Source organism: Dyadobacter sp. LHD-138 (assembly GCF_030929615.1).
In the GTDB taxonomy this organism is placed as follows: domain Bacteria; phylum Bacteroidota; class Bacteroidia; order Cytophagales; family Spirosomataceae; genus Dyadobacter.
The window spans coordinates 1-57,671 of sequence record NZ_JAVFVU010000040.1 but is presented as its reverse complement, the minus strand read 5'-3'; the positions used below and the strand labels follow the sequence as shown (position 1 = coordinate 57,671).

General features: G+C 43.3%; 37 protein-coding genes and 1 pseudogene (1 of these 38 running past the window's edge). 13 read left to right on the top strand and 25 right to left on the bottom strand.

Annotation, left to right across the window (positions count from 1 at the left end; genetic code table 11):
* The 11 genes from gyrB to tsaE all read right to left on the bottom strand — a co-directional run.
* A protein-coding gene (gyrB, locus tag RB622_RS24875; protein ID WP_308049454.1) for a DNA topoisomerase (ATP-hydrolyzing) subunit B crosses the window boundary here: on the bottom strand, positions 1-405 show its 5' portion. It extends 1,551 nt beyond the left edge of the window; the window shows 405 of its 1,956 coding nt (coding positions 1-405); the start codon lies at positions 403-405; its stop codon lies off the left edge, out of view.
* A gap of 327 nt (positions 406-732) precedes the next feature.
* Positions 733-3,903 carry a PVC-type heme-binding CxxCH protein gene (locus RB622_RS24870; RefSeq protein WP_308049453.1) on the bottom strand — a complete coding sequence of 1,057 codons (3,171 nt, stop codon included), beginning with the start codon at positions 3,901-3,903 and terminating at the stop codon, positions 733-735.
* 77 nt (positions 3,904-3,980) lie between these two features.
* The gene (locus tag RB622_RS24865) at positions 3,981-4,856 is read right to left on the bottom strand and encodes a ThuA domain-containing protein (RefSeq protein ID WP_308049452.1); all 876 of its coding nucleotides are present in this window, start codon (positions 4,854-4,856) and stop codon (positions 3,981-3,983) included.
* Positions 4,857-5,050: 194 nt separating this feature from the next.
* Complete coding sequence (locus RB622_RS24860; RefSeq protein ID WP_308049451.1) at positions 5,051-5,791, bottom strand: outer membrane beta-barrel protein; 741 nt, start codon at positions 5,789-5,791, stop codon at positions 5,051-5,053.
* Positions 5,792-6,067: 276 nt separating this feature from the next.
* Positions 6,068-7,390 carry a vanadium-dependent haloperoxidase gene (locus tag RB622_RS24855; protein WP_308049450.1) on the bottom strand — a complete coding sequence of 441 codons (1,323 nt, stop codon included), beginning with the start codon at positions 7,388-7,390 and terminating at the stop codon, positions 6,068-6,070.
* Entirely contained in the window at positions 7,390-10,659 is a 3,270-nt protein-coding gene (locus tag RB622_RS24850; protein WP_409021910.1) for a VCBS repeat-containing protein, read from the bottom strand. Before RB622_RS24850 ends, RB622_RS24855 begins: the two co-directional genes overlap by 1 nt.
* Positions 10,660-10,863: 204 nt before the next feature.
* Positions 10,864-12,468, bottom strand: a complete 1,605-nt coding sequence (locus RB622_RS24845; protein ID WP_308049448.1) for a SusD/RagB family nutrient-binding outer membrane lipoprotein — start codon at positions 12,466-12,468, stop codon at positions 10,864-10,866.
* 8 nt (positions 12,469-12,476) lie between these two features.
* A complete protein-coding gene (locus RB622_RS24840; RefSeq protein ID WP_308049447.1) occupies positions 12,477-15,590 on the bottom strand; it encodes a SusC/RagA family TonB-linked outer membrane protein in 3,114 nt (1,037 codons plus the stop codon).
* Positions 15,591-15,905: 315 nt separating this feature from the next.
* A complete protein-coding gene (locus RB622_RS24835) occupies positions 15,906-16,313 on the bottom strand; it encodes a hypothetical protein (RefSeq protein ID WP_308049446.1) in 408 nt (135 codons plus the stop codon).
* Between the two features lie 138 nt (positions 16,314-16,451).
* Positions 16,452-17,678 carry an alanine dehydrogenase gene (locus tag RB622_RS24830; RefSeq protein WP_308049445.1) on the bottom strand — a complete coding sequence of 409 codons (1,227 nt, stop codon included), beginning with the start codon at positions 17,676-17,678 and terminating at the stop codon, positions 16,452-16,454.
* A 58-nt stretch (positions 17,679-17,736) separates the two neighbouring features.
* A complete protein-coding gene (gene tsaE, locus RB622_RS24825) occupies positions 17,737-18,141 on the bottom strand; it encodes a tRNA (adenosine(37)-N6)-threonylcarbamoyltransferase complex ATPase subunit type 1 TsaE (protein ID WP_308049444.1) in 405 nt (134 codons plus the stop codon).
* Positions 18,142-18,449: 308 nt separating this feature from the next.
* Here tsaE and RB622_RS24820 point away from each other — a divergent pair, with 308 nt between their 5' ends.
* Positions 18,450-19,406, top strand: a complete 957-nt coding sequence (locus RB622_RS24820) for a TIM barrel protein (protein WP_308049443.1) — start codon at positions 18,450-18,452, stop codon at positions 19,404-19,406.
* Between the two features lie 35 nt (positions 19,407-19,441).
* Here the strand turns inward: RB622_RS24820 and RB622_RS24815 are convergent, their stop codons facing one another.
* Together RB622_RS24815 and RB622_RS24810 are read right to left on the bottom strand one after the other, a co-directional pair.
* Positions 19,442-21,268, bottom strand: a complete 1,827-nt coding sequence (locus RB622_RS24815) for a 7TM diverse intracellular signaling domain-containing protein (RefSeq protein ID WP_308049442.1) — start codon at positions 21,266-21,268, stop codon at positions 19,442-19,444.
* Positions 21,269-21,303: 35 nt separating this feature from the next.
* Complete coding sequence (locus RB622_RS24810) at positions 21,304-21,966, bottom strand: response regulator transcription factor (protein WP_308049441.1); 663 nt, start codon at positions 21,964-21,966, stop codon at positions 21,304-21,306.
* A 156-nt stretch (positions 21,967-22,122) separates the two neighbouring features.
* On the opposite strand from RB622_RS24810, the gene RB622_RS24805 reads away from it, so the two are divergent.
* From RB622_RS24805 to RB622_RS24795, 3 genes are all read left to right on the top strand, one after another.
* Positions 22,123-22,500 carry a LytTR family DNA-binding domain-containing protein gene (locus RB622_RS24805; RefSeq protein ID WP_308049440.1) on the top strand — a complete coding sequence of 126 codons (378 nt, stop codon included), beginning with the start codon at positions 22,123-22,125 and terminating at the stop codon, positions 22,498-22,500.
* Between the two features lie 387 nt (positions 22,501-22,887).
* Positions 22,888-23,925 (top strand): Gfo/Idh/MocA family oxidoreductase, encoded by a 1,038-nt coding sequence (locus RB622_RS24800; RefSeq protein ID WP_308049439.1) that lies wholly within the window; start codon positions 22,888-22,890, stop codon positions 23,923-23,925.
* Between the two features lie 355 nt (positions 23,926-24,280).
* Positions 24,281-25,111 (top strand): hypothetical protein, encoded by an 831-nt coding sequence (locus RB622_RS24795; RefSeq protein WP_308049438.1) that lies wholly within the window; start codon positions 24,281-24,283, stop codon positions 25,109-25,111.
* Between the two features lie 171 nt (positions 25,112-25,282).
* Here RB622_RS24795 and RB622_RS24790 read toward each other — a convergent pair whose 3' ends face one another.
* Positions 25,283-25,429, bottom strand: a complete 147-nt coding sequence (locus RB622_RS24790) for a hypothetical protein (protein WP_308049437.1) — start codon at positions 25,427-25,429, stop codon at positions 25,283-25,285.
* A 97-nt stretch (positions 25,430-25,526) separates the two neighbouring features.
* The gene (locus RB622_RS24785) at positions 25,527-25,892 is read right to left on the bottom strand and encodes a DUF3244 domain-containing protein (protein ID WP_308049436.1); all 366 of its coding nucleotides are present in this window, start codon (positions 25,890-25,892) and stop codon (positions 25,527-25,529) included.
* A 648-nt stretch (positions 25,893-26,540) separates the two neighbouring features.
* On the opposite strand from RB622_RS24785, the gene RB622_RS24780 reads away from it, so the two are divergent.
* The 6 genes from RB622_RS24780 (at position 26,541) to RB622_RS24755 (ending at position 38,788) form a co-directional block, all read left to right on the top strand.
* Complete coding sequence (locus RB622_RS24780; protein WP_308049435.1) at positions 26,541-29,018, top strand: TonB-dependent receptor; 2,478 nt, start codon at positions 26,541-26,543, stop codon at positions 29,016-29,018.
* 771 nt (positions 29,019-29,789) lie between these two features.
* Positions 29,790-30,389, top strand: a complete 600-nt coding sequence (locus RB622_RS24775; RefSeq protein WP_308049434.1) for a sigma-70 family RNA polymerase sigma factor — start codon at positions 29,790-29,792, stop codon at positions 30,387-30,389.
* 88 nt (positions 30,390-30,477) lie between these two features.
* Complete coding sequence (locus RB622_RS24770) at positions 30,478-31,581, top strand: FecR family protein (protein WP_308049433.1); 1,104 nt, start codon at positions 30,478-30,480, stop codon at positions 31,579-31,581.
* Between the two features lie 208 nt (positions 31,582-31,789).
* Complete coding sequence (locus RB622_RS24765) at positions 31,790-35,359, top strand: TonB-dependent receptor (RefSeq protein ID WP_308049431.1); 3,570 nt, start codon at positions 31,790-31,792, stop codon at positions 35,357-35,359.
* Positions 35,360-35,385: 26 nt separating this feature from the next.
* Positions 35,386-37,164: a RagB/SusD family nutrient uptake outer membrane protein gene (locus RB622_RS24760; protein ID WP_308049430.1), complete on the top strand. Its 1,779-nt coding sequence runs from the start codon at positions 35,386-35,388 to the stop codon at positions 37,162-37,164.
* A gap of 76 nt (positions 37,165-37,240) precedes the next feature.
* Complete coding sequence (locus RB622_RS24755) at positions 37,241-38,788, top strand: VCBS repeat-containing protein (RefSeq protein ID WP_308049428.1); 1,548 nt, start codon at positions 37,241-37,243, stop codon at positions 38,786-38,788.
* Positions 38,789-38,876: 88 nt separating this feature from the next.
* On the opposite strand, the gene RB622_RS24750 is transcribed toward RB622_RS24755, so the two are convergent.
* From RB622_RS24750 to RB622_RS24735, 4 genes are all read right to left on the bottom strand, one after another.
* Entirely contained in the window at positions 38,877-40,016 is a 1,140-nt protein-coding gene (locus tag RB622_RS24750; protein WP_308049427.1) for a carboxypeptidase-like regulatory domain-containing protein, read from the bottom strand.
* A gap of 191 nt (positions 40,017-40,207) precedes the next feature.
* Positions 40,208-40,690 (bottom strand): hypothetical protein, encoded by a 483-nt coding sequence (locus tag RB622_RS24745; protein WP_308049426.1) that lies wholly within the window; start codon positions 40,688-40,690, stop codon positions 40,208-40,210.
* A 28-nt stretch (positions 40,691-40,718) separates the two neighbouring features.
* Positions 40,719-42,152, bottom strand: a complete 1,434-nt coding sequence (locus RB622_RS24740; protein ID WP_308049425.1) for a SusD/RagB family nutrient-binding outer membrane lipoprotein — start codon at positions 42,150-42,152, stop codon at positions 40,719-40,721.
* A gap of 39 nt (positions 42,153-42,191) precedes the next feature.
* Entirely contained in the window at positions 42,192-45,296 is a 3,105-nt protein-coding gene (locus RB622_RS24735; protein WP_308049424.1) for a SusC/RagA family TonB-linked outer membrane protein, read from the bottom strand.
* A 229-nt stretch (positions 45,297-45,525) separates the two neighbouring features.
* Here RB622_RS24735 and RB622_RS24730 point away from each other — a divergent pair, with 229 nt between their 5' ends.
* Together RB622_RS24730 and RB622_RS24725 are read left to right on the top strand one after the other, a co-directional pair.
* Positions 45,526-45,894, top strand: coding sequence for a BlaI/MecI/CopY family transcriptional regulator (locus RB622_RS24730; protein ID WP_308049423.1), 369 nt, complete (start codon positions 45,526-45,528; stop codon positions 45,892-45,894).
* 31 nt (positions 45,895-45,925) lie between these two features.
* Positions 45,926-47,689, top strand: a complete 1,764-nt coding sequence (locus tag RB622_RS24725; protein ID WP_308049422.1) for a M56 family metallopeptidase — start codon at positions 45,926-45,928, stop codon at positions 47,687-47,689.
* Between the two features lie 56 nt (positions 47,690-47,745).
* Here the strand turns inward: RB622_RS24725 and RB622_RS24720 are convergent, their stop codons facing one another.
* The 6 genes from RB622_RS24720 to RB622_RS24695 form a co-directional block, all read right to left on the bottom strand.
* The gene (locus RB622_RS24720; protein ID WP_308049421.1) at positions 47,746-49,509 is read right to left on the bottom strand and encodes a phospho-sugar mutase; all 1,764 of its coding nucleotides are present in this window, start codon (positions 49,507-49,509) and stop codon (positions 47,746-47,748) included.
* Between the two features lie 152 nt (positions 49,510-49,661).
* Positions 49,662-52,352 (bottom strand): MGH1-like glycoside hydrolase domain-containing protein, encoded by a 2,691-nt coding sequence (locus RB622_RS24715; protein ID WP_308049420.1) that lies wholly within the window; start codon positions 52,350-52,352, stop codon positions 49,662-49,664.
* A 156-nt stretch (positions 52,353-52,508) separates the two neighbouring features.
* Positions 52,509-54,254 (bottom strand): D-alanine--D-alanine ligase, encoded by a 1,746-nt coding sequence (locus RB622_RS24710; protein ID WP_308049419.1) that lies wholly within the window; start codon positions 54,252-54,254, stop codon positions 52,509-52,511.
* A 153-nt stretch (positions 54,255-54,407) separates the two neighbouring features.
* Positions 54,408-54,665 carry a NifU family protein gene (locus tag RB622_RS24705; RefSeq protein ID WP_235148998.1) on the bottom strand — a complete coding sequence of 86 codons (258 nt, stop codon included), beginning with the start codon at positions 54,663-54,665 and terminating at the stop codon, positions 54,408-54,410.
* Between the two features lie 63 nt (positions 54,666-54,728).
* Entirely contained in the window at positions 54,729-55,838 is a 1,110-nt protein-coding gene (locus RB622_RS24700; RefSeq protein ID WP_308049418.1) for an Mrp/NBP35 family ATP-binding protein, read from the bottom strand.
* Positions 55,839-55,953: 115 nt separating this feature from the next.
* The gene (locus RB622_RS24695) at positions 55,954-56,955 is read right to left on the bottom strand and encodes a GSCFA domain-containing protein (protein ID WP_308049417.1); all 1,002 of its coding nucleotides are present in this window, start codon (positions 56,953-56,955) and stop codon (positions 55,954-55,956) included.
* A gap of 169 nt (positions 56,956-57,124) precedes the next feature.
* Here RB622_RS24695 and RB622_RS24690 point away from each other — a divergent pair.
* Positions 57,125-57,553, top strand: a pseudogene (locus RB622_RS24690) (DUF6934 family protein); the annotation flags it as partial.
* Positions 57,554-57,671: the final 118 nt, after the last annotated feature.

The following is a 57,671-nucleotide window of genomic DNA, read 5'->3' as shown; positions in this document are numbered from 1 at the left end:
GTGGATTGAAAGCGCGTTAACGCAGGAAACCCCTACACCATGCAAACCACCTGAAACTTTATAAGTGTCTTTGTCAAACTTACCACCAGCGTGCAGTACGGTTAAAACGACCTCAAGTGCTGATTTTTTCTCTTTCGCCATAAGCCCGGTAGGAATCCCCCGGCCATTATCCTGCACAGTAATGGAATTATCTTCTTCTATCGTAACGTTGATGGTGTCACAATAGCCAGCCATTGCTTCATCAATGGAGTTATCAACGACTTCCCAAATCAAATGGTGAACTCCCTTAAAACCAGTGTCACCAATGTACATAGCCGGACGTTTACGTACGGCTTCTAACCCTTCAAGAACCTGGATGTTATCGGCTGAATAATTATTTACTTCAATCGCTGTTTCGTTTGCCATATAGTTTGTTTTACTCTACGATAAAAAGAGCCCATTTACGGGCTTTTTAAACACACAAAGATACGATTTCTTCCGTCGTTTTCCTAGCAATACCCGATATACATTTCTGTACTTTACCCCTTTTCTAATTATTTGAAAAATATTACAATCGGAGCATGTGATGCGGTGCAGGCAGCTTAGTTTTAAGCTACAAAATAAGTTTACAATCCTTAAAATTTACTGTTCAAACTTATCTAAAACGCCGATTTATTTTATTTAAACCACACAAAAAAACACGGGTGACTGAAATATTCAGCCACCCGTGTTTTTTGTATAAAACCTATATTGTTACTTTTCCATCGGATGTTCCTTGATCAGTTGCTCAGGAGAATAAAAATCTGTTTTACTCTCCGTCGCTGCTCTCACTTTTCGAACCCTTTCCGGCGAAATCGCACTCGCCTGATTACCAAAGGAATTCCGTACGTAGGTTAACACGGCAGCCACTTCCTCATCCTTAAGCAAGCCTCCGAAAGGAGTCATCGGAACCTGTCCCGGATATTTTTTACCACTCACCTCAATCGGTCCAAGCAGACCTTTCAAAGCAAGTTTTATCAACCGGTCTTCATTTCCCAGCACCCAGTTATTGGCAGTCAGCGGCGGGAAGCCGGAAGCCGTCAAACCTTTACCGTCGGCCTGATGGCAGGTGCTGCAATAACCTTCCTTGGCGTAAATTTCTTTACCCATATTGAAAAGCTGAAGCTCTTTGCCTTTCAATGCTGATTTTGCAACTGTTACTTTTTCTTTCTTAACAGGCACTCCGTTCAGATGCGCAACGGCCGTTTCATAGGCATGAATTGACCAGTCATCCAGCGGCTTTTTCTTCGCTTCTGCCAGAATAGGTAAACCCTTTTCCTTGCCAATCCACGACGCAGCGACGATCGCTGCCAGACGAACACGGCTATTTTCATCCATAGCAGCCTGCATAAGCAAGGCAGCCTGATCGGGCACCTGATGTCCCGTGTAACGAACTACGGTTACCGCAGCAGCGCGTGCATGATAATCTTTCGCTTTCAAAACCTGCTTCAAAAGCTTCTGATCCACTTTATCCATCCCCCAGCTTACCCACAAACCTTCCAGCAAATGATGTTCATATCTTGGATCCTTTTTGTCCAGCTTAGCTACCCAGACATTCAGCTTAGACAAAACCTGGTTTACGTCCCTGCCTCTCAATTCACGGCGGGTTCTGTAACGCGTACGATATTCGGGCAGTTTAAGATTCTCCAAAAGCTCTTCAATGCTTGCACCGTCCACTTTGGCTGGTTTTACCAAAGGTCGTGACGGATATGTGATCCGGTACACTCTACCGTGCGAGTGATCTCTCAAAGGATCGCGTGCATTGTGCTGCATGTGGCCAATCAGAATATTGTGCCAGTCGATCAGATAAAGCGAACCATCCGGCGCAAACTCCATGTCCACAGGACGGAAATTCCGGTCTTCACTGACAACCAGATCCGCGCGGTGTTTGCTGACGTAACCCGTTCCGTCGTCTTTCAGCGTATGTTCTTTCATACCCAAAAATCCGATCGTATTGTTGATCAGGAAATCTCCCTGAATGTCATCGGGAAAATGGCGGCTCGACACAAATTCAAGACCCGACGTCGGACGGACGCGGTGCGCATCCTCTACCAGCTGTACCGACTTATGGGTAGCCTCACCATATCTTGGCAAAACCGATCCCGGCATCATCCAACGCACATCAGGACTTGAAGTTTCTGCAAAAAATGGCTGTCCCCAATCATCAAAAGCAATTCCCCACGGATTTGGAATAGACAGCTGCGCAGTACGCTCCAACTTACGAAGCTGTGGTGCATAACGGTAAAAACCACCATTGGTTGCCCTTACGGGACCGTATGAAGTCTCGACGTTGGTATGTAAAAACACACCTTCTCCCGAATAAATCGCTCCGGACGGATCCACTGTAAACGCATGACTGTTGTGGTGCGTATCGTGGTCGTCAAACCCGCTTAAAAGAATTTCCTGTTTATCTGCTTTGCCGTCGCCGTTGGTATCCATCAGGAGTTTAAAATTCGTACCCTGTGATACATAAACGCCTTCTTTGGCTATTTCAAAACCCAACGGAAGGTGTAAACCATCAGCGAAAACAGTTTGTTTGTCAGCTTTCCCATCGTTGTTGGTATCCTCAAAAATGATGATCTTATCATTTGGTTTTGAATCACCCGGCTTGTAATGCGGATAACTCGGCATGGTTGCAACCCACAGACGACCTTTGTTATCAAACGACATTTGCATTGGTTTCGCCAAATCCGGGAACTGCTCTTCCGAGGCAAAAAGCTCAATTTTATACCCTGCTGGCACTTTGAGTTTTTTCAGCGCATCTTCCCCATACAAATACTCAAGACTTCCATTCTTTTCAGGATTAAAATTGGTTTTCACCGGAGGCAGCTGTTTCGTATTTTTATCGGCAGCAGCCAGATCCATCTTTTCTCCTTTTGACGCGGCCATCCAGACTGCCTGGTCACGAATTGCTGTCAATTCACGAATTTTTTCGATTTCCGCAGGATAATTATCCGGGCCGAAAGGATTATAGCGACGACCATACACGTGTACTCCGTTGGGAATTTTATAGTCATTATGCCACATCCAGTTTTTTTCATTCACTGCTGCAAGAACCAGTTTCCGGTTTGCTTCTGCCTTTGGTTTGTTTTTCCCAAAAACATTATCAGAAAGCAGCAAAGCCAGTTTTTTATAGCCTTCTTCATTTAACTGAGAGCCGTCTATCGTCAAATCTTCCTTGCTTTCAGCATACCATTTTTGCGAAGGCGTAAAAGCATCAACAAATAAAACTTTGTTCTGCTCAGCAATTTCTTTCATTCCTTTTGCATAAAGCGCAAGGTTCTCGTTTTCCTTTTTTCCATTGGGAAGATCAAATTTCCCAGACAAATCTTCGAAAGCGATTGGTGAAACAATGGCCAGTTGTGGTGGTGTTACGCCATTATAATTCTGACTCAAAGTATGTTTGATAAAGGCATCAAGCTCTGCCTTGTAGTTAGCCAGCCCTTCTTTCCCCTGAAATGATTCGTTATATCCGAAAAAGGCAACGATCACATCCGTTTTAAGGCGTGTCAGCCATTCATCGGGCGTTTCAAAATGCCCTTCACTGGCCGAATTTTTAGCATATTCCGTCTGAAATTTCTCAGCACCGGGAAATGCCCATGGCAGGTTTCTACTGGCGTGCGGTCTGAAACCAGGGGTATCCCCGCCATCACACATATTTCGTATAAACAGCAAACTATCCGGATAACGAACCTGCATTTCGGTTTCGAAATGGCCATAATTCATCATCCTTGATCCAAGATTATTTCCCAGTAAAATAATCCTCGATCCTTTACTTACTTTCAGCGATTCGGATACACTGAACTGGAAAGCACTGAAAGCAACGGCCATTAATCCAAATGCGAGCAGCAATCCGGTGATACTTCTTTTTGTGGGTTTAGTCATTTTAATCTCAGGTAATTTTATCCACGGTGTAGGAACTAACTATTAATCAACAGCGAATAATCCAATAGGTTATCGAATTATTTCGCTTCTCTGTAAGGAACCTTGATATCAATTTTTCCTTTCCATTTTTTCGGCACTTTTTGTCCCAACTCCCAGTGGATGGCATTAATAACCAGGCGCTGAAAGGGTTCCAGCTGGAAATCATCCGGATGTCCCATCGTTGTCATGAAAACTTTCCCGCCAAAAGAATTCGTTCCTGTCCAGGCAACAGGATTTTCTATATCTTTTTTGTCAGGATCAACTGATTTTCCCATCATTAACCATGTTGAACCTCTTGTTGGATAATCAGGCAAAACACGGTACAACCATGAACGAACATGGAATTTGGGCGAAACACCGGTCAGGATAGGATTTTTGGCCTGCTCAGCAATCATGGAAACATCCGTGCTGCTTTTATGTCCGTAATGCGTATGTGCTGCTTTGCCGCCCCAGCCCGGAGGTGCATTCAGCGCAAACTCACCGAATGCATTCCATTTTTCGTTTTCGTCACCTTTTGGATAATTGAAAGCGTGGGTGGTCGTGCGGAATCCCATAACAGGTTTTCCAGTTTTCAAATACGCATCAATGTGAGCAAGTTGTTCTTTCGGAAGCTGGCGCCACCGCAAATAAAACACAGCCAGATCTGCATCTTTAAGTGCTTCCAGTCCGGGAATATTTTTTTCAGCATTATAATCGGGATAAGCCTTCAAAACGATGGTGCGCATGCCATAGTTTTTTTCAAGTTCGGCGGCGATCAGGGGCAAAGTTTCCTCCCCGCCATATTCATGGTCGCCGGTTACGAAAACAACCAGCGGCTTTTTAGCCTTGCCTGCCTGCGCAGAAACAATGGTGTTGGAAGTCAATAGGCAGCAGAAAACTGCGCACAGAAATAGGAATAGATTAGGTTTTAACATCGTACACCGATTTGTATCCAGGTTTTATACTGGAAATCTTATGAAAGAAAAGATTAAAGTCTTAGCTCGATAAGGCTAAAAAGGGGCCAATCTACCGTTTGGGAATCCGTTTTTAACCAACCTGACCAAGGTTTCACAAATAAGACTATTTAATCCTATTTTTCCCTTACTTTTTCATAAAACAAAACGATGTATTAAAAGAATCGGAGACCAAGCGTCAGTTCAGCCCTTGACAGATCCTCAAATTTTTCTTTAGACAATTTGATGGTTTCCGTGACACCACCGCTTTCTTTCCGGAATTTATAGGATGTTCCCAAATAACAGGCACCCGTTAAATTCAGGGCTAAATGTTTACTTAGTCTCTGTTCCAGGCCCAGGCTTACCGCCCAGCCCATTGCATCTCCGCGCAGCTTAAAGTCTTCTCCATTGGCCTTCCCTTTATTCGCATAAGACTGATAACCCATTGCGAAGCCAGCCAGAACGGAGGTTGTGTGATTTTGAAAAGGATATTGGTAGATAACGGAAGGGCCTGCAAACTGGATTTTTATGTCGTCGGCGGTCTTTTTGCCGTAGGTCCCACGGACGGCGTATAAATTATATTTCAAGCCTAAACCAATGCGTGGCCAGAAATGACGATGCAGATCAGCGCCAATTGATAGGCCCGATTTCATCTTTTTCATGTGTTTCGAATAGTGCGTATTCTGCCTTGTTCCCGCGTTGGGAAGACGATAGCCGTAACCGCCATTTAAGCCAAAACTCCACTTTATTGCATTCCACTGCGTAATTCCTTCTGTAACTGAGTCCGTTTTTTGTACAACTGATCCTGCCTTGTCAGCAACGGCTGCTGTGTTTGAAACAGCCAGGACGCCCTGCGCGCTGGCACGATAAACATGAACACAAAACAAAATGACGACAACAGTTAAATATTTATTCATTGAGCTAAAAAACAATTGTATCCTGAATCCATCTACGGTCGAAAATAAACGGTCTTCTATCGTAAGTGGGTTCAAAGATACAACTTATACGTTATGCCGATAAAATTTAAGTAGCTGTTGGCAATTAGCTGTATGCGATTAGCTCAGTAACCGAATGATTAATAGCTTATTATAAAAATCCATAATACAAACTAATTTTCCACTACTACTTAGTACTGAATGAATTAGACAAAATGTTTATTCACTGGGCTTGCCGCAATTAACTGGTGCCGTACCTTACTTCGCTGCTGCTCCATGAACACCTGCTTTTTTTATTGTTTCAATCACAAATTCACCAATCCTTTTCCCCTGATCTGCTCCGTTTTCAATTGCGTCGCGGTAATGAATTCCGCCATACAAACGGGATATCGCGGCTTCCGCAGCTGCTTGTCTGAAAGATTTAAAATCTCTGGATGGTAAATCAAATATCACTTCCGTATCATCGGTGAATGAAAAATTGTCCCCCAACAAATAGGTAAGGGCTTCGGCTACTGCCGTAGAAACTACGCTATGCCCGCTGGTATACTCGGGGAAAGGAGGTGTTTGCAAAAGTGGCTGCCATGCCGGATCGATATACCGGTTGATAACAGTTTCCGGCCTGATGCGGTTGCTCCGGTATTTTTCGTCCCAACAACTGATAAAAGCATCCATCAAAGTGGCGGCAATAATCCCATGGATCATAATGCCGCGATCCAGATCTATTTTAGCTTTTGTGGTAGCAATACTGGTAATATTCATCCAGTGTCCACCGGGACTTATCTTCTTAAAACCGATCGACATGTGCCCTGATGTATTGATCGCAAACGGGTTGCAGTCCCAATACGAAGCAATAAAGCGGGTTTTCTCATTCAGTTTTTTTCCGGCATCATAAACTTCATAAGTCAGTTTGTAAAATGCACTGGCACTGTCTTTGCTGAAAGGAACCGGCGGTGCGGGCTTAAACTGTCCGCTGGAATCGATCAGCATCGGGCGGATGGTTTTCCAGTGCGGCTCTATACCTTCAATATATCCCGGAGGCGTAGGGAACCAATAACCATCACCCTTCAAAGGCCTGTATCTTAGCCTTGTACTTAACTTAGAATAATTGTCGCTGCTCGAAAAAGTAATTATTTTCTTCGCCACTTCCTGGGCAACTGCGACGGATTGTGCCACAAGCTGATCCGGGTAACCATCTTTTTTCAACGTCGCCAAAAGCTTTTTCTGGTCTTCTTCCAGCATGTAACCTGAAGGCAAAATGATCCTTCCCGTTTCCAGAATACAGTAAAGCGCCGCAATTTTATAGTCATAAGCGGTTTTACTTTCAATCTCTATTTTACTGAGTCCTTTCACATACGCAGATGGTGACACGACGGACTTATTGTTGCGGGCAATGATTTCCTGAGCGCCCAGCAGACAATACGTATAAAACCGGCTCGCTGCCGGCGGATTGGCAACATCATGGATCATGACCATGGTCACAGCAAAAATAGCCGGTTGTAAATGTCTGTCCAGTTCCTTTTTTGATTTTTGGGCATGGGCAAGCTGACATATTAACAAACTTAAAAGCAAAAGTCTTTTCATTATTTTTTCTGTAATTGATAAAATTGAAGCGGCATATTAAAGGCGCCTATCAAAAGATATGGTTCTTTTTTAATGTTAATTTCAACGACCGATTTAACGTCACCAGTTACGGAAAGCCCCGAAAGCGGCTGGCTTACATAGCTAAAATGCCCCTTTCCATCGCCTCTCAGATAACACCCATAATTGGCATCCATACTTCCGATTTTCAGACGGTTATCGGATTTGTTTCCAAACAGCAGCAGGTCCTTGTTTCCGTCCTTATCGAAATCTTCATATCGTATCGAGGTTACCGGCGCAAACTGGGCCTGAACCGGAAGCACCTGTTTTTCAAATTTTCCGTTTTTATTCATAAAACAAACCGAGCGGGATTCGTTAAACTTCAATTTCCCTGCCTTACCCAATACTTCCGGCGAAAAAATATCCGTCATGGTGGCGCTTGCATAATCCTTATAAAAAGCGAATTTTTTCCGCATCGGATAGATCTGATCATTCAGTTCATCACGGCTGACAAACGGATAAGATTTCCCCTGGATATAAAAATTAAAAAAAGGATCAATCGAACCGTTGTTGTCAAAATCAGCAAAATACAGCTCTCCCGGTTCGCTATGTGAAACTTTGATCTGGGAATTTGTGCCAAAATTTCCGGCAACAATATCCTTCTTTCCATCACCGTCAATATCTTCGATCAACAACGAAGACCAGAAACCCGACTCATCTTCCGAGAAATACTGAGCCGTTTTATCAACGAACCCGTCTTTGGTATTGGCATAAATCTTAACCGGCATAAACTCGCCACAGATAATCAGCTCCTTTCTTCCGTCATCATCCAGATCAGCCCACTGCGCGTCTGTCACCATACCCACTTTTGAAAACGGTGTCGGTGTTATCGTAAATTCGCCCTTTCCGTTATTCGTCAAAAGAAATGAAGCCGGCGTTTCAGGATAACGTCCCGGAACAATGCGGCCACCGACAAACAGATCCAGATCGCCGTCACCATCATAATCACAGGCCCGGACACAGGATTTACTACTTGCTTTGAGATTGGGCATCGACAATACCGCCAGATTCAATTTTCCTTTGCCGTCACTCAAATAAATTTCGTCCTGAAGGGAAAATGTATTCGGTTCAAAAAGTGAATATCCCCCTTTGGCAATGTACAGATCGTCAAAACCATCGCCATTGGCATCAAAAAATAATGCAGCGGAATTAGCGGAAAGATTTTCATCCCCGATCGCAAAACCTTCCATTTCTTTGAATGTTCCTTTCGAATCCTGCAACCAGATTTTCCCTTTTTTGTTCTGATCCCCGCTCAGATAAATATCTTCCAGACCGTCCTTGTTGACATCACCTTTGGCAACAATGGGCCCCGTTTGCGAATACATGGACAACATCAACGGCTGACGTTTGAAGTCATTCTCACTAAAACCTTCGTGCTGATACGTAATCGCGTGCTCAGCTTTGGCAAAAACTGCCGGTGTTTTCGCTGGTTCCTTCTTTACATTTTTCAGCTTTTCGGACTGTTTCTCAACAACCAGCAACTGGTTGGAAGTTACGCCGGTCAGCCATTGCTCCTTTTGATCCGGCCAAATTATCCTGACCGAATCCACTTGTGTTTCCGTATCAAGCCCAAAATGCAGTTTTAGCGGAAGGCATGACAGATATCCCCTATTCGGGTTTACCTCCTGATATTGTTGTTTTCCTTTCGAAAACAGAAACACCTTTGCTCCTACCGCATTTTTGTTTCCTTCGGGCTGCTTTAGTTTCACCTGAAGATAACCGCCCTTCGATTGCTCCCGTCCCATATTTTGGTATACAAAAGCCGGTTCGTTGATATTGCTCACAACCAAATCCAGGTCACCGTCATTGTCAAGATCAGCATAAACGGCGCCGCTTGAAATGGCAGGGTTATTAAGTCCCCAATCTTCCTGTTTTTTCGTAAAAGTCAGGTCTCTGTTATTTTTGAAAATATAGTTCGCCAGTTTGGTCGAAGGCATGGCCTTGATCAGATCCATCAACAAAAAAGGCTCTTTGTTTACCGCCTGTCTGATCTTGTAATCGCCCCAGTATTTTAAAAAATCCTTGTTGGTGTAATCTCTCAGATAACCATTGCTGACAAACAGATCTTTAAATCCGTCATTATCAAAATCTGCCAGCAGCGGACACCAGCTCCAATCGGTGTTTGAAACACCGGAAAGCTGGGCAATTTCACTGAAAGTGCCGTCGCCGTTATTCAGCTGCAACATATTCCGCATATACTGCCGGTTCAGCTTCTGTTTCATCATGAGCTCAAAAGACTCGTAATTCTCCTGAAGCTGCAACAATTTCTGGCGTCTGTTATCCTCCGGAAGCATATCCAGCGAGACAATATCCGGCAAGCCATCGTTGTTAAAATCGGCAATATCCAGCCCCATCGAAAACTGAGCTAAATGCCGGAAACACGCTTCCGAGTCTTCATGAAAAGTACCGTCACCGTTATTGAGGTAGAGATAATCCGGTTCATTGTAATCGTTGGTAACGTAAATATCCTGCCAGCCATCCAGATTGATATCTGCAATGGCAACACCCAATCCGAACGTTAACGGATATTGATAAATGCCTGCTTTTTTAGTTACCTCAACAAATTTATTATTCTTGTTTTCAAAAAGTTTGTTACCTGCCAGTTCGTCTGTTTGTGTCCTGAACTTGGCCAGCTCCATGTTATCAATTTTTTTTACGCTATGATTGAGCAGGAACATATCCAGGTCTCCGTCATCGTCGTAATCAAAAAAGGTCGCCTGTGTGCTGTAACTGATATTATCGAGACCATATTCTTTGGCCTGCTCCACAAACTTCACCGAGCCATTTTGCACGCCCTGGTTGATGAACAACTGGTTTTTCCGGGCTTCGTCATCTACTTTTCCTGAATAGCAAATATGAATATCCAGCCAACCGTCGCCATTCACATCGGCCATGGTGACACCCGTTTTCCAGCCACCCTTTCTGCCTTCAATGCCTTTCCCGGCAATACCCGTAACATCCCTGAACTTAATAGGAGCGCCTTTTTCCCCGTCGAGGTTAAGATACAATTTATTGGATTTCATGTTTGAGGTAAAAAACAAATCATCAAATCCATCATTATTTACATCCCCCACTGCCACGCCCCCACCATTGTAGAAATATTCATAAGCCATTACGTTCAGGCTTTCATCTTCATTGATATCATTCCTGAAATCAATATTGGTTTGTTTTGGCGTCAACAACTGAAAAAGCGGCTGTTGCGCCTGGGCCATAGAAAAGTGAAACCCGAGCAAAAGAACCAGGGATTGAACACCTGAAATTTTTCTATTCGTCAACATGAAAAAGAGAGTAAAAAATGTAACGAAAGATATATCATAAAAACTAAAAAAACTTCAACAAAATGCTGAAGTTCGGATTAATAGTCACTGTGATAAAAACGGAGTAAGAAAAGAATGTTTCTTACTCCGTTTTTTTTGTTATTTATCCCACCAGATTCTGGATGACCATTTGTCTCCGCCTGAAAGTTTCCCAATGGCTGCGTTGTAATTCGCACCATTTAAAGTTGCCTCACCTGTTGGATAAATTTGTCTTCTTGGTATAACACCGCCAGAGAAATTTCCTACATAATTAACCGGAGTCAGGACAGGATACCCTGATCTTTTCCAGTTATTCCAGGCTTCTACAAAATTAAACAAAGTGCCATTAACCACCCAATATTGTTCATTGATCTGTTTAAGCGCATCAGCAGTAACCAATGGATTCGCAGCGGCATACGCATCCGCTACACCAGCGCTAATGGCAGCTGTTGTACCATAGCGACCAAGCGTTTGAATACCAGCCGAAACTGCATTTTTATAATGTGCCGCAGCGGTTGTAGCGCCAACTGAAAAACCACGTGTTGCAGCTTCTGCAAGAAGCAATTCCGTTTCTGCGTAAGTCAGAACAAAAATTGGGGCGCTTCTGCCTCTATAAATACTTGCCGGACGTGAATATTTTCCAATCGGCGTAATATCTGCACCTGTCCCCGAAGCTCCGTTGTAACCAGGAGATTTAGAAATATCCGTTGCTCCACCATTCAAATCATAACCATTAGGTAAACCCAGTTGAACAGCAGGATCTGAATTACCAGCTGCCACACCTTGATTTCCTGCCAAACCTGCAACCGGAACTTCTGCAATTACGCCTAATCGTGGATCGTTGGTTGATTTCAAATAATCAATCATCGTTTTACTCCATCTTACCTGATAAACGTCAGCAGGAGTTGATAAAGCAGCACCATTACCATTCGTATAACCATTGGTGTCATCCCCTGATACATAAGCATCATCACTCATGCTCGCAAATGTACCACCGGCCGCTGCCTTTTCAGCATAGGTTTTAGCGGTTGCAGGGTCAATTTTCACCAGACGCATCGCAAGCTTCAACATCAGAGAATACCCATATTTTTTCCATTTAGCAACATCACCCTTATAACCTGCAAACGCATCATTCGTTGCAAGTGGTTTTGATGCGTCAAGCGCTGCAGTAGCCGCGTCCAGGCGGGTAAGCAGCGATTTATAAATACTCTCCTGCGTATCATAAACCGGTAATGTTATAGCAGCCTTTGCTTTTAACGCCTCCGTATAAGGCATGTCGCCATAAACATCACTAATCGTCGCCAATGACTGCACCTGCATAATCACCGCGATATTCATCAGGTTCGCAAGAGCAGGCTTATCTTTTGCCAACTGCTCCATTTCGTAGGCAAAACTGGCGGCACTATAATCTCCGTTCCAGGTACTTGCCAGATAGGAGTTTGTATTGCTGGATATAACATACTTATCCGCATTTGAATAGTAGTTAGCCGCTCCGGAAGTTGTGGAAGCCAGAATTTGCACCCACATACTTTGGAAAAGAATCGCGCCGCTATAACCCGCTGTGGCACTAACATGTTTCCATTGAATACTTGGCAGCAGCAAGTTGGGATCAAACGTCGTTGAAGACGATTTCGTAGGATCCGTGTTCAAGTCATCAAACTTGTCAGTACATGACATTGGAACCATGCCTGCCAACAGTAATAATATAGAAAGTCTCTTTTTCATAATTCGTCTCATTTAAACTTGAAGTTTACATTGATACCATAGTTACGTGTCGATGGAAGGCTTGTTCCTTCTATACCCGAATAGGTTAGATTTGCCCCAAAAGATGCTTCCGGATCAATGTTTTTAGTCTTTTTCATGATGTAAAATAGGTTTCTCGATACCAGAGAAATATTAACTGCACGAATTAAAGGCCACTTCGCAATCAATTTTGTAGGAATGTTATACCCAATTGTCACCTGACGAAGCTTGATATAGTCTCCGTCTACCGCACTTATTTTAGTGACGTTATTAGCGAGCGCCGTATAATAGTCTTCCGCTGATGCTTTTACCGTATTGGCTACTCCCGCTTCGGAAACGCCGGTAGTAATTCCATCTCTTCCAACAAGTGTTTCCTTATGTAAACCTCTTCTATAAGCATAATTCTCAGTCGCTGACAATATTTTATTACCATAGTTGTAGTCAATCAGGAAAGAGAAATTAAGATCCCCTACATTGAATTCGTTGTTCAAACCACCGTACAAAGTTGGTAAGACCGTTCCTAAATCAAGAAGATCCCCTCTAACCGGAAGTCCGGACTGGTCTACAACAATCTGCCCGTTGGCTGCATATTTGTAATCATACGCTCTTAACTGAGGACCAGCTTTACCCACTACGAATGCAGTAACCGCATTTCCAAGCGTTGCTCTGTTAGATCCCAGCGTGATTGGATTGTTATCTGCGTCTGTCTGTAGAATTTTATTTTTAACCGAGGTAAGGTTCAACGATACATTCCAGCCTAATTTAGATCTTTTAACAGGTGATCCTGTAATCAAAACCTCCAAGCCTTTATTTTGTACAGAACCTGACCCAACCACACCTTTCACGTAACCTGTTGCGCTACTGTAATTGGCTGGCATAATTTCATTTTTTGTTTTCTGGGTATAGTAAGCAAGATCAAGACCAAGACGATTCCCGAAAAACTTCATTTCTAAACCAAATTCCACTTCGCTTTTCGTGAACGGTTTAAGGAACAAATTTGGAAGCTCATCGCTAAAATTCCCGGTAGGTACACCTGTTGGGTATCCCGGCACATTGATCGAATTGCCAACACCATAATAAATAGCAGTTCCGTATGGTTTTGACGGCTCTCCGCTGGTGCGTGCATAAGATGCACGAACTTTACCGAATGATAAACTTGGAACATTAATGATATCGTTAAATACAAAGGAACCGGTAACCGAAGGCGTGAATATGCTACGCGCCGAACCTGGCAAAGTTGAATAGGTATCATAACGACCTGTCGTCGATAAGTTCAATATCCCTTTATATCCCAAATCTACACTGTAGTATGCCGATTGTACTTCTGAATTAGCAACCTGATAATCTCTGTTGAAATTAACAACGTTGTTAAAGCTGTACAGATAGGGAAGAACAAAAGGAGAACCTCCTACCTGAACTTTTTCGTAACGGTTCTTTCTCAAGTTTGCCCCAACGATCGCATCTACTGTAAATTCGTCGTTATTGAATGCCTTATTAAATCCAACCAATCCGTCTACGTTCAATTCCGTACGCTGAGCATTGGATAACTCATCCAATCCGCCCTTTCCGCCATTCGAATATCCGGTTCCCCATGGCGTAACTTTAAAGATACGGTCGTTGGCATTATCGTAACCCAATCTTGCCTGGGCATACAACCAGCTGGTAAATTGATACTTAGTGGAAAGTGCTGATATCAATCGCTTACGATCAACATTGTTGACAAACTTGCTTGTAACAAAATAAGGGTTTGTCACATACTCATCATCGCTAAAAACAATTTCTTTTCCCGTAACCGGGTCAAAACCAGGAGCCAAAATTCTTTGATCAATGTTCGAAGCAAGGAACATACCATTGTTTGCGTTCATTGGGCCGTCACTAAGAATTGGTTTGTTTTTAACATTCTCAATAACATAATTACCCATTACATTAATGCTAAGCTTTTTGGTAATATTCTGATCAGCAGTAAGGTTAAAAGTTTTTCTTCCCAGGTCGCTATTTTCGATAATTGACTTGGTATCAAGATTAGAAGCTGAAAGACGGAAAGAGCCATTTTCACCACCTTTGGTAACCGCCAATGTATTTGTGAAATTTGATCCCATTCTGTAAAAATTCTTCACATTATCCTTTTGAGCAGAATAAGCATAGTTTTTACCGTCAAACTGAATCACCTGACTTCCGTCAAGTGGGGCTCCCCAGCTCTTTCTTGCAGAAATTTGCGCCGCGGCAGCCGTCAAAGGCTTCTGACCGCCAACTCCCTGGCCATATACGTATTGGAAATCCGTCATATCTCTTGGCGTATCCATCGAATAATTCATGTTGTAGTCAATGGAGAAATCCCCTTTTTTGCCTGCTTTGGTTTTAATAAGGATAACCCCATTCGAAGCACGTGCACCAAAAAGTGCAGATGCGGCCTGTCCTTTCAAAACAGTCATCGTTTCAACATCATCAGGGTTCAGGTTTCCAAGACCATCACCACCATCGGCTCCACCCCATTCACCTGCTGATCCACGTTGCGTGTTATCCATTGGTACACCATTGATAACAATTAACGGCGATCCGGCAGAGTTCATACTCGGCATACCTCTCATCAGTATTTTGGCAGTACCACCTGGTCCACCGCTTGTACCTTTTACATTCAAACCTGCAACACGTCCTGCCAAAGAATTACCAATGTTGGTTTCGCGGGCCTTTGTCATCAAGTCGCCGCCAATGGTCGTCACCGAATATCCCAGTTTCCTGGCATCTTTAGAAATACCCAAAGCAGTTACAACGACCTCCTGTAAGTTTGCAACATCAGGAACCATTTTAATCGCGAAGTCAGATTGATTGCCAGCTGTTATTTCTTGTCTCGCATAACCGATAGAGGAAATAACCAGAATAGAACTGCTTTTTACACCGGCAAGTGTAAAGTCACCGTTAGCATCTGCATTGGTTCCGGAATTTGTCCCCTTTATTGTTATCGAGGCCCCTGGCAATCCCGCACCATTTTCGTCCAGTACCTTACCCGACACCGTTTTGTCTTGCGCGAAAACGGGTGACATAATAAGGAAAAGACCTAGTAGGATAAAAACCCTGGAATAGGTTTTAAGTAATTTTTCTTTCATAGGAAAATCATTTTTAAAAAATAAAGAATAGGTTACCGTTTCAATCTGCAAAATTATAGCGATGCAAATCAGCTTTTTTCACAAATATCCTAATATAATTTCTAATTAAATAATTTTAAATAGTCTCCTAATTGCTTATTATTATTTTTTAATAACTATTTCAAAATCAATGAAATGTGACCATCAAGGCTAAATCAATTTAGCATATTTTTTAAAAAATATAATACATTGAAAATCAGGAGGATAAAAAAACGGGTGTCATTTTTAAAATGACACCCGTTTTAATAAAATTTTTACCCCGGTTACATAAAAAAACTAGTTATCCTCGGGATATGGCACGAAAATGAATCCTGAAAAATCGCCAATTAATGCAAACAGGCAGCAGTATTCCTCCGGATTTTTGTAGTTTTCCGTAAAGAGTAAAACCGATTCCTCTCCGATCAGTTTGCGGTCTACAAATTCCTGCATATAGGATGCGCGGTAGTTATAACGGTTGGTCAATTCTGTGGATCCGATCAGTAAAACCCCCAGATCCATTTCTTCATTTGTAATGACAAAAATCGGATTATCAGAAAACCCACGTTTCCTGATCTGATACGATGCATCCTTTAACTGATCCGACACGCGGACAAAATCCTGTGATACCATTCCCATCAGCTTACGGTTCAACTCGGGTGAATTGGCGTCGTCCATCAGAGAATTTTCATTGCTATTGTTAATCATATTATGGCTTTCGGCAGTCGGCGGTCGGCAATCAGCCTTGGCTCCCGGCCTTTTTTAATTATTAATTAGTCCTGGTAAACTGTCTCCATTTTAGTAAACTCCAAGCTGAAAGCCAATCGCCGACAGCCGAAGTCAAAATCACATTCTCGCAGCCAGCAACAGCGTCAAATCTTTATAACGCATGTTAAAACTGCGGGCGATGTGAGAGTTTGTCAGCGTTCCTTTGTGACAGTACACTCCTTTCATAAACCAACGATTGGCATAAATCATTTCCTCGATCCCACCAATTGTTCCCGTTTGCAGTAAAAAAGGTAAAAATACATTACTTAAAGCGGTACTTGCCGTATTGGCCACCCGCGACGGAATGTTTGGTACACAATAGTGAATAACGTCGCTGTATTTAAAAATCGGATTTTTATGCGTTGTCATTTTAGAGGTTTCAAAAGAGCCGCCCTGATCGATACTTACATCAATAATGACCGAACCAGCCTTCATTTGAGACACCATATCCTTCGTAACAACCATCGGGCTCGTGCCATTTTCAGCACGCATGGTTCCAATAACCACATCGGCCCGGCTGATAGCCTCCGCCAAAGTATCCGAGTCAATTATAGAAGTGTAAAGATTTTGCCCGATAGAATATTTTAGTCTTTGTAAACGATAGATATGTTTGTCGAAAATTTTAACATCAGCCCCAAATCCGATGGCGGCACGTGTGGCATATTCCGCAACCGTTCCAGCGCCAAGGATCACAATCTTTGTTGGCGGCACACCGGTAATCCCGCCCAGTATTATTCCCCGTCCTCCACTCGGGCTGGAAAGATATTCTGCCGCGATCAGCAGCACTGTACTCCCGGCAATTTCGCCCATAGCCCGGATGATGGGTTTCCCGCCCACCTGATCTTCGACGAGCTCATAACCGATGCCGGTAATTTTCGACTGGTTGAGCTTTTCAAAATACTTCTTTTCCAGCGACGGCAGGTTCAAGGCCGAAATAACCGTCGTACCCGCTTTGATGAAATTGAATTCTTCTTCAACCAATGGCTCCACTTTCAAGATCAGATTGGCCTGGTATACTTCCTCCGGACTCTGCACAATTTTGGCGCCGGCTTCACTGTACTCATGGTCCGAAAAATTAGCTCCTTTTCCTGCATTTTTTTCAACCCATACCTCATGCCCGTTTCTAACCAAAATACTCACGGCGTCCGGTGTAAGCGCGATCCGGTTTTCCTGTAAAGAAATTTCCCGTGGCAGACCAATATTTAAGGAATTCTGATTTTTCCGGGTAGCCAGTAACGATTCCTGCGGATAGAGCACCGACTGTTTAGCCAATTCTTCAAAACCAGTGATTTGAGGCTGTGCCATGGACTAGGTAAAATATTAAGATTAATGAGAGATGCGTGTAATTATTTCGGGATCAACGCTATTGTCTTTCTTCTGTCACGACCAAAACCCGGTGTCCGTCTTCATCCATATCCATGGTGATCAACAGATGCGGATAAGGCCATAAGGACTCGATTTTCTCCGGCCATTCTACAAAACAAAATCCACCGGAATCAAAATATTCTTCGATACCAATATCCAGCGCTTCGATCTCACTCCGGATCCGATAGAAGTCAAAATGATAAACCAGTACGCCTTTTTGGGTGATATACTCATTTACGAGCGAGAATGTCGGGCTTTGAACGATCGATTTAACACCAAGCAGTTCACACAATTTCTTGATCAGCGTGGTTTTCCCGACTCCCATGGAACCACTAAACAACCAAACAGGGACATTTTCCCCGATCCGTAGCAAGGAAGCCGCAACAGTATCTAATTCCGACAATTCTTGAAAACGGATTATAGCAGGCAAAGTATTCATGTGACAAAAATACCATAATTTAAATACACTAATTGCATTTTGTAGCCGACAATTCTTTCAGGCATTGCAGGAAAACGATGGTCAGCCCTTACGCACTGCACGTACATCTGTCACAGTACGTGAATTTGTTGTCACCGGATCGTAAATATTCAACGTCTTAATTTATGAAATATCATTACAATCGCGGGTAGTAACCTCACTTTTTCGTCCTTTACTCAATATTAATTCCTGTTCCTTTTCCCATCACCTTTCGGATAAACGCTTAAAAATAAATGATACCAGCTGAACTATCCCGTCGAAAATTCCTGATCAATGCAGCACTTGCAGGCAGCGCTATCCCTTTGTTGACCCATGAGGCTTTTTCCAGCCAACCGGGCAGGGTTGCCGATGTCCCTAAAATCAATATTTTTTCAAAGCATTTGCAATTCCTGAACTACAAGGATATGGCAGAGGCCGCCAAAGAAATAGGTTTTGACGGGATTGATCTGACCGTCCGCCCCAAAGGGCACGTGTTGCCCGAGCGCGTAGAAAACGACCTGCCACTGGCCGTTGAAGCGATGAAAAAAGTGGGTTTTGCCCCCTTAATGATGTGTACGGCCGTGGAGGATGCCAATAACCCGCTCGACAAAAAAGTACTGGAAACGGCCGCGACCCAGGGAATAAAGTATTACCGGATGAACTGGTATAAATACAATGAGCAGAAAACCATCCCGCAATCACTGAGCGAATACCGTGATAAAATGGCAGGTTTAAGCCAATTGAATAAAAAACTTGGTCTGACCGGATGTTATCAGAATCATGCAGGGAGAATGGTCGGGGCTTCCATGTTTGAAATTTGGGAGATATTACAAAAAGCAGACGCCAAACACATGGGCGCACAATACGATATCCGCCATGCAACGCTGGAAGGCGGACTTTCCTGGCAGACTGGCTTTAATCTGATCGAGTCCCATATCAGGACGATCGTTCTGAAAGACTTTATGTGGGATAAAAGCAGTGGAAAATGGGCTCCTAAAAGTATGCCGCTGGGCGAAGGCATGGTGGATTTTAAAACCTATTTCAAATTATTAAAAGATCATAACATCCAGGTACCGATATGCCTGCATCTTGAATATCCGCTTGGCGGAGCAGACCAGGGCGCCGACAAAATAACCGTTGCGCCCAAGGTCGTGTTTGACGCGATGAAAAGAGATTTACAAAGAGTGAAAGAATTGTGGCAACAAGCTTGATTGCCATTGTTCAACAAACCCGGAAGCTGCAAAATTTAAGTTTCGTCTTTCAGTGCGACCTTAATAATGATAACCGTGCCGCTTCCGGGCTGACTATCAATCAGTAAATCTCCCTGAAAATAGTCCCTGACCCGGATTTCCAGATTCCTCAGCCCCTGCCCTCTTTTGATACGAGCCAGATCGAAACCTATTCCATTGTCTTCAATGATTACCGTGAGCAGTTTTTTTTCTTTCACGAGCTGGATATTAATCTCCGTGGCTTCCGAATGTTTGATACAATTATTAAGCGCTTCAATAATTACGACATACAACACCCTTTCCGCATCAGCCGGTATCCGTTTTTGCATACCTATAAAATCGAAATGAAAAACCGGTGTTTTAATATGCCCATACATTTGCTCTAAAATTCCTGCCAGGCCCAATTGATCCAGCGAAGAATTGCGCATTTTAACCGCAATGCTGCTGATATTTTCACTCAAAGTATTTAATATTTTATAAACCGGCGCCCACCGGGCCTTATCAGAATCGGTGGCATACTGTTCCTGAATGTACTCAATGTTCAGCTTGGCTGCCGAAAGCTGTGAGCCGATCACATCATGAAGATCGGCTGCAATGTCCATGCGTTCCCTTTCCTGCGCGGTAATTTGAGTAAGTAAAATTTCCCTTTGCAAAAGCCTCCTCTGGTCAAAATCCAGCTTGAAGCGATAGGCCAGTCCGAACGTCAGCGCGAACATTTCAAAAAGCGTGGCGTAATAATAATATTCATGCATTTCCTGTACCGGAATTTCATGAAGATCCGAAGAGGTTTCCAGCAGCACCATGAGCAAAATCGGGACCGTTGCGAGCAAAAAAAGCCAGGCCGGCCTGTAATCTTTCCGAATACTCTGATAAAGATAAATGATTGGAATAATGCACAAAATCAGCATAGGGATATAAAAAAAGCCCCGCAAATGAAACAGAGCAAACCCGTTGTAATACACATAGCCAAACGGAATAAACTGAAGCAAAATAATTCCCCGGGCAACCATCGGTAAGAAAGTCAGCCTGACCGGCGAAATCCGGAGATACTTTTCGGCAAAGAGCACATACAGACAAGGTATCAGCGAACAGATGATGCCATAGGCATCCTTTCGCAAAATAATTTGGGGCAACTCATCAAAAAGCAAAAATGTATAGTCATTGTACAGCAGCATCAACGACACCGAACATAACACACAGCCAAAATAATAGGCATAGAGCCAGTCCCGAAAAAGGCACAAAAGCACGATGCTGAACAACAGCATAATACACATACCACCAATGTACAGGCTCTGAAAAATCTGCTTTTGCTTCAAATACTGTCTTGCCTCCGATTTCTCATAAAGTACGAAGGGAGATGCTGTAAGGCGGAAATTGAGATTCCTGATCCGCGTCCAAAGCATATACTTTTGCCCCGGCAGCACATCAAAAGTTAACGTGAGATAGCCACTGGAACTTTCCCGGTAACGCAATGGAATGTGACTTCCTGTGACGGGAAAAGTTTTTACAAGTGAGTCGCCCTGGGTCAGATAAGCCTGAAGAGAATCGAGTCCTTTCGTAAGCAAAGTAAGTGTTTTGACTTCCTTGCCATCATTCCGAATCGATAAGCGCAACCAGTGCGGAAGTCCATTTATGCCAAAATTAGGACTGCTTCCCACAAATAACTTCCAGTCTTTACGAAGCATAACCTGCCTTAACCCGAAGGAATCTGTTGAGTCTATAAAATATTGAATATGCCGACTGAATACAATAGATTTAAAATCAGGCTTTATCGATACTAAATCCTGACTTTTCAATTCAGAAACAAAAAAGACCAGCACAAACAGCGTAATGTATTTTATCATTCAAGTAGAGGTAGCGTCACTTAAAGATACAACCATTAGCTAAAAAAATTCATTTCAAAAGCGAGTTTGACGAGATGAGCCGCATTACGTGCATTAAATTTGCGGATGAGATTCTGCCGGTACTCGTTAATCGTATCCTTTTTGAGTGTCAGAACCTTCATCATATCTTCTGTTGACAAGCCTTCTCCCAACAGCCGAAGGATCTCCTTTTCCCTTGGAGTCAGCAGCACGCCACCGGCTCCCAGACAATTTTCATCCCTTCTTTTTTCATTCAATATCATCTCCACCTCTTTCTGAAGATATCTCTGCCCTTCCTGAATTTTCTGGATGGCCAATATCACTTCTTTGTAATCCGCGCTTTTTAAAACATATCCGTCGGCACCAAGGGTAATGGCTTTCTTAACCAGTTCGTAGTCCCGGTGATTCGACACCACCAGCTTCTTAATATTGATCGAGTGGCTTTTAATAAATTCAAGAATATCAAAACCGGCCAGTCGCAGCGACTGGCTATTGCGTGTTTCCGGCATGCTCAGATCCAGCAAAAGCACATCCGCAAGAGCGGCCTGAAGTTTAAAAACGACTTCGTGGAAAGTCTCTGCAAATCCGACAACTTCAATATCCTCCCGGCCTTCAAAAAGCTTTTCATAGCCCTGAGCTACCAAAGTGTGATCTTCTGCAATGAGTATACGGATTGACATCTGGGGTGAATGCTTAGCAATTAATGAGTTGACAATACTACGAAGAGTATCCAGAGAAACAAACCCCCTAAAAATGGGGGTTGCCGAAAAAAAACGATAGCCTTAACATTGCAGCCATGGAGTGTAACCCTTCTCTCATCAAAACTCCAATGAAATATGGACTCGGCACGGAAAATTTCAAGTTTTGCCAAGGCAATTGACAATACGCAAAAAATACCGCTGAGAAACAATGGAAAGCTGGAACATGTGCCAATTGACCATGTCGAACACATTGAGGCGGCAAGAAACTATTCTATCATTCACGGACTTAGCGGAAAATTCTGGGTAAGCTCAAAAACATTGCAGGCATTCGAAAAACTGTTAAATCCGACACACCAGTTCCTTCGTTTACACAGGTCATACCTGGTAAACCGGGCGGTGATCATCGACTGTTTTTACGAAAACGATGCCTTTGTCGTGTTACTAATCAATCAAAAAAAGATCCCGGTCGCACGCAGACATATCAAGCTTGTACGCATGGAGGTCATGAATTAAATAATTTCAGAAAACCTTATACCCGATAAAAGTACAATTTATCCCCAACGCATTCAGCAAACTATACACACTAGCGCCGTTCAATCGTATTGTCGGCGTTATTTGTTTTATGGCGATTCCGTTCCGGAAATCGTTAGGCTGCTTGTCCTCTCAGCAAGTCTCATTTATCAAAATCTATCAGTGGATCATCGGTAAAATGTCGTCATCATCGTAATGTCACGCGTTTGGGATCCTGCGCGTTCCGCTTTTCACTAAAATTATAACCTGGTAATGCGCCATAACTCTTGACTCTGTATTGGTAAAAGTTAACTTTGCAAACTGCTAATCAGCCAAAGGAACCATTCCTTCGGTCTGTTCAAAATGTATCATTTATCTATTCCTTATCATATGTCTTCTAAAATTCTTAACGTCGGCCTTATTGGTTTCGGACTTTCGGGACGCTATTTTCACTCACCATTCCTTTCCATCAACCCACGTTTTAAATTAAAAACTGCCGTAGAAAGAAGTAAGAATGAAGCGCAGGAATTTGATCCGGCAATTGAAAATGCACGCTCAATCGATGAGCTTTTAAGTGACGAATCCATTGATCTTGTATTTATATGTACGCCCAATGACACCCATTTTCAATATGCCCTGGACGCATTGGAAAACGGGAAACATGTGGTTATTGAAAAACCATTTTCGGCTACCGAAGAGGAGGCAAAACAATTGGTGGCACTCGCCAAAGAAAAAGGGTTAATTCTAACGGCCTATCAAAACCGTCGTTGGGATTCCGACTTTTTAACGATCAAAAAACTCCTGGCAGAAGGCAAACTTGGCGACATCGTAGAATACGAATGCCGTTATGACCGCTTCCGTCCCGTTGTCCCGACTGAATCCTGGAAGGAAAAGAAAGTGGATGTAGGTGGCAATCTATATAATCTCGGGCCTCACTTGCTGGATCAGGCGCTTGTCTTGTTCGGGACACCTGAAACGGTTACGGCCGATGTGCGCACGGTAAGACCAAACAGCGAAATCGACGATTATTTCGACGTTAGGCTTGGTTATGCCGACAAGCTGGTCATTCTAAAATCCAGCTTGATGGTTTACGAAAACTCTCTGCGCTACACTTTGCATGGTACAAACGGGTCATTTATAAAAGGCGGACTGGATGTTCAGGAAGAAACATTGCGTCAGAACATCCTTCCCAACCAGGAACCCTGGGGCCACGAACCCAAAAATCGCTGGGGCACCTTGTCGAGCCCTGAATTCACGGGTATTGTAGAAAGTGAAGCCGGAAACTATATGCCATTTTATGACAATGTTTACGAGGCAATCGTGGAAGGCGCTGAACTTGCCGTTAAGCCGGAAGAAATTCTCAGAACCTGCCGCGTGATTGACTTGGCATTCCAAAGCAGTCAGCAGAAAAAAGTAATGACTTATTAGGTTTATTCTCAATATTCCGTTTAAAATTTTAAAAAGCGCCGGAGAAAATTAATTTTCTCCGGCGCTTTTTCATTTAGGCCATATACAATTCTAAAATCCCCTATTGCACTGCCCCCGCCAGCGATTAGAAAAAAATTAGAAATATGATTATTCCCCTTAAACCGGTGCAATGCAACGCATCGTTGCAATTAAATAAATCCAATAATACTTAAATTTGTACGTGTTCAAAAATCACTGCTTTGCGATTGAACTTTAGTATTTAAAATTCGATTACAAGACTAGTTTAAATATATAAAGAGATACATAGCAAGTCAGAACTATGTATTCGTTTGCATAATACCTCTTCTATTTTAGCATGAGAAAACTATTATTCGTTAGCATATTTGCTATCCAGGCACTTACTGGCTTCTCGCAGTCATACGATTATTTAAAACCGCACAATAACAAGGGAAAGATATTCATTTCATGGGGTTGGAACCAAAGTGGCTATACCCATTCCGATATCCGTTTCAAGGGGAATGACTACGACTTCAAACTCAAGAGCGTCATTGCGAAAGATCGTCAGACACCTTTCACTTTGCGCTATTTGAATCCTTCAAAAATGACAATTCCGCAGTACAATTTCAGAATTGGATATTTTATAAATTCCAAATACAGCATTTCATTCGGCTTCGACCACATGAAATATGTAATGCAGCAAGATCAAACGGTTAATATCAGCGGGCACATTGCTGGTTCCGGCACAGATTACGACGGAACTTATAACAATGAGCCAATAAAACTGACGGGCGATTTTCTGAAATTCGAGCATACAAACGGCCTGAATTATCTGAATCTTGAGTTAAGAAGAATGGATAATCTTTTCGATCAGCGCTCATTAAAGATAAAAAACATCGACATTAATCTCATTCAAGGCGTTGGTATTGGATTGCTTTATCCAAAATCAGACGTAACGCTGTTAAACTATGAGCGCAATGACCAGTGGCATGTGGCCGGTTACGGGGCCAATCTCGTTGCCGGGCTTAATGTTACCTTCTTTAAGCATTTCTTCATTCAGGGTGAGATGAAGGGCGGTTACATCAACATGCCCGATATCCTGACCACTCATTTCGTGGATGACCGTGCTTCCCAGCATTTCTTTTTTGCGCAAGGCAATGTGAACTTTGGGGTAATTTTTAAGCTGTAAGCTAAGATCAAAGCATTTAATGGCCTTTGGCATTTTTTTCATGGATTGAAATCCATGGTTACAAGATCGGTCATACCTACGGTATTGTTTTTTTTGCGTTTGGATGGTTTTATTTATCAGTGGATTATTCAGGTTATGGCCAGGTCATTTTTTTGAAGTCTCAAGATAGGCTCAGGCATTCAGTAAGGACAGACGAGACGCAATCATCAGGCAACAACAGCCCAATAGCCCGCACCAACGTATCCCCAAACCAACCCTTAACACCTCAATAAGATCAAAACGATCCAGTGCCATCGGCACGAACGATATTGTAGCCATGGAATTCATTCCATAAAAATTTATAGAAACAACAAAAAAGAGAACAGCGTTATGCCGTTCTCCTTTTTGCATTGTAATCTAAATCGTCCTGCTTTGCTTATTTAACAGCCGTTACCAAACGTTTTGTTTCAGTAGCAATTACAAAAGGCTTTTCAGTGATTTCCGTTCCGTTATTGATAACGAAAGTGTAATTACCATCCAAAAGGTTAGACAGGTCAAATACTTTTGAATAATTTTCAGACTTAGGAATAGCAGAGCTGTAAAGCACTGTTCCGTTTTCGTCCTTAATCGTTACAGAAGATCTTTCTTTAACACTGTCAAGTTTCAGTCTGAATGTAAGATCATTAGCAGAAACCAATTCAATTGCAGCAGCGCTTGTGTTGTTAACTTTTTCGCCGGCGAATGAGAAACTTGCAGTTGATACTCCCACCAAAACTGCGATTGCCAAGATTGTTTTTTTCATGATGTCTTTAATGTTTTATGATGCTTAATCTTTCTGTTAAGAATTGTACTTTACAGATATAGTTAAATTGATAATCGAAATCTTCTTTAATTTTCCAAAAGCCCTTGCTTTTGTTGCTTTTGATATTTCAAAGGTAGATAACAATCTTAATACAAGTCAATAAGAAAGATTTCATCTTAAAAAGTTCATATCACAGTCCTATGTTAATATTAAAATTATCCTATGTTTATAGTAAAAATACAACAAGTAACTTAAATTGAACAATAGTACTTTTGCGACACCGACAGCAACCTATTGTACTATTTCAATAAATAGTAATCTTATAGACTTCTCCCAAAAATTCAACAAAACTAACGTTCCAATGCCCGTTCTGATTAGTGCCATAATACCTTCGGAATACACCATTTTACTACCGCGCATTTCCATCCGTCACCGGTAATATATTTCCACGTCTCCAATATATTCCTCGGACAGTCACCCTGAAATTCAAGGCCATATCAAGCCCATAACCGCGCCGAGCGAAGTCTCTTGTTCGAAAAAGTTTATAATTTTTATTTAATATAAATACAAATAGAGTACTTTTGATTCACTATTTATTATTAGTCTTAATAAATAATATATTTTCATTATTAATCTCACTTTCCGCTTATGAATGCAAAATACTCACTCTCATTACTTCTCTTATTATACTGTCTGAACCTCTCAGCCCAACAAACTGCTGCAAACTTGCAGGGAAACGTAAAAACGACCAAAAACGAACCAGCAGCCTTTGTCAGCCTTCTGATCAAACATTCACAGATTGGTACCATAACCAATGAACAAGGCAAGTACAGTATCCAAAATGTCCCCACCGGAAAACACATCCTTGTTGTAAAAGCAGTAGGCTTTGATTTGATTGAAAAGGAAATCAACATTGAGGAGAACAGAACATTAACAGTTAATCTGACGATCAGCGCGGCCACAACCCAACTTCAGGCCGTAGAAGTTACCGGTCGTAAAGAACAAACCTATAAGAACTCCTATGCATTTTCGGGAACCAAAACCGAGACGCCTTTGCGTTACGTGCCGCAGGCCATTAGTTATGTAACCAAGGAAGTAATGCTCGACAGGCAAGCCTTCAAAAACAGCGATGTGGTGAAAAACATCAGCGGTGTCAACCAGTTTTCTTACAATAACAATGACTTCGTATTACGTGGATTTCGTGCCAGCAACACCATGATCAACGGTTTACGCGTGAGCAGCAGCGGATGGAATCAGTCACTTATTCCTCATGTGGAGCGTGTAGAGGTAATAAAGGGTCCGGCCTCTGCGTTGTTCGCCAACACGGATCCGGGCGGAACCGTTAATATCGTTACCAAAAAGCCTTTGGATGAAAACCGGAAGTCGGTCAACTTTACAACGGGAAGCTACAATACCTACCGACTTGCCACCGACTTTACCGGGCCGATGAATGAATCCAAAACACTCCTGTACCGCTTAAACTTTGCTTACCAGAACGCTGAATCTTTCCGTGTTCTACAAGGTGGCCAGGATGTTGTCGTGGCTCCTTCCATATCCTTTATTCCTGATGAAAAAACCCATGCGAACATCGATCTGGTCTTTATGAGTTCCGTCGGGAAGCTCGATCGCGGGCAGCCGATCTTTGGTGCAACCGCCGGAACACAGCTTAACTCCACCCCTATCTCGTTCGCGCTTGGCAAGAAAAGTGATTACATCAAGGAATTGAATATGTATTCCACGCTTTCATTGACGAGAAAATTAACAGATTGGCTATCCTTCAATGCCTCATACATGAAGTTTATGTACAACGAAGATCTGATGGAACACCGCACTTCCAACGGTTATGGCATGGATGCCGACGGCAAAGCCATTCCGACGCTCATGCAGATGCAGACCATCAGAAGACAGACCAGAAATTATACCGATAATGTAAGTGCCTATTTTATTTCGGCATTTAACACCGGAAAATTCGAACACAAACTCTTGGTTGGTTACGATCATATCCTGTTTCACACCGCTCTTGGCAACTCCAATTACAACGCCGGCGGATTTATTAATGCAGCCGGGAATGGTGTTGTATTGACAAAGAGCGGCACACCGGCGGCTTATGACCCCAAAAACCGATCCTTGTATATGATCAAGGATAATATGCCGGTACCCAACGTTCCTTTTTTTAATCTTGAAAACCCAGATTACAACATCACCGACATCTCAAGATATTACAATATCAGCTCGGCGGTTACGCCTTCAAGGTATTATGCCGATGGCGTCTACATTCAGGAGCAGTTCAAGTTTGGAAAATGGAATGGTTTGCTGGGATTACGCATGGAGCACTATACCGATATGCTGAATTACACGCTAAAAACGGAGAAAAAAGTTAAACAAAAGGCTTTAATTCCGAGAGTCGGCCTGGTTTACACGCCGATGCAATGGGTCAGTTTGTATGGGACATACACCGAAGGATATCAGCCGCAATCTGCCGGGACAATCGGTGCACCGGAAATTTATGGCGGTCCTTTCGACCCGTTGATCAGCAATATGATTGAAGGTGGTGCCAAAATGGAATATTTCAAAAAAAGACTGGCTGTTAACCTTGCGATTTATCGTATTGAACAAAACAATGTATTGGTCAATGCAGGCGCTCCCGACAACCTGAATTTACTTCGCCAGATAGGCCAACAGCGCGCTACCGGATTGGAACTGGATGCCTATGGTCAGATCACGCCAGAACTTAGCCTGACGGCCAACATCGCATTCAACAAAGCAGAAATAACAAAAAGTACGAATGAGGCTGAGGTTGGAAAAATATTCCCGAATGCTCCCCGCAAACAAGGTGGTTTCTGGGCAAAATACAAATTCCCGCAAAAAGCAATTTCCGGTCTTGCTGTGGGTGTAGGCAGTAATTTCGTAACGGAGAGAACAACCAACGACACGAAGAACAATCTTAAACTGCCCGGATACACTTTACTGGACGCCGCGATTTATTACACCGTTGATAAATTCCGGCTGGCTTTCAATCTGAACAATGCCTTTAACAAAACCCACTGGGTTGGCGGCTTCGACTACAATCGTTTATTTCCCGGCGCCCCCCGCAATTTCCTGATCGGTATCGGGTACTCGTTCTGATCAGCTAGAGGGTTCAAGGCGGAAAACATCATGCGCCTTCCCTCAGTTTATGACTTAAGTAGTATCCAACTTGTTGATATGATCAAAAGTTGGATATTGTTTATACAGCAGGAGACAACAGCGACCATTTCAGAATTTTAAAACCGTATCACGGACCGTACATCTCTTAACAAGAGTGATTTAAATGGCCGTAATTTCAGATTTGACAATGCTTTTTGTCCCCTATTCATGGTGCTACGAAGGTTATCGCCAAAGACTTTGGTCTCGACAGAGATACTGACCTTGCTACGATAGCTTTCTTTGCAGACCTCAAAAACACGCCTTCCGAAGGGTTCATTTATTTTGAACGAAATAAATGAACCCTTCCCTTCTTTCGTCGCACACGCCGTGCCGGTACATCATTCCGGCCGATGGATCTGTATGGATGCGGCTGATTACGACCGTGATGGTGATACCGACATTTTTCTTGGGAATTTTTAAAAAGGTTTTATGAATCAGGCTAATTTTATGCCGGACTGGGAAACCCGTTTACCTTCTATAATGCTGAAAAGCAATACCCTCAAAAAAACTGATTGGGCTCGAAAAAAACTTTCCTACCCTACCGGTGTAAAAATGTCAGGCACAAATAAGTTTATTAATGTCAAAATTTGTAACTAGTATTAATTTATCAATATCTGACAGAAAAATGATAATATTCAGGAGCTAACAGAACTAAAATTGCGCTATTCTTATAAATTTTAATACTTTTGAGGAAATAAATAACCTAACTATTTGATACCAAGCGCTACATATCACGATGACAAAGTACTATGGCTGGCCTTCAAGCAGGGTGATGAAACTGCCTTTACGGTACTTTATCATAAGTATGTGCGGGTACTTTACAGTTATGGAAAAAAAATCCTTGCTGATGAAGAAGCCGTAGAAGATATCGTTCAGGAACTATTTATTGATCTCTGGCAAAGCAGAAACCGGCTGGCCGATGTGGAATCTCCAAAGTTTTATCTATTCCGTTCGCTCCGCCGCCGGATTCATAAATCGCTCAGCGAAACGCACAATCTCAATCAGCGCTGGGACCATATTGATGAGTGCATCCATCCGGTATCGCTTCCAAAAGAATACGAAATCATTGAAGCGGAAAGTTCTCAAAAACAAAAAGACGAACTGAATGTCTGGATGAAAAATCTGCCGGTTCGTCAGTACGAAGTACTTATGCTTCGGTATTATCAGGATTTCAGCTATACCGAGATCTCCGAAATCCTCACCATCAACGAACAATCCGTTCGAAACCTAATCCAGCGAGCCGTTTTAAAACTGCGTCAACTGACTATTTCCGCACTATTCACAGGATTATTTTTATTTTTTTTAAAATAATCCTAACCAAGTGAGTTAAACAATCCGTATAGTTCCTCTTGCTATATAAAGGACAAGTTTAATTTTTACACAGAATAGTTCTATCTATATGCGTTACTACCAATACGAGGTAACCGACTTTCTTGAAGATGCATATTTCAAAGAATGGGTATATAATCCCGGCCCTGAAAATGAAACCTTCTGGAATGAATTTTCAATCAGGTATCCAGAAAAATCGGAGATAATTGCGGGTGCAAAGTCTATCCTTTTGCAACTCAAAGCCGATATGGAGCTAAATTTCCCTTCTGATGAAAAAATAGAAAACATACTTTTCACGATTCACGAGAATAAAGACAAAACCGGTTCCCGGCCTTCCCGGATTTTATCACACTGGATGGCAATTTCATTTGCCACCGCTGCTATGCTTGTTCTGTTGGTAGGCTGGCTTGTGGGCAGCAAAAGAAATACCTGCGTCTCGTATCAGGAACTCATATCCGCAGTTGACGCACCTTTGACTGAAAAAACAAACAACACATCGCGGCCTCACCTGGTGACACTGCCAGACAGCAGCACCGTTTTACTGCACCCGAACAGCAGCATCAGTTACCGCAAAGATTTCAATAGAGACGGCAGGCGGGAAGTATATCTTTCCGGACAGGCATTTTTCAGTGTCACAAAAAACCCCGACCTTCCATTTTTTGTATACTCCAATGAATTGATTACCAAAGTACTGGGAACAAGTTTCCTAATTAAATCTTTCGACAATCATCAGCAGGTAGAGGTTGAGGTAAAAACCGGAAAAGTCTCCGTATACACCAGAATGGATCATGACGCCGAAAGCACCCGGACGAATTCCCAGCTGGGCGGGGTCATTATTACACCCAATCAAAAGGTCTTGTTTTCGAGAGAAGAGATCAGGATAAAAAAATCACTGGTGGAATTTCCTGAAATCATCCCGTCCACAGTATTACCCGCCCCCATGCTGAAATTTCAGGATGCCACCGTTTCGCAGGTTTTCGCAAATCTGGAACAAACCTATGGAATTGATATCGTGTATGATGAAGCGTTATTCGGTGGCTGTCTGCTGACGGCTTCTTTCTCAAATGAAAATCTTTATGAAAAAATCGACCTGATCTGTAAAGGCATTGAGGCCAGATTTGAAGTCGTAGACGCCCGCATAGTCGTTAGCGGCAGAGGCTGTCACCAGGATTAGCAGTGCTTTTAATTCCTTAGTTTATATTCACCAATTAACCCTTTTTTACAAATCTGTATTATGACCTAACTAAAAAAAAGAAGGTTGATGATGTTTGCACCATCACCAACCTGATCCATCATCCCCAACACGAATGTCATCCGCTTTCAACGGATGGAGGATTTGTTTTGTCCATTTTTCCATGTTAAACAAAACTTAAAGTAAAGTTATGAAAAAAATGTATCCTAACTATGCTCATTGGCAGATCATTATGAGATTCAGTTGTGCGCAGCTTATCATTGCAGCACTGCTGTCAACCATTTCCATGGCACGCGTCAGCGAAGCGCAGGAGGTGTTGAACAACCGTGTTACAATTCAAATGCAGAATCAGGATGTACGTAAAGTACTGACTACGATCGAAGAACAGGCAAAAGTAAAATTCCTGTACAGTTCAAGTCTTATCAAAACGGAGCGAAAAATATCCGTCAATCTTCAGCAGCAGCAGCTGGGTGAGGCATTGAAAATAATTCTGAATCCGCTTAATCTGTCTTATGAAGTTTCAGGAAAACAAATTGTTTTGAAACGGATCAAGCTGGAAACGGAGAATCTCGAACCTCAGAAATTCAAAAACCAGACCATTGACCGCACCATTTCAGGAATTGTTTCTGATGCCGGAGGTTCAGGTCTTCCCGGGGTTTCGGTTATAGTTAAAGGAACCTCGCGCGGAGCCAATACCGGCGCGGACGGAAACTATAAAATCGATGTACCAGAAGGAAATGTAACGCTGACTTTCAGCTTTGTAGGTTTCATTTCGAAAGATGTTGTAGTTTCTGCAAGCCAGTCTTCTGCAAACGTAACACTTACAACGGATGAAAAACTGTTGAGTGAAGTAGTCGTGGTAGGTTATGGTACGGCCAGAAAAAAGGATTTGACGGGTGCCGTATCCGTTGTGAAAGTAGCAGAGCTAACCGAGCAGGCTAACTCCAACCTTACTAACCAGTTGCAGGGACGTGCATCCGGTGTGACCGTCCTTACATCCGGCCAACCGGGGCAAGCACCCCAGGTTCGTATCCGTGGTATTAATTCTTATGGTAATAACACCCCTCTTTACGTGGTCGACGGTGTTCCAACACAAGACATCAACAACCTTAACCCGAATGACGTTGAGACCATGCAGGTTTTGAAAGACGCAGGTTCGGCGTCGATTTACGGTTCGCGTGCCTCGAATGGTGTGGTGGTGATTACAACCAAACGCGGGACCGGAAAAGTGAAGATAAGCTACGATATGTACTATGGTACGCAAACGGTTAAGAAGGGAAATGTGTATGACATTCTATCCTCACAGGGAATGGCTGACTTAAAATTCCTTGCGCTTAAAAACTCCGGTGTTACGATTAATGATCCGCAATATGGAAACGGTGCTACACCGGTTTTGCCTGATTACATCGTACCGACCGGTATGAAAGAAGGCTCGGTGGATATGTCAAAATATTATGTCAACCCGAACTATACCGACAAAGCCGATATGGATTCCTTTTACCGTATCGTAAAAGCAAACAAGCAAGGTACAGACTGGTTCCATGAAGTATTCAGTAATGCACCGATCCAGAGTCATAACCTTTCGGTTAGCGGTGGCGGAACAGGCGGAAGTTACATGTTTTCGTTCAACCATTTCAACCAACAGGGAAACCTGATGAACACCTATCTGAAAAGATATACTGTTCGTGCCAACAGCCTGTACAATGTGAACAAACATATCCGCGTAGGTGAAAATATTGCACTGTCGCTGGTTGATAACCCAAGAACAGATATTCTTACAGAAGGCGGCGGTATCGGTATGGCCTTTCGTATGCAGCCGATTATTCCGGTTTACGATGTACAGGGGAATTATGCGGGCTCTTTTGGAAGTGGCTTGGGAAATGCTAAAAACCCGGTAGCCATTCGTGACCGTGCGCGCAATAACCAAGGACTGGGTAATAGCGTATTTGGAAATATGTTTGCCGAAGTTGATCTCTTTAAGGATCTTGTAGTACGTTCCAACTTTGGGGGTAGCTATTACTCACAAAGAGGAAATTCTTTCAGTTATCCGGAGTGGGAGAATGCCGAAAATACAACGACAAACTCTTACACGGAATTCACCAATACGGGCTTCAACTGGACCTGGACAAACACCGCAACCTATGAACACACCTTTAATGATACACATACCATAAAGGTACTTGCGGGAACTGAAGCATACAGCAACTCCGGACGGGAAGTGGGTGGTACTTCGCAAAGCTATTTCTCTTTTGACCCGAACTATACGATTCTTTCTACGGGATCAGGTACACCTACCAACTACAGCGCCAAATACGCTGACGCCTTATTCTCTTACATCGGAAGGATTGATTACAATTTCAAAGACCGTTACTTGCTAAGCGGTACCATCCGTCGTGATGGTTCTTCCCGCTTTACGAATCAGTTTGCTTGGTTCCCGGCTATCAGTGCAGGATGGAGAATTAAAGAGGAAAACTTCATGAAAGGTGTGGAATGGATCACGGATTTGAAAATTCGCGGAGGTTATGGTGTGATGGGAAACCAGTTTAACGTAAACCCATCCAATGCCTTCACGACTTATGGATTAAACAGAAGTCATTCCTTCTATGATATCAAAGGAACAGGAAACAGCACCGTGCAAGGATTCCAGAGAACCCGGGTAGGGAACCCGAAGGCTAAGTGGGAGAGTAACATCAACTCAAACATCGGTATCGATGCGACCTTGTTTAACGGTGCTGTGGAGCTTACCGTTGACTACTACCAAAAAAATATCAATGACCTGCTTTTCTCTCCTGACCTCGCCGCTACTGTCGGCCAGGGATCACCACCTGCTGTGAACCTTGGGAAAATGTCAAATAAAGGTATTGATATGTCCATTTATGCTGAAAAGAATATTACCAAGGATTTCAAGCTGAATGCAACGGCTACCTTGACGACTTACAACAACGAGATAAAAAAAGTCACGGACGGTGCCACTTACTTTGAACAGGAAGGCCGCAGATTTAATGGAAGTAATATCATTCGTAATGCAATTGGTCATTCGATCGGCCAGTTCTTTGGTTATCAAATCGATGGCTTCTGGAATTCTCAACAGGAAATTGATAAGGCTAACACAGGTGCCATCGAAAAATCAGGCAATCCGAATGCCGTGTATCAAAACGAAGTAAAAGTAGGTCGTTTCCGTTATGCAGACATCAATGGTGATGGGATGATCACCGCCGATGACCGGACTTTCCTTGGAAATCCTAGTCCAAAATTCAGCTATGGCTTGAATATCGGAGGTAACTATAAAAACTTCGATTTTGGTATTTTCTTCTACGGTGTACAGGGTAATGAAATCTGGAACAACCTGAAATGGTGGAATGACTTCTACACCAACTTCCAGGGAGCAAAAAGCAATACGGCGTTGTATGATTCATGGAGACCCGATCACATGAACGCTACTGCTCCGATTCAGGAAAACACAGGCTCTTTCAGTACTACCAACGTGCCGAACTCTTACTATGTAGAAAAAGGATCTTACCTGCGTGCGAAGAACGCGCAGCTGGGTTATACATTACCAAAAAGTTTGACACAAAGCTTGAAAATCGAAAGACTACGTGTTTATGTACAAACCGCTAACCTGTTTACGATCACTAAGTACTCCGGTCCGGATCCTGAAGTTGGACAAAGCCAAGTTAACGGCTCCACGGCTTTTGGCCTTGATGAAGGTGTTTACCCTAACACACGCCAATTCCTGATCGGTTTGAACCTGACATTCTAATTACTGTATCCTTAAACAGAAAAAAGATGAAAAAATTAAGATTTTCAAAAATAGCCCTGGTTGTTGCTTTCGGATTGCTTTCATACGCTTGCCAGGACAGCTTTTTAGACAAACCCGCATTGGGCGCATTGAGCGATGCTCAGCTGACGACAAAAGCAGGTGTAAATAACCTCTTAATTGGCGCATATGCTGCTTTGGACGGAAATGGCGTAGGCGCAGCCAGTGCCTGGGACGCTGCTGCGGACAACTGGATCTATGGAAGTATTGCCGGTGGCGATGCTAAAAAAGGCAGTGATGGCGCGGATCAGCCGGGTATTAACTCCATTATGATTTACAGTGCCGGACCAAGCAACGGCTTTTTCAATAGCAAGTGGAAAGCCGCTTACGAGGGCATCAACCGTACTAATACCGTCCTTAAATTGATTCCGCTTGTTACATCCGGCATGACGGACGCGGAAAAAAGCAGCTTTACCGCAGAGGCCCGTTTCTTGCGCGGACATTATTATTCAGAGCTGAAAAAGATGTTCAACATGGTGCCCTGGGTTGATGAAACAACCGTGGATCCCTCAGCAGTTAAGAATGATGCCGATATATGGCCAAATATTGAAGCCGATTTTAAATTTGCCATGGACAATCTTCCGGCAACACAGTCGGAGATCGGAAGGGTAAACAAATGGGCCGCTGCGGCTTATTTGGGCAAAACTTATCTGTATGAGAAAAAATTCACGGAAGCCAAAGGAATTTTTGATCAGGTAATCAACGCTGGTGTTACCAGCAACGGGCTTAAATATGACCTGATGCCGCAATACCAGGACAATTTTGATGCTGCCAAGAAAAACATGGCAGAATCGGTTTTTGCGATTCAGATGGCCGCCAATGACGGAACCAATACGATCGACAACGCCAACACCGGAGGCATGCTGAATTTCCCGTACAACTCTCCTTTTCGTTGCTGCGGGTTTTATCAGCCAAGCTTAGACCTGGCCAATTCCTTCCAGACTGACGCAAACGGCCTTCCTTTGGTTGATAATTACAATGCTTCAACTGTGAAGAATGACATGGGTATCAAGTCTGATGCGGCTTACACGCCGGATGGCACGGTAGCGCTGGATCCTCGTATTGACTGGACAGTTGGACGCCGCGGAATTCCGTTCCTTGACTGGGGAAATCACCCGGGCCAGGCATGGATTCGTGACCAGGGTTATGCGGGCCCCTATTCTCCAAAGAAAAATATGTACTATCAGGCAACGCAGGACAAATATTCTGATCAGCACTCATGGGCTCCCGGAACCGCGATCAACGTACAGGTTATCCGTTTTGCCGATGTTTTGTTAATGGCGGCGGAAGCAGAAGCACAGGCTGGAAGTCTTGAAAAAGCACAGGAACATGTAAACAAGGTGCGTGCACGCGCTGCCAAACCAGAGAGCTGGGTTTATACCTATGCAGATCCTGCAAAACCAATGGGCGGGTACACAAAAACACCGGCCAGCAACTACAAAATTGCAGCCTATCCAGCGGGGGCTTTTGCTGCAAAGGGTAAAGACGGAGCGCTTAAAGCCATTTATTTTGAGCGCAAAATTGAGCTTGCCATGGAAGGTCACCGCTTCTTCGACTTATCACGCTGGGGGGTTGCTGAGCAAACACTGAATGCTTATGTGACTTTCGAAAGCAAAATCACACCTGATGTCAGCGGCGGAAAGTTTCTTAAAAACAGAAACGAATACTTCCCGATCCCACAAAACCAGATTGATTTAAGTACCAGAAACGGCGTTTCATCATTGAAACAAAATCCAGGCTATCAATAACAAACTATAATCCGCAAAAAAGAGGCAGTTTCACGACTGCCTCTTTTTGTTTATCATTGACAAAACAATCCAAGTTATGCACCCGAAAAACCCACTTTTTCAATTCATCGGGATATTCTTTACAATTATTGGCTGCGTTTTTTTCATTGGCTGCCATTCGAAAATCAAAAACGGACAAAGTGAATTAACCGGAGAACTGGCGGAAGGACAAAAACTGGCTGCCAAATATTGCAGCACTTGCCATTTGCCTGTGGCACCAGAACTGCTTGACAAGGAAACCTGGAAAAATCAGGTTTTACCGGCTATGGCCAAACAACTGGGCCTGGAAGTCTGGCAAAATAACCACTATTTCCAAAACGAGCGATCAGCGATTTCACAAAGCGACTGGCTAAAAATCGTTGCCTTTTACGATTCTCTCGCTCCTACTAGTCTTTCTCAAACGGTTGTCCCGGTAAAACCGCTTCATGACTGGGCAATATTTTCATTAAAAACACCTCCAAAAGACACAACCTTTATTGCCACAACTACGCTCCTTGCTATCAACAAAACCGATCATCACCTATACACAAGCAGTGCTGAAAATCCAGATCTGCTTAAATGGGATAAGAGTTTTAAGTCGTCCGTTGCTGCAAAACTTCCGTCACCAGCCGTAGCTATCCATTTTTCAGACACACACAACATCATCACGTCAATCGGTGAAATGAAAGCGGTTGACCTGCCTGGCGGAGCAATACTATCATTGGCTAAAAATCAAAAGAACGAAATTCAAAATCAACCCATAGCTTCCGGTCTCATCCGGCCTATACAAACTGCAACCGGTGATTTTAATAACGATGGGCTGACTGACTACGTGGTTTGCAGTTTCGGTCATAACAAAGGCGGGCTTTACCTGATCAAACAATTGCCGGACAAAACCTTTGAAAAAATACCTGTGAGAGAAGTCGCCGGAGCTACGCAAGCCATTGCAGGCGATTTCAACAAAGATGGATGGCCGGATATTATGGCTTTATTTGCGCATGCGGATGAAGGAATCTGGTTATTTCTGAATAACAAAAAAGGCGGATTTGAAACAAAAAATATACTTCGTTTTCCACCGGTTTACGGATCAAGCAGTTTTCAATGGGTGGACGTAAACAAGGATGGCAAACCGGACATTGTGTACACCGCAGGTGACAACAGCGATTATTCCAGAATTTTAAAACCATACCATGGGTTGTATATTTTCCTGAACAAAGGAGATTTGAATGGCGACGCGTCTCGGTTTGAAAAAACGTTCTTCTACCCTATCAACGGCGCCACCAAGGTTATCGCAAAGGACTTTGATCTCGACGGCGATATCGACCTCGCGGCCATCGCTTTTTTTGCTGATTTTGAAAAAAATGCACCTGAGGGTTTCCTCTATTTTGAGCAAAAAAATACGAAACCATTCCCCGACTTCATACCCCATGCCATTCCGGTTAGTCAACACGGACGCTGGATTTGCATGGATGCGAATGATCTGGACGGGGACGGGGATCTCGATATCGTGTTAGGAAATTACGCCAAGGGCTTTTTAAATCAGGATAATTTTAAGCCGAACTGGGGTCTATCGCTGCCGTTCCTGGTCCTGAAAAACGGTAAATAATGGTTAAGTCTGAGCGTATGCGGGAGAGAGAAAAGTCAAGACTGGGCGTCCCCGTTTTCAAAACTTGACGTCCTTTGTTCACTAACCACTAAAAATCCCCTCTTTTCCAGTCAGCCGGCAGCAATGAGGAGTACCGGTCATTGCCCAGATATCCCGCGATTTCGAAGCCCATGGGCATCACAACCCAGCCTTGCGGCGTGATCACGCAATAACCCTGCGGGAATTTTAACTGGGTATACACATAAGGCATGTCCGAATAAGGCGAACTCCCCCGTTTTTTCATGTAAAAAACTTCCAGCATTGTTCTGGAAAAAACCAGTCTTTCCGTCATCAACTCACCCGGACGAATCAGCCGGTTTCCAAGGATCGGCTCTATTCTGTTATGCACGTTATTGGCAATGCTGTTGTAGCCATTCATACTTCTGACTGACCTGAACATCCGCATCGAATCCGGAATTTCCTGATAAACCTTAAATCCTTCTTCCTGCAAACTATCTGCAACCATGCTGGCAAGCAAATGTTTTAATGAGCCCTGATACGCGATTTTCTGGTTAGTCCGCCATTGTTTTTTCTGAATACTGTCTTTGGGTGTCAGCATTTCAAAACGCGTACTTCCGCCGTATAAAACTCTTCCCTGATAATAATCGAAATCATCCAGATCCTGATGTATTTTATAACCCAGCGCATTGTTTTCAATGATCAGCGGAGCGGAGGTTTGCGCGCTCAAATGTCCGTTGTCATCGAGAGAAATCCGCAACACTTCCGGGTTCAGAATCCTGCATTGTTTTGAAAAAGGCGTTTTCCCGAGCAACTCCCTCGTTATGATCGCCAGATGTTTCTCACGTTTCTTATTCTTTTTGGAATAAATCGTAACACCCGTCAGCTGCATCCCTTCGATAAGTTTGAAATGCACGGTTTTTGCGCCCGGCTGTTCAAATCTCAACGTTTGCTTGACTGTCTCATACCCCAAAAACGATACGGCCATCTCGATCGTACCAATCGTCAACCCTGATAATTTGTAATTCCCATTTTCATCGGCATTGGTTCCGATCGTCGAGTTATTGACAAATACATTGGCAAAGGGCAGCGGCTTCCCCGTTTTCCCATCCGTAACTTTCCCTGAAAGCACCACGGCACCACCTTGCTGCGCAAAAGATATCGAAGCGGCACCGATAAAAATACAAACGGATAAAAGTAATCGCTGGAAAAAATTGGCGTAACGAAACATTATTAGACGGTAACTTTGGGTTAAAGGCTTTCAACCCCAAAGATAAATGAGGAGTTTGGAATCTTCATCCTGATACCAATAATGTTACGGGTCTGTTGCAAAAGAAAATTCCGACCGGAAAATATTCATCCGGTCGGAGCATCATTGTAGGTTGCCAGGAATATATTATCAGTTCTGAGCTAATGCTCAGGTTATTTATTGGTCGTAAGCGTTGCCGATTTTTGCAGAGAGACCAATCCATTTTCCGTCGTTATCGCGGCAAAGAAAATTCTGGTTGTCCCTTTTGTATCCTGCGCCTGGACCGGAACTGTCAAAACATAACTCCTGAGTGTCGCGTCATATTTTTGCGTTCCGGCCGGAATTGTGGCGACTAGTGTTTGCGTACCGGCAGCCGTAGCGGCCCAGTAAACTTTAAACTCTTTCACCGGGATTTCGGAGTTAAACTCAATATTAAACGTCGTTGAAGTCCCTGCGTCGACGGTCTGACCCGTTATCACGGCACTGCTGGAAGTTGTCTGCCTGACCGTTCCAAGCCAGACTATCGAAACCTGGGCCACTTTACCTACACTGGTTGAAATATCATCGATCAGATCCGGCTCGTCATAACATCCAGTCAGAAAAACACTCATGGATAAAACCAGGGAAACCAATATGCAATTTATCTTCTTTCTCATGATGACTCTTTTTAAAATTTTCAGCAAACTATTTAGCGATAAACCACATCGATGTCTCGGGCGTCTTTGCATTTGCCTCAGCATTTCCCGAATTTCTGGTCAATTCAGAAGAAGGATATTTCATACGCTGAATCCGTTTCCCGCCCAGTTCCACGTTCATATTTTGAGGTAATGGAAAATCCCAATAGTCATACTTTCTGAGGTCTGTCCAAATATCCCCAATCAGAAACATCGCCTTATATTTTTCACGAAGGATATGTATCAGCGTCAATTGAGAAGCACCGACATTCACAGTCGGTGATGTCAGATAGCTGGTAATATCAGCATCCGACACCCCCAGTTTTGTCATATTGGCACGGGCAATTTCCAGATAAGCCAGATGTGCCTGCTCCGTGTTTCCTTTGGACGTAAATGTTCCGTTCCCTGACAAAAACCTCGCTTCCGCTTCAATCGCCTTTACTTCACCGTAAGTCATCATCAGAATCGGTGATGTAATGGATGAATGCCAGGATTTAATCGTAAAGTCAACGGTTGAACCGGCATTTGAACCTGGAAAAACACCATTGTAAGTTGTCTGTCCTGTCTTTAAAGTAACTACTTTGGACAAGCGCGGATCTGTAATACCCTGAACTTTTCCGTTCATCAGGTCTACAAAAGTGCTTCCATACGTAACCGAAAGATTTCCCGTGCTGTTAGCCAACGCCACACGGCTGTACCAAGGGCTCAGGTTTTTGGTATTGTAAGGCATTTGAAAATCATCTGCATTACTTTTCATTCCGTTCTGCAAGGCAATTAATGCGTTGTCCCCAGCCTGTTTAGGATTTTTAGCAGAAAGATGCAGGAGATATCTTGCCTTCAGAGAATAGGCAAGGCGCGTCCATTTTCCAAGATCTCCTCCATAGATCAAATCGTCAGTTCCCGGTTTTGCTCCCGTATTTTTCGCCAGATCAGCAATACCTTCATCAAGAAGTTTCTGGATACTGGCGTAAATATCCTGCTGCGTATCATATCCGGGCTGGAAGTTCTTCGGTTCCTGATCAGCCTGCGAAAATGGTATATTTTCCCAGTTTGCCGTTGCCAATCCCAAACCATAAGCCATCAGTGTTTTAGCAATACCCGTATACGCAGGAATGTCGTCCGTTTTACCTTTCAGGATAATTGTATTTAACTGAGGTACCACATACAAATAGAAATTCGACCAGCCAATAGCATTTTCTGATTCCGCATACGTATCGGTCCCGTTAATTCCAAGATTGCTGCTGATTTGCTGTGCATACTGGCAGGCATAGTACGCCTGCTGATAACTCGCCTCACTCGCATAGAACTGCGCAGTCGGGAGTAACTCCTGCACGGTTGCATCGGGTTTCAAGGTTGGATCCACGTTTACATCCAGATAGTTGTCACACCCCAAAGTCAGCGTACCCAGTATCAGGAAAAAGTATATTTTTTTAATCTTATTCATAACCATATAAATTAAGATAAATCCGTTGTCAATGATGTGTTAAAAATTAAGGTTTACACCAAACTGAAAGCTTCGGGTAGAAGGATTATTTCTTCCGACAAAGCCAATCAGATTGGTACCGGAGCCAAAGGTGAGTGCTTCCGGATCATATCCACGGAAGGGTGTGCTCAGGAAAAGATTGGTACCGGTCAGACTAAGCCTCACACCGCCTTTGAAAATCGAATTTCCAAGCAGTTTTTTCGACAACGAATAATTCAGACTAACCGTCCGGATCCTGATCCAGGAAGCATCCTGGATGTTGAGTTTCGACCAACCGTTAAATCGTGTCGAAGTGGAAGGATTGTATAACAAATCATCAAGATAAACGGCTTTCTTATTCGGAGTATAGGAGTTGTCGGCCTGATTGAGTACCACACCATTGAAAATCACCTGCTCATTCCGCCGTTCCGTCAGTTTGATCGAACCGCTCCGCAGTGCATTCCGCTCTCCCAGGTCAATCGCATCGCCCCCGTGCCGCCATTCTGCCAGGATGGACAATGACAGCCCTTTGTAATTGAAAGTATTGGTAAGGCCTCCGATCCAGTCCGGCTGAGCGTTTCCATATTGCGTCAAAGTTGTGCTGGTTTCAGGAAATCCGGTCGTAGCGTTGATCAGCATCTGACCGTCGGGAGCTCTTTTATAATCATAACCCCACAGATCCCCTATCTTGCTTCCTTCCCGGACTTTCAGAGAACCAACGGTATTGTCATAATACGAAATTTCCTGCAACGCATCGGGCATATCAATCACCCTGCCCGTTAATTTCGACCAGTTTACAGCAATATCCCAGGAGAAATTTTGGGTCTGAATAGGTTTTACATTCACCAGCAATTCAACACCCTTATTCCGGATTAAGCCGATGTTGGTGTAGTAAGTTGAAAACCCGGATGCATTGGAAACAGGCGCCTGTACAATCTGGTTTTTGCTGTCCATGGTAAAATAGGTTGCATCAACCATCAGCCGGTTTCTGAAAAAACGCAGTTCTGTCCCCACCTCGATCGACGTTGTTCTTTCCGGTTTCAGATTCTGATCCGCTGCTGCCAATTTTCTGATATAACCGGGCGTGGCATTTCCATAGGGAAAATTGTCGGTTATTTCGTAATAAGTCCCCACCAGGTAAGGTGTAGTAGCTTTACCCACCTGCGCCCAGGAAGCTCTCAGTTTCCCATAAGACAGGATATTATTCTTCGGAAGCTGTTCCGTAAAAACGTAACCTGCGCTAAAAGACGGGTATACGAACGATCGGTTTTTGACCGGAAGTACAGAAACAATATCGTTTCTTACCGTTGCATTTAAATATAAAATATCACGATAACTGAGTTTTGCATCCGCAAAAAAGCTTACGATCCTGAACTGTGCCGGCGAATAAAACCTCTTTTGCTGATTCTGGTAACTGGAAAGCTCGTTCGTGAAGGGTGCATTCCAGTTTTCGCCCCGTTCATAGTAGCTATCCGGTCTTTTACTGTCAACCACGGCATTACCAACCATCAGTGAACCGGCCCAGTTTTCTCCGAAATTCTTTTGCGCCGTTACATACAAATTGGAATTCAGCTCACGATAATTCAGTTTTTCATTGATCAGGAAGCCTTTTACCTGTATCCCGACATCAAAGGTGCTGTCGACCTGACGATGCCTCGTCTCACGATACGTGTCATACGTAATCTGGTATTTTGCAGACAGCCAGTCGGTAAATTTATAATTTAAAGTAATGTCTGAAATATAGCGGTTGATCTTATCGACGCGAGGGCTTTTTTCAACCAGATAACGTGGATTGTCCGTAAATCCGGGAAGAATGTTTTTCTGCGTTCCGTCGGGGTTGAGATAATCATTGACATCATAGGTATTCGGCCAGTAACCCAGCGCACTAAAAATGGACTTATCCCCCGCTGGTGGCCGCTTCCCGCCCGAATTGATATAATTGAACGACCCGGAAACATTGAAATTTTTTGTAAGGTTATAGGCACCGGCAACCTTTGCGGACGTCCTGTTAAAATTGGTGTTCGGTACAATCCCACTCTGCGTATTTCTTCCGAGGGAAACATAGATATTCCCCTTGTCATTTCCCTTCGTAAGCGTCAGATTGTTGTTGTTACGAAAGCCGGTACGGTAAAATCCACGGAAATTATCATAAATCCTGTCCGTCGTATTCTGCGGATCCAGCACCGGGCCGAAAGACTGGTAAGGTGTGCGCCCCGGACCGAGCGGAATAAATTCACCCAGTCTTCCCTGCAAAAACGTTGTCTGAATATCCGGCGACTTCCCAAGCACATCCATGCCCACAGACGATGAAACAGAAATATTCATTTTCCCTGATTTCCCTCGTTTGGTTGTGATGATAATAGCCCCGTTGGAAGCACGTAGACCGTACAAAGCCGTAGCTGCGGGGCCTTTTAAAACAGAGACACTTTCGATATCATCCGGATTAATATCGGCCGCGCGGTTCGTGTTGGCAAACTGCTCGGAAGCACCCGGCGAGTTACTGCCCGCACTTGGCAACGGATTGCCGGCATTTGTCGAATTACTGATAATGATCCCGTCAATCACAAACAAAGGCTGATTGTCGGCGCCTGAACTCAGCGAAGTTACGCCTCGGAGGATAATGTTCACACCCGCGCCCGGTGCCCCGCCGGACCCCGTGATAATGGCGCCCGCAATTTTCCCCTGCAAAGCGCCAACGACATTCGTATTGCCGGAGTTTCTGATTTCCTCGGATTTAACTGACTGGACCGAGTAGCCTATCGCTCGTTTTTCCTGTGTCTGCCCCAGGGCCGTCACCACGACCTCATTAAGTTCAGACGCTTCGGATTCAAGCCTGACATTGACTACTTTCTGATTCCCGATTTTAACCTCAACCCGTTTAAATCCGATAAAACTGAAAACCAATGTCCCTCCGGAATTCACCGCTATGTTGTACTCACCTTTCTCATTGGTCGTGGTTCCGAGCGAACTCCCTTTTACTGCAACATTTGCTCCGGGAATCTCGGAGCCGGCTTCGTCCGTAACTTTTCCGGAAACAGCAATACTCTGGGCCATCAGCGCCTCACAACAGAAGTAACCCAGAAACAATAAAATGAAGAATTTGTTGTGAAGTATTTTTTTCATCATAAGTGGTAGTTAGGTTATAATGATTAAGGCCAATCAGAAATATTTGCCCATTGAATATAATAATATATTTATTAAATATAAATAAATGAATTAAAGTATACTCATATAGAGACTAAAAAGCACTTTTAAAGTCACCGAATGGTCATTAAATTATTACATCAATTAATCTTTTATTTTAATTACTATAAAAATAGTTTGTTAACTATAAAAATAGTTTTAACTTTATTTCATGGAATCAGAAAAGCTCACCAACAAGGAAGAAGAAGTCATGCAGGTGCTTTGGACCTTGCAGCATGCTTTTGTAAAAGATATGTTACCGCTTTTTACAGAACCCAGGCTGCATTACAACACGCTGTCCACGATCATCCGTAATCTGGAAGAAAAAGGATATGTGGCGCACCGGCAATTTGGCAACACCTATGAGTATTTCCCGGCCATCAGCAAGGAAGATTATCAGAACAATTTTGTCTTAAAAAAGGTCGTCGGAAACTATTTCAACGACTCCTACAAGGATCTTGTCGCCTATTTTGCCAAGAATGAAAAAGTAAGTCCTGACGAGTTGAGAGAAATTATCAGGATGATTGAAGAAGGAGAGTAAAAACGATGTCTTAAAATTTAAATTAAAGACCATGCTCATCACTTATCTGCTTAAAGTCAGCCTCTTGCTCGCTATCCTGACACTTGGATATCGCTGGCTTATTCAATTTGAAACTTTCTCAAAAGTCAACCGGGCCCTGTTATGGCTTAATGTCCTGGCCGCCTGGTCACTTCCGTTCATCCCACTTCCCGATTGGGGGCCTGTCACCGTGCAGCAGGAATTTCACCACAGAATTCCCGAAATCATAAAGGAGGCTCCGGTGATTCAGGAGAAAATAGTCCCGGCAAATTCCTCAGTTTCCAGGGTAATAGATCCGCAGACGACAAACTGGAATGGGATGGATTGGATCATGGCCCTATATTTTTTAGGCGTCATCATGCTCACTGCACGGCTTTTGTACCAGGTAGGAAAACTACTGTTTAATTTATGGAAAATGCCCTCTGAGCGGCTGGAAAACGGTATTGTTTTAATCCGAAATGCTGACACTACCGCGCCGTATTCTTTTTTCCGATGGATTATCTGTAATCCTGACAAACATTCTTCGAGTGAAATCGATCATATTTTAGCCCACGAAACTGAACATGTGTACCAGTGGCACAGCCTTGATCTTTTGCTTGCCGAAACACAGCGGATCCTACTCTGGTTTAATCCGGTTGCATGGTTTCACCAGCAGCTGGTTCAGGAAAACCTCGAATACCTGGCTGACCGCGCGGTACTTGAAAACGGTTTTCACAAAAAGCAGTACCAGTTCAGTTTGCTCAAAGCGGTGATGCAGCATCATGAACTGCCGCTAACCAATTCCTTTGCCCAGTCACTACTTAAAAAACGAATCAAAATGATGAACAGGAAGCCGTCCACCGTTTGGGTTTGGGGAAAATACTGGGTTTTGGTCGCTTTAATCTATCTATCCTCAGCGTTTGTTGCGCCCTACCGGCAACAGGTTATCTCTCTCGCGCCATCTGCTACAAAGCCAATTATTGAAGCTCTTTTAGCAGATGACGCGCTACCAGCCTCCTCTGTTTCGGAGATTAAAGGTGAAGAAAGCCTAATAAAACTAAATGAGATTTCCAAAATCGAAGTGCCAGTTATTGCAGAAGAAAATCAGAAAGATTCCATAGGTGTATCCACAAGCAAATGCGTTTTAATAAAAAATGATACACTCTATTGGGCAATTTCTCCCCTTGCCACCTGGGACGATATTAACCGTATGAAAGAAGATGTAAAGAACTTTGGAGGAGAAATAAACATCAACGCCATTGCTTATGATCCCTTGCAGCTGTTCATTACATCGATTGCTGTTCACGTCAAAACAAAAGGCTCATCGGGGCAAGGCAATTCAAGCGAAGGGGAAAAACAAGGTACCTTTAAACCTATCAATGGATACTCCGGTTATATTACAAAAGTCGGATTAGGAATGGGACAATTACCACCCGCACCCTTGCACACATCTTTCGAGAAAGACTATCAACAAGCCTTGGTTTATCAAAAACAAAATGAGGTAAATTTCTTTGAATACAATTTCACCAAGAAGCTGGGTGGGACTAGCAGCACCGGATTGAGTCGAGAACTTCTTGAAGGGGCCAATGCTGAAAGAATTTCCAAAGGAACAGGTCTTGGCAAATCTGAAAACAACACCTTGAAGCTATCTGAATCACTCAAAAATGCAGAATTTTATTTAAACACCAAACCTGCAACTTTTGAAGAAATAAATACGCTTCCGTTTGAAATGTTCGAAAAGGCGCGAATTATTGAAGACGGAAATAAGAAAAAATATATTATCATCCATGCCAAATAGAAAATGGGCGACTGTTCGATGTCCGACGGCCGCCCATTTACATTTTTATTCAATGACTATTTCAACCCCAACTCCTCACCAATGGCAATCACTTTTTCCTTCAAACCAGCATATACGCTGTCGAATTCTGATTTGCCATGAAGCTCAGCGCGAACACCCACATAGAATTTAATCTTAGGTTCAGTTCCGGAAGGACGGCAGGTAAACTTGGTGCCATCCACAGTAAAGAATTGAAGCACGTTCGATGACTCAATACCCATTTCTCCCGACGGAATAGCTGTTGTAGTTCCGGTCGTGAAATCAGTTGTCGTTAATGCTTTGTAATCATCCATGCGGACAACATCGGAGCCAGCCAGTGTTTTAGGCGGATTAGCACGGAAATCAGCCATCATCTGCTGAATTTCCTCCGCACCGGTTTTTCCTTTTTTCGTTAACGAAATCAGCCCTTCGTAGTAAAATCCGAATTGTTTGTAGATTTCGATCAGCATATCAAAAAGGCTCAAACCTTTATCCTTCGCATAGGCCGTCAGCTCGGCGATCATCGCACAGGAAGCAATGGCGTCCTTATCCCGAACGGCGTCACCGATCAGGTAGCCATAACTCTCTTCACCACCACCAATAAACTGCTCAATGCCTTCTTTTTCACGGATTACCTGGGCAATGTATTTGAACCCGGTAAGCGTATTATAACATTGCACGCCATAAGACGCCGCCATTTTATCGATCAGATCGGTTGTTACAATTGTTTTACAAACAAATTGCGTACCCGTTAATTTCCCTGCATCTTTCCAGGCGTTCAGTAAATAATAGATCAAAACGCTGGCAGTCTGGTTGCCATTCAAAAGCTGAATTTCACCGTGATGATTTTTGGCAGCAATACCCACGCGGTCGGCGTCAGGATCCGTACCCAAAACAAGATCAGCATCAATTTCCTTCGCTTTATCAACCGCTTTGGACATCGCTTCACTCTCTTCCGGGTTAGGATAAACAACCGTCGGGAACTGACCGTTTCCATTGGGTTCAGCCTGTTCCTCGATTACCGTCACCGACTCAAAACCCATTTTCTGCAACAAGGGCGGCACAAGCGTTACACCCGTTCCGTGCAAAGGCGTATACACAATTTTCAAGTCCTTCTGACGGTCAATCGCGTCTTTGGAGATCGACAGCGAAAGAATATGATCAAGGTATTTTTCATCAATTTCCGCGCCGATCTTAATCACTTTTGAGGGATCGCCTTCAAATTTGATATCCTCGATGGATTTAATTGCGTTAACCTCATCAATAATGTTCGCGTCATGAGGCGCAACCACCTGGGAACCATCCGTCCAATATGCCTTATAACCGTTATATTCCTTAGGGTTATGAGAAGCAGTCACCACGACCCCGCTGTGACAATTTAACTGACGGATCGCAAAAGACAATTCCGGCGTCGGACGCAAGGCTTCAAAAAGATAAACCGTGATGCCGCTGGCGGAGAAAATATCCGCAATGATCTGAGAAAATTCGTCAGACTTGATGCGGCTATCGTATGCAATCGCTACTTTAATTTCTTCCTTCGGGAATGCCTTGTTCAGGTAATTGGCCAATCCCTGCGTAGCCGTTCCAACCGTATAACGGTTCATGCGGTTTGACCCAACCCCAATTAATCCACGTAAACCACCCGTTCCAAATTCCAGATCCTTGTAAAATGCATCGGTAAGTTCAGTATCATTTCCTTCGTCAATCAATTTCTGAATTGATTGTTTGGTATCGATATCATAATCGCCTTCAAGCCACGTGTTTACTTTGGCCAGGACATTCGGATCTAATTGTGCGGTCATAATTAATTAAAAAGATGGTTTTCAGAAACAGTTAATTTGTAAAATTCAGCCTTTTTACCGTAAAATCTTTCTACGGATTGTAAGCAGCAAAAAGACTAAAAATATCGTTCTCGTTGCGTTATTAATTTTATAAAAGTAAAAATATACCGCAATTATTTACCTACCGGCAATTCTTCTTTTGCAAAATCTTTCATTTTTTCCTGTGCGGTTTTATGAATGAGTTCTGCAACAAGGCCCGTCCAGCCCGTTTGGTGATTTGCTCCGCAACCTCTTCCATTATCTCCATGGAAATATTCATAGAATAAAATATGTTCGCTGAAATTAGGATCATTTTGCATTTTTTCATCATCACCGTTAAATGCCCTTCTTCCCTCGGCATCCTTTTTAAAGATGTTGATCAGACGGTTTGCAATCGCAATCGCCGCGTCTTTGATCGTAACCAGGTTCCCTGAATTTGTCGGATATTCGATCTGGAAATCCTCGCCATAGTATGCGTGGAATTTCATCAGCGAGTCAAAAATTAGGTAATTCAACGGGAACCAGATCGGCCCGCGCCAGTTGGAATTACCGCCCATAATGTCGGTTAAAGCCTCGCCAGGCGTATAATCAACCTGTAAAACCTCACCATTGATGTAAAACTTGTACGGATTTTCTTTGTGGTATTTCGATAAGGCACGCACACCGAAATCAGACAGGAATTCATTTTCATCCAGCATTCGCTTCATGATCATTTTCATCCGGTGACCGCGCAGAATAGAAAGTAATCTGTTTTCGCCTTTTCCGGATTCAAACCAACGCGAGATCAAACGCGCCAGATCGGGCCGATTTGCTAAAACCCACTCCACACGCCGCTTGAAAATTGGCATTTTATCAAGATTCTGAGGATCAAGAATTTCCACTGCAAAAAGCGGGATCAGGCCTACAATCGAGCGGACTTTTAAAAGAATGCTCTGCCCGTTTGGTACATGAATCACATCATAATAGAACTGGTCCTCCTCATCCCACAAACTGATCGAAGAATTTTTACCACCAATGGATTCCATAGCACCGGCAATATGCAGGAAGTGCTCGAAAAATTTCGATGCCATGTCCTGGTAAACTGGGTGCACCAGGGCAATTTCTACGGAAATTCGAAGCATATTCAGCGTATACATCGCCATCCAGCCGGTTGCATCAGCCTGTTGCAGTTTACCACCAAAAGGCATAGGCGTCGACCGGTCGAATACACCAATGTTATCCAGCCCGAGGAATCCACCGCTGAAAATATTATTTCCGGTATCATCCTTCTGATTCACCCACCATGTGAAATTAAGCAGCAATTTGTGGAATATCTTTTCCAGGAATTCGATATCGCCAACACCATTATTCTGTTCGCGGTCAATCTCGTACACCTTCCATGTTGCCCAGCCATGAACAGGCGGATTTACATCCGAAAAATTCCACTCATAGGCCGGAATCTGGCCATTGGGATGCATGTAATATTCCCGAAGCAAAATTTCCAGCTGCCGCTTCGCAAAATCGGCATCGACACGCGCCAACGGCACACAATGAAAAGCAAGATCCCAGGCTGCAAACCACGGATATTCCCACTTATCGGGCATGGAGATAATATTGGCCGAATACAAATGCTTCCAGCCCGAATTCCTGCCCCACTTTCGTCCCTGATTCGGTTCTGGCTGGGCCGGATCACCCTTCAGCCATTCGTATACATTGTAGTAATAAAATTGCTTGCTCCACAACATCCCGGCATAAGACTGGCGCTGGACCGAGCGGAGATCTGCATCGGTAACGTCTTTCTGGATATCGTCATAAAACTCATCCGCTTCACGGATTCTTTTTGCAAAAAGATCCTCAAATCCGCCAAAAGGCTCCGAAATAGAGTGATTAACAAAACGAAGACGAAAAGTAGCACTCTCCCCCGCCTTGATCGTTTTCGTAAATCTGCCCGAGGCCTTGGTGCCAATATTGTTCGGATTTATCGTCTGGCTTTTCCGATCGCTTACGATGTAATCATTAATACCGTCTTTTGGATAGGCCGTGCTATTGGCCGTTCCATATAATTTTTTAAGATTGGATTCATTCTCACAGAACAACAGCTCGTCTGCATTGTCCAGATAAAGATTATACTTTCCATGCTTACGGTGCGTCACCTCGATCAAACGGGTGGAAATTCCGTTCATCATAGGCTTGTAATTGAAAGCCTCATAGCCCCACGACCAGGTGTTTCTGAACATAATGGTCGGCAGGACGGTGATCGGGGCATCTTTCGGGCCACGGTTGTGCACCGTAACTTTCATCATGATATCCTGCTCATCGGCCTTTGCATGCTCAATAAAAATATCGAAATACTCATTGTTATCGAACACACCCGTATCCATGATTTCGTATTCGGGATCGTCTTTCCCTCGCCTGCCGTTTTCCTGACGTAGTTTGTCATAAGGAAACGCCTGCTGGGGGTACTTATACAGCATTTTGGTATAAGAATGTGTCGGCGTACTATCCAGATAATAATACATTTCCTTCACATCCTCACCATGATTGGATTCCCGGTTTGTTAGCCCAAAAATCCTTTCCTTCAAAAATTTATCCTGATGGTTCCAGAAAGCAAAAGAGAGACAAATATGCTGTTTGTTATCAGAAAATCCGCCGATTCCGTCTTCTCCCCATCGGTAGGTTTTGGATAACGCCATTTCATGGGTTATATAATTCCAGGCATCACCGTTACTGCTGTAATCTTCACGCACAGTTCCCCACTGACGCTCAGAGAGATAAGGCCCCCACTTTTTCCAACCTTTATTTTCTTTCTGAAGGCTTAATCGTACTTTTTCTGCGCCATGTACCATTGGTTCGTCAAATTATCGGGGTCAAAAAATTCAATTAAAAGTTCACATTATCCCGAAACCGAGTTTTTTAAGCCCGGCCGGAAAATGCCGAAAATGAAATTTACTAAAAAAGAGCTTTACACAAGCTCTTTTTTATCCTTTAAAATGTGAAATTTATTAATTGTTAATTTTGACTACGAACCACTCTCGAATTAATTCGATTGATTCTATGTCGTTGAAAATGTGTACCTGATCGTCTACTTGCCCCGCAAAAAAATCGGTCAGTGATCGTGCTTTTTCGGCCGTTTCTGTCAATAATGGGTGTCTTCCTTCGGCGAGCAAAATTTCCACATCCGCAATGTATTCCTTAAACATAAAAGGATTAGGCAGCTGATAATATTTACCATCCGCTCCATGTAAAACGGGAACTGGCTTCACAAGGCCTTCCGCGTTCAAACGGCCGTACTCCTGCCTTGCCAAAACATACTGCGCATCGGTAGCCTCAAAAAGAATTCCTTTAAGCGGTTTAACAGCTGTTTTAGCTATGGTTATTTTCTCATCGAGGCGTTCCAGTAAATGCCGGAGACTCCAGGTATCTTTCCCCAAACGTATTCTCTCACGGATGGATTGGCGGATGAAATACGTTAAGGCCTGGGTAACATTTAATCCGATTTCAGCCATTTGTTTAAAAATGAAAGAAGTCGGCGACATACCCGGGATGGTGTTAGGGTCGTGCAGTAAAATAGTTCCGTCCGGTGTTAAAAATCCGTCAATACGCACGCATACCGTAATACCCAATTGCTGAAAAACCTCAGCAATGACTTTCTGAATTTCCTGATTTTTTTCAAGAGAAGCATCAACAGGAATTCTTTTACGGCTTGCTCCCGGCTTGTATTTGGCATTAAAATCAAATACGTCAACCATCTTGATCACTTCGCTTGGAGGCAGTGCCAGCGGTTTTCCATTGTCAAACTGTATACAGCCGCAAGAAAACTCCTGACCTTCGATAAACTCTTCCAGCAAAATCTGATCTTCGGCATTTACGCTGCTCAAAACAACAATCTCATCCTGCACCGCAAAGATACTGTCAAGCTGTTCGATCAGATCTTTTGGATGGTTAATGATCTTGCCGCCATTGACAACAACAGGAAAACCGATACCTTCATCCAGATTAGCCATGCGCTGTGCATAGCCGTGTTTACCGGCAGCATCCAGCGCTTTCCACGTTTTGCTGTCAAGTTCAACCTGGAAAAAACACTGGTTAATCGCAGCTACAAAAGCGTCGAGGGAATCTTCTTTTACAATCGCAACACCAATGGAAGAGCCCTGATGCGGCGCCTTCACCACCAACGGTAAACCTAAATGTTTTTTCAGCACCTGAAAAAGAATGGCGTATTCGCGTGGAATCCACTGTTCATGGCGTAGTGTCCAGCTTTTCTTTTGCTGGTTATTCACCAGGGCGATCATTTCATTTTGGAGAATTTTATCAATTCCTACCGCAGAACCCATTAACCCAGGTCCGCTGTATGGAATTTTAAACCATTCAAGCAAACCCTGAATAGCACCGTCCTCACAGTCGGGCCCGTGCATGGCAAGGAATGCGAACTCAAAATGATCCTTAAACTGGTCCGGCGATAACAGGGTACCGATTTCCGGAGAAACCGGCTCCTTTGCCAATTGTGGAAATGACTCTATATAAGTGTTAAAATCACCTGTCTGATTACTTTTTGTCGGGTAAAAATCTCTGATTTCTTTCGAGTACATCAGAGCATGTTCCAATTTTATAAAGCGACCGAAGCTGTCAACGAAAATCGGAACCGGGGTAAAAAGTGATTTATCTAAGTATTCGAAAGCGGTTTTCCCACCCGCAAATGAAATTTCCCTTTCGCGGGAGGGACCTCCAAAAAAAACTCCTATGCGCATATTATTGCCTGATTAATGCATTTAAAACGTACCTGCAATATAAGCAGTATTTAAAATGAATCAATTGCAACGAATGGTGCATAGGAAATATTTATTTCAACGAAGCCTGTACAGCTTGATTGAATTGCGTTTGTTTACCGGATAAACAAACGGTTATGCTAATGACGGCACATTGGACGCTACCACACGGTTGATGTGAGGAACCGCTTTACGAATCGATTCTTCAAGTCCGGCACGGAAAGTCATTGCGCTCATCGGGCAGCTTTGGCATGAACCCATCAATTCAAGTCTTACAGTAAGGTCATCTGTCAATTCTACCAGCTTCACATCACCGCCGTCTGCATGAAGATACGGACGAACAGTTTCCAACGCCTGCTCAATTAGTTCTAATGTTTTTTCTCTTGAATCCATTATTAAAAAAGTCTATTCGGTAATATGCAAGAATTTATTGATAAAGTCAAACTAAGTTAATAACTAAGCCTGAATTTCTACCATTTGTGTCTTTTCCTTTGTCGCGTTCCGGATAGCAACCTGTTGCGCCAATCCTTCCGCAGCCTCACGAAATGCCTCATTCACGATAGAATTCGTATCCATTACAGCCGGACGACCTTCGTCACCTGCCTCGCGAATGCCTTGTACCAAAGGAATTTGTCCCAACAAAGGTACGTCAAATTTATCAGCCAGCGACTGTCCGCCACCTTTTCCAAAAATATGGTATTTGTTTTCAGGAAGTTCTTCCGGTGTAAACCACGCCATGTTTTCAATAACACCCAAAATGGGCACATTGATTTGCGGCTGCCTGAACATCGACATCCCTTTCACGGCATCAGCCAGCGCCACTTTTTGTGGTGTTGTTACAATAACAGCACCGGTTACCGGCACGGTTTGTACCAGCGTCAGGTGAATGTCACTTGTTCCGGGAGGAAGGTCAATCAGCAAATAATCCAGATCACCCCAGTCGGTGTCACCGAAAAATTGTTTCAGCGCCTGGCTCGCCATCGGGCCACGCCAAACTACTGCACTGTCGGGAGGCGTTAAAAAACCGATGGATATCATTTTTATTCCATACTGACGAATCGGATTGATGTAGTTCTTTCCGTCCCTCGGCGTAATGGTTGGCTGCATATTTTCAGCACCAAACATCAAGGGAATCGAAGGGCCGGAAATATCCGCATCGATAATACCAACGGAAGCTCCCGAGCGGTGTAAAGCCATGGCAAGGTTTGCCGTAACGGTAGATTTCCCTACCCCGCCTTTGCCGGAAGAGATCGCGATTACATTTTTCACACCCGGAATCAAGGCAGCACCCAATGGTCTGATACTTGTTACGTTGGCTGTCAGATTGATGTTAACCTCGACGTCGGGATTCAGATGCGTGTGGATTGCCTCGACACACATTCTGCGTATTAATTCTTTCAACGGGCAAGCAGGCGTTGTTAATACAACCGTAAATTTCACCTGATTTACACCAATTTCGATGTCCTGAATCATGTTCAATGTTACCAGATCCTGTTTTAGGTCCGGCTCCTGAACAGTACTCAAAGCCTGAAGTACTTTTTCTTTGTTAATTGTAAATTCGCCCATTGTTATTATTTCGCACGAAAACCCGTAGCGGTACTGGATATGGATTGGAGGAATATCCAAGCCTTTTATTTAATTACCTGATACAATTGAACACCAATTATGATGAATGAGTTTATCAATTGGCAGGAAATTCGTTAATTCTTCTTTTTATCTCTGCAAGTTCAGCCGACAAGTTCGTAGCAGCCGACAGCCCAATCAATTTGCTTTGAAGTGTATTGAGCAATGTAAAATGGCTCTCTGTCAATCCATGCTTCGGTCTGTGGTTCATCATTTTCAGAATCCCGTCCCACTCTTTCATGAATTCAAGTGCCGGCATATCCATCAATTCGTCCGCAAAAGTACGAAAGATATAGTCCTCTGCTACACTGTTGGGGTGAATAAGGTCAGATTTATAAAAACGATAATCCCGGAGCTCATCGATCATGATCTCATACGAAGGAAAATATTCGACCTGACGGAATTTCTCTGATAAACGATGACAAACCAAACGCAATGTTGACTTACTTACCTGATTCAACGGCAACGTGTCCTTCGTATGACGAACAGGGCTGACGGTCAGGATAATTTTCAGATCCCGGCGCAGCGATTGCAGTTTGAATAAAATTTGTTCAAGACTGATGTTGATCTGATCAATATGCAGCAATTCCTTCACAAACCGGTCGGCGGGCACTTTATGACAATTGCCGACGAGTATGTTGGTGGCCCGATGTCGGTAGGCATAGGCCGTTCCAAAAGTCAGAACCAGCACGTCGGCACTTCCGATAAACTGACTTACTTCTTTGAGTTTTGTTATCAGTTTTGCTTCCAGCTCTTCCCGGGTCGTTGCCCAAAACGAAGAGTGAAAATCATGATGCAGCCATATATTATCCGCATTTTGGTGGTACAAACCTGCATTTGGCACCTTTCCGTCGAGTGCCAGATCGATCAGTTTCGCAATCGAAAGTGGGTTAAAAACGGTTCCAAAAGGATTGTTTAATACAGGAAATTTATAATGATCCAGCTGACTTCCCAATACTTCTGCAAAACAGGAGCCGATGGTTAATATGTTCGAGCCATGATTTATTTTCCAGTCATGGGACGCTAAACTGACTTTTGTATTCAATTCTAATGACTTCATTCTATCTGTATAATATGGGGCGCACAAAAATAATAAGAATTGACCAGTTGGTCACAAGTATGCAGAGGAGGATGATTTTAATAATCAGTATATAAACGTTAAATTTGAGATAATTACACACACTGATCAATAAAATGAATGAGAATCCCTATCCGTTTACCTTTCGCGTACAGAATACCGTTATGAATTTGTTAGTGTTAGTTTGGAAAAAGAGGTTCGAAAGATTGTCCTTTTGAGCCAAACTGAATGGATTGATATCTTTAATTTAGCTTTACTTGATGTATTGGATAATGGAGACATCAGCGATATTTCCGAAACAAAGAATAATGACCTAAGAACCGTTTTAGCTACTGTTATTCAAATAATCGACGACTTTTTAATTAAAAATCCTCACAAATTCGTTCTTTTTAGAGGTAGTGACCCGCGAAGGCATAGACTATACAGAATTATAATTGGACGAGAATTGAAAACGATTTCCGAAAAATTTATAATTTTTGGAGTTAACGAAAACATCCCAAGTTTTTTCGAGTTAGATAAGTCCTATGAGTTCTATCTAATAGGCAACGAAGAGGCAAGAAAATTAAAATTGTTAACCTAAGAGTATGTTTTGGATATTTATTTTGTCATTCTGTTTAAGAAAATTGATAAATAGGCAATTTCAAGCATTGCCTCAGAAGATTCTATGGTTTTCTCAACATCTCTGAAAAGTCTTCGCT

Coding starts and splice junctions, on each gene's coding strand:
- RB622_RS24870 (WP_308049453.1), bottom strand. CDS start 3,903: ATGACTAAACCCACAAAAAGAAGTATCACCGGATTGCTGCTCGCATTT.
- RB622_RS24865 (WP_308049452.1), bottom strand. CDS start 4,856: ATGTTAAAACCTAATCTATTCCTATTTCTGTGCGCAGTTTTCTGCTGC.
- RB622_RS24860 (WP_308049451.1), bottom strand. CDS start 5,791: ATGAATAAATATTTAACTGTTGTCGTCATTTTGTTTTGTGTTCATGTT.
- RB622_RS24855 (WP_308049450.1), bottom strand. CDS start 7,390: ATGAAAAGACTTTTGCTTTTAAGTTTGTTAATATGTCAGCTTGCCCAT.
- RB622_RS24850 (WP_409021910.1), bottom strand. CDS start 10,659: ATGGCCCAGGCGCAACAGCCGCTTTTTCAGTTGTTGACGCCAAAACAA.
- RB622_RS24845 (WP_308049448.1), bottom strand. CDS start 12,468: ATGAAAAAGAGACTTTCTATATTATTACTGTTGGCAGGCATGGTTCCA.
- RB622_RS24840 (WP_308049447.1), bottom strand. CDS start 15,590: ATGAAAGAAAAATTACTTAAAACCTATTCCAGGGTTTTTATCCTACTA.
- RB622_RS24835 (WP_308049446.1), bottom strand. CDS start 16,313: ATGATTAACAATAGCAATGAAAATTCTCTGATGGACGACGCCAATTCA.
- RB622_RS24830 (WP_308049445.1), bottom strand. CDS start 17,678: ATGGCACAGCCTCAAATCACTGGTTTTGAAGAATTGGCTAAACAGTCG.
- RB622_RS24820 (WP_308049443.1), top strand. CDS start 18,450: ATGATACCAGCTGAACTATCCCGTCGAAAATTCCTGATCAATGCAGCA.
- RB622_RS24815 (WP_308049442.1), bottom strand. CDS start 21,268: ATGATAAAATACATTACGCTGTTTGTGCTGGTCTTTTTTGTTTCTGAA.
- RB622_RS24810 (WP_308049441.1), bottom strand. CDS start 21,966: ATGTCAATCCGTATACTCATTGCAGAAGATCACACTTTGGTAGCTCAG.
- RB622_RS24805 (WP_308049440.1), top strand. CDS start 22,123: ATGGACTCGGCACGGAAAATTTCAAGTTTTGCCAAGGCAATTGACAAT.
- RB622_RS24800 (WP_308049439.1), top strand. CDS start 22,888: ATGTCTTCTAAAATTCTTAACGTCGGCCTTATTGGTTTCGGACTTTCG.
- RB622_RS24795 (WP_308049438.1), top strand. CDS start 24,281: ATGAGAAAACTATTATTCGTTAGCATATTTGCTATCCAGGCACTTACT.
- RB622_RS24790 (WP_308049437.1), bottom strand. CDS start 25,429: ATGGCTACAATATCGTTCGTGCCGATGGCACTGGATCGTTTTGATCTT.
- RB622_RS24785 (WP_308049436.1), bottom strand. CDS start 25,892: ATGAAAAAAACAATCTTGGCAATCGCAGTTTTGGTGGGAGTATCAACT.
- RB622_RS24780 (WP_308049435.1), top strand. CDS start 26,541: ATGAATGCAAAATACTCACTCTCATTACTTCTCTTATTATACTGTCTG.
- RB622_RS24770 (WP_308049433.1), top strand. CDS start 30,478: ATGCGTTACTACCAATACGAGGTAACCGACTTTCTTGAAGATGCATAT.
- RB622_RS24765 (WP_308049431.1), top strand. CDS start 31,790: ATGAAAAAAATGTATCCTAACTATGCTCATTGGCAGATCATTATGAGA.
- RB622_RS24760 (WP_308049430.1), top strand. CDS start 35,386: ATGAAAAAATTAAGATTTTCAAAAATAGCCCTGGTTGTTGCTTTCGGA.
- RB622_RS24755 (WP_308049428.1), top strand. CDS start 37,241: ATGCACCCGAAAAACCCACTTTTTCAATTCATCGGGATATTCTTTACA.
- RB622_RS24750 (WP_308049427.1), bottom strand. CDS start 40,016: ATGTTTCGTTACGCCAATTTTTTCCAGCGATTACTTTTATCCGTTTGT.
- RB622_RS24745 (WP_308049426.1), bottom strand. CDS start 40,690: ATGAGAAAGAAGATAAATTGCATATTGGTTTCCCTGGTTTTATCCATG.
- RB622_RS24740 (WP_308049425.1), bottom strand. CDS start 42,152: ATGAATAAGATTAAAAAAATATACTTTTTCCTGATACTGGGTACGCTG.
- RB622_RS24735 (WP_308049424.1), bottom strand. CDS start 45,296: ATGATGAAAAAAATACTTCACAACAAATTCTTCATTTTATTGTTTCTG.
- RB622_RS24730 (WP_308049423.1), top strand. CDS start 45,526: ATGGAATCAGAAAAGCTCACCAACAAGGAAGAAGAAGTCATGCAGGTG.
- RB622_RS24725 (WP_308049422.1), top strand. CDS start 45,926: ATGCTCATCACTTATCTGCTTAAAGTCAGCCTCTTGCTCGCTATCCTG.
- RB622_RS24720 (WP_308049421.1), bottom strand. CDS start 49,509: ATGACCGCACAATTAGATCCGAATGTCCTGGCCAAAGTAAACACGTGG.
- RB622_RS24715 (WP_308049420.1), bottom strand. CDS start 52,352: ATGGTACATGGCGCAGAAAAAGTACGATTAAGCCTTCAGAAAGAAAAT.
- RB622_RS24710 (WP_308049419.1), bottom strand. CDS start 54,254: ATGCGCATAGGAGTTTTTTTTGGAGGTCCCTCCCGCGAAAGGGAAATT.
- RB622_RS24705 (WP_235148998.1), bottom strand. CDS start 54,665: ATGGATTCAAGAGAAAAAACATTAGAACTAATTGAGCAGGCGTTGGAA.
- RB622_RS24700 (WP_308049418.1), bottom strand. CDS start 55,838: ATGGGCGAATTTACAATTAACAAAGAAAAAGTACTTCAGGCTTTGAGT.
- RB622_RS24695 (WP_308049417.1), bottom strand. CDS start 56,955: ATGAAGTCATTAGAATTGAATACAAAAGTCAGTTTAGCGTCCCATGAC.